This window comes from Nonomuraea sp. NPDC049725 (assembly GCF_040674795.1).
Taxonomy (GTDB): Bacteria; Actinomycetota; Actinomycetes; order Streptosporangiales; family Streptosporangiaceae; genus Nonomuraea; species Nonomuraea ceibae.
The window spans coordinates 218,166-274,009 of sequence record NZ_JBFANJ010000001.1; the positions used below are offsets into that span (position 1 = coordinate 218,166).

At 70.3% G+C, this 55,844-nt stretch carries 52 protein-coding genes, 1 tRNA gene and 1 pseudogene (2 of these 54 cut by a window edge); 28 read left to right on the forward strand and 26 right to left on the reverse strand.

Going from position 1 to position 55,844, the window contains the following annotated elements; translation table 11 throughout:
- The 4 genes from AB0J53_RS01185 to AB0J53_RS01200 all read right to left on the reverse strand — a co-directional run.
- A protein-coding gene (locus AB0J53_RS01185; RefSeq protein WP_364167723.1) for a hypothetical protein crosses the window boundary here: on the reverse strand, window positions 1-637 show its 5' portion. Its footprint begins 554 nt before the window's first position; 637 of the gene's 1,191 nt are visible here — the first part of the coding sequence; it begins with the start codon at window positions 635-637; its stop codon lies beyond the left edge, outside the window.
- Window positions 638-914: 277 nt separating this feature from the next.
- On the reverse strand, window positions 915-3,020 hold the full coding sequence (locus AB0J53_RS01190; RefSeq protein WP_364167725.1) for a DUF87 domain-containing protein: 2,106 nt from the start codon (window positions 3,018-3,020) through the stop codon (window positions 915-917).
- Window positions 3,021-3,176: 156 nt separating this feature from the next.
- A complete protein-coding gene (locus AB0J53_RS01195) occupies window positions 3,177-4,232 on the reverse strand; it encodes a DNA adenine methylase (RefSeq protein WP_364167727.1) in 1,056 nt (351 codons plus the stop codon).
- Window positions 4,233-4,557: 325 nt separating this feature from the next.
- Window positions 4,558-5,847 (reverse strand): XRE family transcriptional regulator, encoded by a 1,290-nt coding sequence (locus AB0J53_RS01200; RefSeq protein WP_364167729.1) that lies wholly within the window; start codon window positions 5,845-5,847, stop codon window positions 4,558-4,560.
- 353 nt (window positions 5,848-6,200) lie between these two features.
- On the opposite strand from AB0J53_RS01200, the gene AB0J53_RS01205 reads away from it, so the two are divergent.
- Window positions 6,201-6,479: a hypothetical protein gene (locus AB0J53_RS01205; protein ID WP_364167731.1), complete on the forward strand. Its 279-nt coding sequence runs from the start codon at window positions 6,201-6,203 to the stop codon at window positions 6,477-6,479.
- 251 nt (window positions 6,480-6,730) lie between these two features.
- Window positions 6,731-7,465, forward strand: coding sequence for a GntR family transcriptional regulator (locus tag AB0J53_RS01210; protein WP_364167733.1), 735 nt, complete (start codon window positions 6,731-6,733; stop codon window positions 7,463-7,465).
- Here the strand turns inward: AB0J53_RS01210 and AB0J53_RS01215 are convergent.
- Window positions 7,462-7,848 (reverse strand): hypothetical protein, encoded by a 387-nt coding sequence (locus AB0J53_RS01215; RefSeq protein ID WP_364167735.1) that lies wholly within the window; start codon window positions 7,846-7,848, stop codon window positions 7,462-7,464. The genes AB0J53_RS01210 and AB0J53_RS01215 overlap by 4 nt on opposite strands.
- Before the next feature lie 160 nt (window positions 7,849-8,008).
- Between AB0J53_RS01215 and AB0J53_RS01220 the strand changes: the two genes are divergently transcribed.
- From AB0J53_RS01220 to AB0J53_RS01250, 7 genes are all read left to right on the forward strand, one after another.
- Complete coding sequence (locus AB0J53_RS01220; RefSeq protein WP_364167737.1) at window positions 8,009-8,422, forward strand: plasmid replication, integration and excision activator; 414 nt, start codon at window positions 8,009-8,011, stop codon at window positions 8,420-8,422.
- Window positions 8,422-8,688: a hypothetical protein gene (locus AB0J53_RS01225; RefSeq protein WP_364167739.1), complete on the forward strand. Its 267-nt coding sequence runs from the start codon at window positions 8,422-8,424 to the stop codon at window positions 8,686-8,688. The genes AB0J53_RS01220 and AB0J53_RS01225 overlap by 1 nt, the downstream gene beginning before the upstream one ends.
- The gene (locus AB0J53_RS01230; RefSeq protein WP_364167741.1) at window positions 8,685-8,999 is read left to right on the forward strand and encodes a hypothetical protein; all 315 of its coding nucleotides are present in this window, start codon (window positions 8,685-8,687) and stop codon (window positions 8,997-8,999) included. The genes AB0J53_RS01225 and AB0J53_RS01230 overlap by 4 nt, the downstream gene beginning before the upstream one ends.
- Window positions 9,000-9,086: 87 nt before the next feature.
- Entirely contained in the window at window positions 9,087-10,505 is a 1,419-nt protein-coding gene (locus AB0J53_RS01235; RefSeq protein ID WP_364167742.1) for an FtsK/SpoIIIE domain-containing protein, read from the forward strand.
- Window positions 10,506-10,641: 136 nt separating this feature from the next.
- Window positions 10,642-12,255, forward strand: a complete 1,614-nt coding sequence (locus AB0J53_RS01240) for a replication initiator (protein WP_364167744.1) — start codon at window positions 10,642-10,644, stop codon at window positions 12,253-12,255.
- Window positions 12,252-12,443: a helix-turn-helix domain-containing protein gene (locus AB0J53_RS01245; protein ID WP_364167746.1), complete on the forward strand. Its 192-nt coding sequence runs from the start codon at window positions 12,252-12,254 to the stop codon at window positions 12,441-12,443. Before AB0J53_RS01240 ends, AB0J53_RS01245 begins: the two co-directional genes overlap by 4 nt.
- On the forward strand, window positions 12,440-13,822 hold the full coding sequence (locus tag AB0J53_RS01250) for a tyrosine-type recombinase/integrase (protein WP_364167748.1): 1,383 nt from the start codon (window positions 12,440-12,442) through the stop codon (window positions 13,820-13,822). The genes AB0J53_RS01245 and AB0J53_RS01250 overlap by 4 nt, the downstream gene beginning before the upstream one ends.
- A 243-nt stretch (window positions 13,823-14,065) precedes the next feature.
- Here AB0J53_RS01250 and AB0J53_RS01255 read toward each other — a convergent pair.
- Window positions 14,066-14,150, reverse strand: a tRNA-Tyr gene (locus tag AB0J53_RS01255).
- Between the two features lie 246 nt (window positions 14,151-14,396).
- Between AB0J53_RS01255 and AB0J53_RS01260 the strand changes: the two genes are divergently transcribed.
- Window positions 14,397-14,897: a YajQ family cyclic di-GMP-binding protein gene (locus AB0J53_RS01260; protein ID WP_364167750.1), complete on the forward strand. Its 501-nt coding sequence runs from the start codon at window positions 14,397-14,399 to the stop codon at window positions 14,895-14,897.
- A gap of 138 nt (window positions 14,898-15,035) precedes the next feature.
- Here the strand turns inward: AB0J53_RS01260 and AB0J53_RS01265 are convergent, their stop codons facing one another.
- Both AB0J53_RS01265 and AB0J53_RS01270 read right to left on the reverse strand, forming a co-directional pair.
- On the reverse strand, window positions 15,036-16,427 hold the full coding sequence (locus tag AB0J53_RS01265) for a serine hydrolase domain-containing protein (RefSeq protein ID WP_364167751.1): 1,392 nt from the start codon (window positions 16,425-16,427) through the stop codon (window positions 15,036-15,038).
- A gap of 20 nt (window positions 16,428-16,447) precedes the next feature.
- Window positions 16,448-17,953 (reverse strand): MFS transporter, encoded by a 1,506-nt coding sequence (locus AB0J53_RS01270; protein ID WP_364167752.1) that lies wholly within the window; start codon window positions 17,951-17,953, stop codon window positions 16,448-16,450.
- Between the two features lie 129 nt (window positions 17,954-18,082).
- Here AB0J53_RS01270 and AB0J53_RS01275 point away from each other — a divergent pair, with 129 nt between their 5' ends.
- Together AB0J53_RS01275 and AB0J53_RS01280 are read left to right on the forward strand one after the other, a co-directional pair.
- Complete coding sequence (locus AB0J53_RS01275; RefSeq protein WP_364167754.1) at window positions 18,083-18,814, forward strand: TetR/AcrR family transcriptional regulator; 732 nt, start codon at window positions 18,083-18,085, stop codon at window positions 18,812-18,814.
- 17 nt (window positions 18,815-18,831) lie between these two features.
- Window positions 18,832-19,296 (forward strand): NUDIX domain-containing protein, encoded by a 465-nt coding sequence (locus tag AB0J53_RS01280; protein WP_364168529.1) that lies wholly within the window; start codon window positions 18,832-18,834, stop codon window positions 19,294-19,296.
- On the opposite strand, the gene AB0J53_RS01285 is transcribed toward AB0J53_RS01280, so the two are convergent.
- The 8 genes and pseudogenes from AB0J53_RS01285 to AB0J53_RS01320 all read right to left on the reverse strand — a co-directional run bounded on the left by AB0J53_RS01285 (window position 19,271) and on the right by AB0J53_RS01320 (window position 30,044).
- Window positions 19,271-20,761: a hypothetical protein gene (locus AB0J53_RS01285; RefSeq protein WP_364167756.1), complete on the reverse strand. Its 1,491-nt coding sequence runs from the start codon at window positions 20,759-20,761 to the stop codon at window positions 19,271-19,273. The genes AB0J53_RS01280 and AB0J53_RS01285 overlap by 26 nt on opposite strands.
- 16 nt (window positions 20,762-20,777) lie before the next feature.
- Window positions 20,778-21,629 (reverse strand): zinc metalloprotease HtpX, encoded by an 852-nt coding sequence (htpX, locus tag AB0J53_RS01290; protein ID WP_219504636.1) that lies wholly within the window; start codon window positions 21,627-21,629, stop codon window positions 20,778-20,780.
- Between the two features lie 144 nt (window positions 21,630-21,773).
- Complete coding sequence (locus AB0J53_RS01295) at window positions 21,774-23,348, reverse strand: NADH-quinone oxidoreductase subunit N (RefSeq protein ID WP_364167758.1); 1,575 nt, start codon at window positions 23,346-23,348, stop codon at window positions 21,774-21,776.
- Window positions 23,345-25,192 carry an NADH-quinone oxidoreductase subunit M gene (locus AB0J53_RS01300; protein ID WP_364168531.1) on the reverse strand — a complete coding sequence of 616 codons (1,848 nt, stop codon included), beginning with the start codon at window positions 25,190-25,192 and terminating at the stop codon, window positions 23,345-23,347. Before AB0J53_RS01300 ends, AB0J53_RS01295 begins: the two co-directional genes overlap by 4 nt.
- 43 nt (window positions 25,193-25,235) lie before the next feature.
- Window positions 25,236-27,224 carry an NADH-quinone oxidoreductase subunit L gene (locus tag AB0J53_RS01305; protein WP_364167760.1) on the reverse strand — a complete coding sequence of 663 codons (1,989 nt, stop codon included), beginning with the start codon at window positions 27,222-27,224 and terminating at the stop codon, window positions 25,236-25,238.
- A 314-nt stretch (window positions 27,225-27,538) separates the two neighbouring features.
- A pseudogene (gene nuoK, locus AB0J53_RS01310) lies at window positions 27,539-27,862 on the reverse strand (NADH-quinone oxidoreductase subunit NuoK); the annotation flags it as partial.
- Complete coding sequence (locus AB0J53_RS01315; RefSeq protein ID WP_364167762.1) at window positions 27,862-28,536, reverse strand: NADH-quinone oxidoreductase subunit J; 675 nt, start codon at window positions 28,534-28,536, stop codon at window positions 27,862-27,864. The gene AB0J53_RS01315 and the pseudogene nuoK, both read right to left, overlap by 1 nt.
- Window positions 28,536-30,044 (reverse strand): 4Fe-4S binding protein, encoded by a 1,509-nt coding sequence (locus tag AB0J53_RS01320; protein ID WP_364167764.1) that lies wholly within the window; start codon window positions 30,042-30,044, stop codon window positions 28,536-28,538. The genes AB0J53_RS01315 and AB0J53_RS01320 overlap by 1 nt, the downstream gene beginning before the upstream one ends.
- A gap of 151 nt (window positions 30,045-30,195) precedes the next feature.
- Here AB0J53_RS01320 and AB0J53_RS01325 point away from each other — a divergent pair, with 151 nt between their 5' ends.
- Window positions 30,196-31,452: a protein kinase gene (locus AB0J53_RS01325; protein ID WP_364167766.1), complete on the forward strand. Its 1,257-nt coding sequence runs from the start codon at window positions 30,196-30,198 to the stop codon at window positions 31,450-31,452.
- A 293-nt stretch (window positions 31,453-31,745) separates the two neighbouring features.
- Window positions 31,746-32,150 (forward strand): VOC family protein, encoded by a 405-nt coding sequence (locus tag AB0J53_RS01330; protein WP_364167768.1) that lies wholly within the window; start codon window positions 31,746-31,748, stop codon window positions 32,148-32,150.
- Between the two features lie 132 nt (window positions 32,151-32,282).
- Here the strand turns inward: AB0J53_RS01330 and AB0J53_RS01335 are convergent, their stop codons facing one another.
- The 5 genes from AB0J53_RS01335 to AB0J53_RS01355 all read right to left on the reverse strand — a co-directional run bounded on the left by AB0J53_RS01335 (window position 32,283) and on the right by AB0J53_RS01355 (window position 36,129).
- On the reverse strand, window positions 32,283-32,651 hold the full coding sequence (locus AB0J53_RS01335; RefSeq protein WP_364167770.1) for a sulfurtransferase TusA family protein: 369 nt from the start codon (window positions 32,649-32,651) through the stop codon (window positions 32,283-32,285).
- A 342-nt stretch (window positions 32,652-32,993) separates the two neighbouring features.
- Entirely contained in the window at window positions 32,994-33,761 is a 768-nt protein-coding gene (locus AB0J53_RS01340) for a GNAT family N-acetyltransferase (RefSeq protein WP_364167772.1), read from the reverse strand.
- A 4-nt stretch (window positions 33,762-33,765) separates the two neighbouring features.
- Window positions 33,766-34,440, reverse strand: a complete 675-nt coding sequence (locus AB0J53_RS01345) for an NAD(P)H oxidoreductase (RefSeq protein WP_364167774.1) — start codon at window positions 34,438-34,440, stop codon at window positions 33,766-33,768.
- An 86-nt stretch (window positions 34,441-34,526) separates the two neighbouring features.
- Entirely contained in the window at window positions 34,527-35,531 is a 1,005-nt protein-coding gene (locus AB0J53_RS01350) for an NADP-dependent oxidoreductase (RefSeq protein WP_364167776.1), read from the reverse strand.
- Window positions 35,512-36,129, reverse strand: a complete 618-nt coding sequence (locus AB0J53_RS01355; protein WP_364167778.1) for an NAD(P)H-dependent oxidoreductase — start codon at window positions 36,127-36,129, stop codon at window positions 35,512-35,514. The genes AB0J53_RS01350 and AB0J53_RS01355 overlap by 20 nt, the downstream gene beginning before the upstream one ends.
- A gap of 128 nt (window positions 36,130-36,257) precedes the next feature.
- Between AB0J53_RS01355 and AB0J53_RS01360 the strand changes: the two genes are divergently transcribed.
- The 3 genes from AB0J53_RS01360 (at window position 36,258) to AB0J53_RS01370 (ending at window position 41,577) form a co-directional block, all read left to right on the forward strand.
- A complete protein-coding gene (locus AB0J53_RS01360) occupies window positions 36,258-39,434 on the forward strand; it encodes a BTAD domain-containing putative transcriptional regulator (protein ID WP_364167780.1) in 3,177 nt (1,058 codons plus the stop codon).
- A 108-nt stretch (window positions 39,435-39,542) separates the two neighbouring features.
- Window positions 39,543-40,460: a zinc-binding dehydrogenase gene (locus AB0J53_RS01365; protein ID WP_364167782.1), complete on the forward strand. Its 918-nt coding sequence runs from the start codon at window positions 39,543-39,545 to the stop codon at window positions 40,458-40,460.
- Window positions 40,461-40,557: 97 nt separating this feature from the next.
- Window positions 40,558-41,577: an ABC transporter permease gene (locus AB0J53_RS01370; protein WP_364167784.1), complete on the forward strand. Its 1,020-nt coding sequence runs from the start codon at window positions 40,558-40,560 to the stop codon at window positions 41,575-41,577.
- On the opposite strand, the gene AB0J53_RS01375 is transcribed toward AB0J53_RS01370, so the two are convergent.
- The 5 genes from AB0J53_RS01375 to ndhC all read right to left on the reverse strand — a co-directional run bounded on the left by AB0J53_RS01375 (window position 41,578) and on the right by ndhC (window position 44,896).
- Window positions 41,578-42,462 carry a hypothetical protein gene (locus AB0J53_RS01375; RefSeq protein ID WP_364167785.1) on the reverse strand — a complete coding sequence of 295 codons (885 nt, stop codon included), beginning with the start codon at window positions 42,460-42,462 and terminating at the stop codon, window positions 41,578-41,580. It lies immediately after the preceding gene.
- 46 nt (window positions 42,463-42,508) lie between these two features.
- Complete coding sequence (gene nuoH, locus AB0J53_RS01380; RefSeq protein WP_357584616.1) at window positions 42,509-43,450, reverse strand: NADH-quinone oxidoreductase subunit NuoH; 942 nt, start codon at window positions 43,448-43,450, stop codon at window positions 42,509-42,511.
- A complete protein-coding gene (locus AB0J53_RS01385; RefSeq protein WP_364167787.1) occupies window positions 43,443-43,973 on the reverse strand; it encodes an NADH-quinone oxidoreductase subunit C in 531 nt (176 codons plus the stop codon). The genes nuoH and AB0J53_RS01385 overlap by 8 nt, the downstream gene beginning before the upstream one ends.
- Window positions 43,970-44,428 (reverse strand): NADH-quinone oxidoreductase subunit B family protein, encoded by a 459-nt coding sequence (locus AB0J53_RS01390; protein ID WP_364168533.1) that lies wholly within the window; start codon window positions 44,426-44,428, stop codon window positions 43,970-43,972. Before AB0J53_RS01390 ends, AB0J53_RS01385 begins: the two co-directional genes overlap by 4 nt.
- Window positions 44,429-44,524: 96 nt before the next feature.
- Window positions 44,525-44,896: an NADH-quinone oxidoreductase subunit A gene (gene ndhC / locus AB0J53_RS01395; RefSeq protein WP_219504607.1), complete on the reverse strand. Its 372-nt coding sequence runs from the start codon at window positions 44,894-44,896 to the stop codon at window positions 44,525-44,527.
- Between the two features lie 84 nt (window positions 44,897-44,980).
- Here ndhC and AB0J53_RS01400 point away from each other — a divergent pair, with 84 nt between their 5' ends.
- The 11 genes from AB0J53_RS01400 to AB0J53_RS01450 all read left to right on the forward strand — a co-directional run.
- Entirely contained in the window at window positions 44,981-46,447 is a 1,467-nt protein-coding gene (locus AB0J53_RS01400) for a polysaccharide deacetylase family protein (RefSeq protein WP_364167789.1), read from the forward strand.
- Window positions 46,448-46,480: 33 nt separating this feature from the next.
- The gene (locus AB0J53_RS01405; RefSeq protein WP_357584620.1) at window positions 46,481-46,570 is read left to right on the forward strand and encodes a putative leader peptide; all 90 of its coding nucleotides are present in this window, start codon (window positions 46,481-46,483) and stop codon (window positions 46,568-46,570) included.
- A 121-nt stretch (window positions 46,571-46,691) separates the two neighbouring features.
- A complete protein-coding gene (locus AB0J53_RS01410; protein WP_219504603.1) occupies window positions 46,692-48,536 on the forward strand; it encodes a 2-oxoacid:acceptor oxidoreductase subunit alpha in 1,845 nt (614 codons plus the stop codon).
- Entirely contained in the window at window positions 48,529-49,575 is a 1,047-nt protein-coding gene (locus AB0J53_RS01415; protein WP_364167792.1) for a 2-oxoacid:ferredoxin oxidoreductase subunit beta, read from the forward strand. The genes AB0J53_RS01410 and AB0J53_RS01415 overlap by 8 nt, the downstream gene beginning before the upstream one ends.
- 21 nt (window positions 49,576-49,596) lie before the next feature.
- Window positions 49,597-50,529, forward strand: a complete 933-nt coding sequence (locus AB0J53_RS01420) for a hypothetical protein (RefSeq protein WP_364167794.1) — start codon at window positions 49,597-49,599, stop codon at window positions 50,527-50,529.
- 12 nt (window positions 50,530-50,541) lie between these two features.
- Complete coding sequence (locus AB0J53_RS01425; RefSeq protein WP_364167796.1) at window positions 50,542-51,423, forward strand: NAD-dependent epimerase/dehydratase family protein; 882 nt, start codon at window positions 50,542-50,544, stop codon at window positions 51,421-51,423.
- A gap of 75 nt (window positions 51,424-51,498) precedes the next feature.
- A complete protein-coding gene (locus tag AB0J53_RS01430) occupies window positions 51,499-52,161 on the forward strand; it encodes a polysaccharide deacetylase family protein (RefSeq protein ID WP_364167798.1) in 663 nt (220 codons plus the stop codon).
- The gene (locus tag AB0J53_RS01435) at window positions 52,161-53,081 is read left to right on the forward strand and encodes a glycosyltransferase family 2 protein (protein ID WP_364167800.1); all 921 of its coding nucleotides are present in this window, start codon (window positions 52,161-52,163) and stop codon (window positions 53,079-53,081) included. The genes AB0J53_RS01430 and AB0J53_RS01435 overlap by 1 nt, the downstream gene beginning before the upstream one ends.
- Window positions 53,081-54,076: a GNAT family N-acetyltransferase gene (locus AB0J53_RS01440; protein ID WP_364168535.1), complete on the forward strand. Its 996-nt coding sequence runs from the start codon at window positions 53,081-53,083 to the stop codon at window positions 54,074-54,076. Before AB0J53_RS01435 ends, AB0J53_RS01440 begins: the two co-directional genes overlap by 1 nt.
- Before the next feature lie 86 nt (window positions 54,077-54,162).
- Entirely contained in the window at window positions 54,163-55,470 is a 1,308-nt protein-coding gene (locus AB0J53_RS01445) for a nucleotide sugar dehydrogenase (protein WP_364167802.1), read from the forward strand.
- Window positions 55,460-55,844, forward strand: partial view of a glycosyltransferase family 4 protein gene (locus AB0J53_RS01450; RefSeq protein WP_357584631.1) — the 5' end (the start) only. The gene runs 800 nt beyond the window's last position; only the first 385 of its 1,185 coding nucleotides appear in the window; its start codon is at window positions 55,460-55,462; its stop codon lies beyond the right edge, outside the window. The genes AB0J53_RS01445 and AB0J53_RS01450 overlap by 11 nt, the downstream gene beginning before the upstream one ends.

Genomic DNA, 55,844 nt, shown 5'->3' on the forward strand with positions numbered 1-55,844 from the left:
CAGCGCAGAGCAGCTCCCAATACCTCAGAAACCTGGACTTCATGGGAGCCGTAGTGCCGTAAACGGCCAGCGGCCCATCGGTTACGAACAGCCCTTGCGACAAACGGGCAGCACTGTGTCGGTAAAAACCATCTATATAGGATACAAGCAGCAGTCTTTCAGCGATGTTCATACATTGATTCAGCGCCCGAATATTCTCTCCATCTTTAGTGTAATCCTCATAAATACGAAGCACGTCAGTCGCATATAGAGATGCTCCGCACAACGGTTCACTGCACTTGCCGCCGGTTTGCATAACTGTCTGCGGTGTTAGACCGGCAGAACCGCAGGTTGGACATTTGCTTAGTGTGATCTCTGTGGCGGCCGCTCCAGGACGTTCATGGATCGTCATAAGAGCGTCAATCAGAGAGAACTTTGTACCGAAGTCTGAGATCCCCGCTTCAGAGAAAGCCTGGGCGCACTCCATCCGCCAACTGTCAATGCCGGTGGCGCCCTTTACGAAGACGTTTGAGCCCGGCAGTACACTATTGACCGTCTGAGTTATCTGCGCTTTTTCCAGCTTCCGCGCATCCACTAAGCCAGTTTCGTTGGCTTGAAGAAAGCGCAGGATGTCCACATAGACGCCAGCTATCTGCATGAACCCCACCCGAACCGAGGGATAACCCGAGCGCGCCTCAACCTCTTGGTTGGATCCGTCGAATGCGATCGTAAATGATGGATCCGGCCGCTGATCCCTGGGGAGGTCGTCTAGAGGTACCAGTCGGCTCGTGATGTGAGCAGGCGGGTCCTCGCCAACGTCTAGGGACGGCGTCTCCCACCGCTTCATCGCCTCAGCGATGACTGGACTCAACGCCGCAGGCACGTGGCCGATTCGCGAGGCACGTTCTTCAGGGTATGGCATCCTGGCTACCTCACTACTTCGGGATTACTGGGGATAGGCCGGCGGCTTCTCGCGCCCGGTTGATCATGTCGTGATCGAACTTAGCAATCTGTACTGGCACGATGTACTTGCCGGAGAAGGTCTTCATGCGCGTGTAGCCTCGATCTTCGACCTTGCGCAGCCCATCTGCGAAGACGGCGAAGTCGTAGTAGTGGGACAACTCCTTAGTCTCGTTGTCGGAATTAAGATGCGCCACAATCCAGTTTGAAGTGTTCGATAGGATGCGCTTGTCTACGCTAGTAACCTCTTGAGTCGCATAAACGAGGCCCATCCCGTACTTCGCCGCCTCCTTCGCGAGCTTAACCCATGGATCGTCCTGCACGGTTGATTTTTTAGCTTTGTCTCGATCAAACAGGTTGTGAGCCTCTTCGACGACGATCTGGATCGGAACGTTCGGCTTGTTCTCGCGGAATCGCTTATTGGCTTTGTCGATAAGCCGAAAGACTAGCCGCTCGGACAACATTCTCGTCACATGATCAGAACCAATAGACAAGTCGATGATGACGAGACGTCCATCCACCAGGTCATCCCAGACGCGGTCCGCCAGGTCACCTTTGCTGGCAGGATCGTGAAAGTCGGCCAGCGTCTTGATTCGATTAAGCACCACTGTGCCCACATTCGCGTCGTAGGCCGTTAGGATTGCCATGAACGCATCGCAGTTCTGCCAACTGCTAAGGTCGAGACTTTGATATTGACTGGGGACGCGCCCAGCAATCACCTCCCCAATACGATCCGAAAGCCACTTGAGGACTTGATGAGCAGCGAATGGTGAATCAACCGCACACAATCCTTGCGCGGGCGTTACGAGCCGGATCTGTCCGGGCCTCTCAGCCTCGAAAGCTTCTCGAACACCCTTATTCATCTTGAAGAGGATGCTGAAGCCTCTCTTTGGACCAGTGAATCCGGCCTTAGCGAGCATGGCATAGAAAGCCAACTGTGCACGCTGAGACTCCACGCGAGCTCCATAGAACTCGTTATCACCCGCAGTGCCACTAGGATAGTCGGAACGATCAGGATCCAGAACCTTGGCCGCCTTGAAGGCATTTGCATAGCTCGTGCCAACATCTGAAAGTGAGTCCTGAATTAGACCCCATATCATTGGGAGTTCATCCGTGTCGAAGAAGTTGACTGCCAGGGGGAATTCCTGGCTGTCGTCCGCCTTCGGCTTCATCTTATAAATGTGAACCAGGTCGGAGCCTAGACCTAGAAGGCGCAGTCCTGTCTTGTCCTGTTCATTGACATTGGCGTACTCCCCTTGCGGGTCGAATATCAACTGGCCAATTTTGCTTTTGGTCCGCGCAGCATGCTCAAAGACAGCTGTACAGATGGTCTTATTGGTGTTTGACTTGCCAACGCGTGTCATACCGAGCACGGCGGTCTTTCGTGAGATAAAGTCGGTAACCCGAACTTTGACTGGCACCTTATCCATCCCCGCGTCTGCCGCTCTGCGACGGGTTGAGGCGAATCGGACTACGCCCAAGTCAATGAGGTCTGGCTCCTCGTTGTCTTGGATCTCCTCCTCCGTCCGCTCCGGATAGGAAGCGATAAATGAGAGCGCATCTGCAGAAGGCAAGTAAACAAAGTAGCGCGCACCAGAGTAGACATTGTCGATGTCAGCGCCCCACTGTACAAACGGCTTTCGCGCAACCGTAGCCCCATAGAAGGTGCCGAGGACGTCACATTCAAAGGCAGACATCTGGATCTGGTTGGACGTCAAATTGTCAACGATTTTCTCTGGGCGCTGCTCACGAATATCCGCATCTCGCATGGCCGCCAATCGCGTTGCAACCAGTTCACTCTCGTTGGGAAGGCTCGCCGTTCCGCGGATACGAAGCAGGATGATCTCGTCCTCGTCGAGAGGTGCCTTCGTCTCCTGCGTGGGAACGGTTGCCGCCGCAAGAAGAAAGCCGTTGCGCGGGACCCCACCAGCTTCTCTCTTGACGAAGTCATCCGTGATCACGATCGCCCGGTCGTAGTCGAGGTGGTAGATGCCTCCGAGCCGCTTAGCCCCATCCAGGAGCGCGGTCAGCGGGTTCCCACCCACGTTGGCAGCGCCAGCGATGCCAGACAGTTCACTCATGGACGGCTCCTTGTAGTTGCTAGGCCTGGCCCGAAAGGAGTGCATTGGGACTACCACGACAAGCTTATGCCAGCTTCCACCAAAGGCATACGTCGGATCAACAGACCCAGCACCGCTTCAAGAACGAGTATGCCTGGAATGCTCTGGTTGGCCGTATTATCCCGCTTCGTCCGTCTTAAGGAGTCTGTACCTCTTTGAGGGGGGAATCACTGTCAAGTTAGTGACTAGGAGCTCATCTCGAACCGTGCGCGTTACAGATCCTGCTGCCGTGTATGTGTGAGAAACATGTAGAACAGATTCTGCTGGCCGATTCTTGTACAGTCCACGGATTGATTGATTGTCATCGTAAGAAAGCAACCACGCATACCGCGTATCGCTCGCCAGCCACGCAGCTAGATCTGTATGCTCAGTGCTATCAAAAGACCACTCATACAACCATTGAGCTTTATCAACATAAGGCGGATCTAGATATACAACTATTTCGCCCGGATCCAGCATTTTGAATTTGCTGGAAAGATTCCCGAGCGCCGTCCGCCAGTCTGCCTCCCAGACGTCGAGTAGACGTCCAGTGGACGCCAGATCCGCCACTCCCTTGATACGCCGAGTAAGTCCTTCCAGCCCGAATCGGCAGTCTATCTTGTAGTCCGACTTCTGCGCGCGCCCACCAATCGGTCCTGCCCTTCCATGGAGGATGCCCGAGAAGGTGGTTCGATTAAGAAATAGACATTTCAGAGCCCGTTCGCGCCGGCCCCGGGGGTTAGCTGCTCGCCACCAATCCCACCGTGCAACCGAAATGGTCTCCTCATGCATTGCATCGATAAGCCATTTAGAGTCAAACGCCGCCGTTCTCCAGAACGCAGCAATCAAAGGGTCCACGTCCGCAAGGATGCCGTGTTCAACTGCACCCGACCCTAGCAGCCGAAGTGTCGTAGTTGCCCCTCCACAAAACGGCTCAAGCAGCAGCCGCGGTGGAGGTACGTTTGCATTGATCAGAGATTCGATCACTGGGACAAGTTGACGTTTCGCACCCGGATATCGGAGAGGGCTGATTACCGAGTTACGGAATAGGCGCGCATCTTGCAGGGGAGTCGGCTTATCGAGGACAGCGTCGGGTGGCCACGGCTTCCGTCGCATCGGCGCCTGCTTCGCGTTCCCCATTAGCCCTTCCGCTCCCTCAATAAGTCGGATGTGTCCGACAGCGAAGCATCGCATTCGACCTACAGACCGCCACGGTCAGCAACCGTAATGCTACATACCGTTATGTACCGCACTGGCTGGGTCGCTGTCTCGGCTTCCCTCCAAGAAGTGTGAGGTAACGTTCATTACCTCGCTTGACCCCATATGCCAGATACTGATCTTCTCTATACCATCCAGTCACGTCAATCACCTTCATCGAGGCCCAACGGTCTGGTAGAAGGCGTCGCGACGTGGACCGGAATCGGTTGCAGCCGCGGCACCGGGTCAACTGGCTAGGTCACGCCGCCTCAGGGTGTGGATCACCAGCGGGGCCAGTTGGCGAAGCCTACGAACTTTCGACCTAGTCGAGCAGGTCTGGGCGGCGGCTTGCGAGAGCGCGCCGAGCTGTCACGTACCGTTCATGGAACTCCTGGGCGAGGGCATCTCGCCGGTAGCGGCGCTGTAGGACGCGGTCGAGGTCCCCCGCACGATTGACGAGGTCGGTGAGGGATCGTCGGTCGATCTCGAATGCGGCCATTCCCTGCTCAACGGCTGCGTCGAGGTCGCCGCGTCGGGCGTGGACGATGCCAAGGTCTATGTGTGCGTCGGCGACGCGCATGGGCGCGTTGGAAGTGCCGTCTGGGCGGGTGTGCATCTGGATGGTTTCGCGGGCGTGTTCTTCGGCGCGGTCGTCGTCGGCGAGCCAGGTGTAGCAGGTGGCGGCGTAGAAGACCCACTTGGCGTGGTCGAAGACGAAGTGGTGGTCTGGGCGGTCGGGCATGGGCAGGCTGCTGAGGACTTCGGCTCCACGGGTGAGGGCGCGGTCGGCTTCGCGGCGGTCGCCGATGCGGGCCAGGCCGCGGGCTTCTTGGAGGGTGAGTTGGACCATGGCGCTGCTGTTGCCGGCTACGGCCTGGCCCATGCGGGCGGCGGTGACGACGTCTTCGTAGCGGCCTTCGACGAGGGCGAACCAGGCTGACATCTCGTGTGCCCAGCCCATGAGTTCGCCGTGTCCGACTTGGCGGCCCATCTCGAAGGCGGCGCGTCGGGCGGTTTCGGCTTCTTCCCGCTCTCCCAGGTCATAGTGGACGCAGCCGAGCAGAGCGGTGAGCCAGCCGGTGATCACGAGGAGTTCGCGGTGCTGGTCCAGGGTGAGGCGTCCGGCGAGCAGGCGGTTGATCTGGGCCAGGCGCTTTTGGGTGCGGTCGCGGAGTGTTCCTGCGGGTACGACGGGATAGGCGCGGCACAGGAGGTCGACGGCCTCGGCGAGGGCCTCTAGGGTTCCGGTTCCGACGTCGGATGCCTGGAGTTGCTGGGCGAGTTCCATGGTGCCGTACAGGTCAGCCTCGGCACGGAGGGCGTCGGCGGGGATCACGCGGGCCTCGATGAGACCGCCGCCGGTCTGCTTGGTCTGGGAGAACCCGAGTGCTTCCGGCTCCCGGCCGGTCAGTTGGGTGAGGGCCAGCCGGTAGGGGGTGCGGGGCCAGCGGACTTCGCCGGCCTCCCAGCGTCGGATGCGTTCTTCGTCGCATGCGAGTCGTTCGGTAACGCCTATCGGGGTGGCGTTGATCCGGTCTGCCATCTCCGCGCGGGACAGGTGCCGCTCGTTGCGCCAGGCGCGTAGCTGCACGTTTGGGATGTAGTCGGGCATCTGCGGGCCATCCTCCCGGCTGGGGGCTCGAAAGGGGAAATGAGGGGTCCCGTTCAGGGGTCCTGCTGAGACGCGGTTGACGGTGGACTTGTCATCAAGCAACCACGGTACGTCACGCGGCCTCCCGCAGCAGGGAACGCCGGATGAACGAGGAGATTGGCGACGGTGATCCGGCCAGACGAGACAAGCAACACGTCGCCCTGCCCCGCATGCCGGGGACGCGGGGTCAAGCTGCGTGACTCACGCCGTGCGCTCCTCATCGGCGACGACGGAGATCAAGTTTCGAGTGGGGAGCAGGAGTGTCTCGACTGCCTCGGAAGCGGCCGGGCCGAAGGGAACGTGAAATGAACTCGATGATGGCCAAGTTGATCGCCGGTCTCGACCAGAACCCGGAGGACGACAGTGACAAGCTCGTCCGGCTGCGTGATCAGCTCACGCGACTCGGCGTCCATGCCGAACTGCGCGACAACAACAGTGCGCTGATGGTGCATCGGACCAGGCCGGGCATGCCGGTGTGGGTGTTCGTCGGGTACGGCGGGGCCTACTACTCCTGGCAGAGCGCCGAGAAGCGGCACGCCACCAGCGACCCGGTAGGCGCTGCGGAGGCTCTGGCGGAGTACGTCGCCAGATGATGACGGGCGCGGCGAGGCGGCGTTGTTCCCTTCCGGAGGGGGATGGGAGCACATCATCCTTGCCTCGTCGCGCCTTATCTCCGGCAGGCGGCCCTCAGCGGTTTCCACCCGGCCACACCCCCCGGCCCCGTCCGCTGCCCGCCTGCCGGATTTCCTTGCGTACGGGCCTGGCTCCTCAATCACGTGGACACGAGCGCCAGGTCGGGTTACGCTCAAACTTGGTAAAACAACTTGTCGGGTGCTGGACGGTCATGATGTCGCTTGAGTCCGTGCCACCGAAGTATGCGCAGCTTGTGCACACTCTTCAGAGGCGTATCGAGTCGGGGGATTACCCGCCCGGCTCTCTCCTGCCGAGCGAGAACCAGCTCATTCAGGAGTTCGCTGTCTCCCGTCCCACCGTGGTGGCAGCTCTTCGGGTGTTGCGTGAGCAGGGCTGGATCGAGTCCCAACAGGGCAAGGGCCGCTTCGTACGAGGACGTCCGGCGCTGGCCTCACGCGAGCAGAACCGGCCGGGGCAGGCGTATCTGAGCACTCCTGAGGCCGAGTTCGCCGGTGAGGTTGTCGAGGCCGGGGCACGGGTCGTGCCGAATCGGGTGGGTGTGCTGCTCGGGTTGGAGGCCAAGAGCAAGGCGTTTGTGCGTCGGCGCCTGATCAGTCGTGACGGCGAGCCGACCGATCTGGTGTCGCTGTGGCTGCCGTTGGAGTTGTCCGAGGGGACCGACCTGACCAGCGGAGAACCGCTGCGACAGGGATTGCGGGAGCACCTTCAGTCGCGCAAGGGCGTGCGGTTCGATCACATCCTGGAGCAGATCACCGCCCGGATGCCCACCGCCGACGAGGCCAAGCAACTGGCCATGCCTCGGAACGCGCCGCTCCTGGCCGTGTTCGGTGCGGTTCGTGATGCCACCGGCCGGCCTCTGGCGGTCGTCGAAGTGCTGCTGCCTGCCGACCGGCATGAACTAGAGGACGCCTATCCGGTTTCCTAACAGCCCGGCACACCAGCGGCCTCGTCCGGTGGTGCCGTGCAGACCGCCGGATCTTCCTTGTACACGTGATCGGATCGGCCCTGCGATGTCAGAGCGAGGACAAGGGCCGCAAGCGCGAGCACGATCAGCCCGTAGAGCACCATGCCGCCCTTGTTGTTGAGCAGCATCGAAGCGAAGAGACCGACAAGGGGTGCGCCGCCTCCCAGCGCGAGCGCCGCGTAGATGAGCACCTGGGCCAGCTCGGCGTTTCTCGACGGCGCTCCGGCAAGGGCGAATCCGTTGTAGAGGGCCAGGTAGCCCAGGATCATCGTGCCGAAGAACCAGCCGACACCGAGCACAACGAAACCTGTGCCACCTCGCGAACCACCACGTTCCGGTTCCATGATCCTCAGTATTCGTCCCGGACTGTCCGTAGGGCGGCACGGCCAGTTTACGATCTGGCAGCGAAATCTCGCCTAGGCACTTGACCTATCAAGCTACGCAGAGTTACTGTCGAATCACTTGATAGGTTAAGTGCCTGTCAGTCAAGAGAGGAAAACAGTTATGGCTCTGCAAGGCCCCATCCCCGTCACCTTCGCCATGGTCTTCCCGCACGGCTGCTACGTCGTCGGCGAGGTCGAGCCCGTCAAGGACTTCGACGGCTCGTCCAACGGCCGGTTCGTGCAGTCCCGCGACAAGCAGACCGGAGAGCTGGTCTGGCAGGTCGCGGTCATGGACGGTGACCCGACACTCAAGCCCGCCCAGAAGACGGTCGCGGTCAAGATCCTCGCGCCGGTCCAGCCGGTGCCCCCGCAGCCGATGCCGGGGCTGCCGTTCACGCCGGTCGAGTTCGACGGCATGTCCGTCACCCCGTACGTCAACGCCGCCGGACGCCTCGCGTACTCGATCAAGGTCCGCGAGATGCACGCCCCTCGCCAGCAAGCCCAGCCCGCCAAGGCCGGAAAGGATGCCGCCTGATGACCCGACGCCGTACCCCGCGCAACAGCGTGATCCGGCTGACCACCGGGCACGCCGCCCGGATCATGAACCACCCGTTCGCTCGCCGCGAGCCCGTCCTGGCGCTCGACTTCGGCGCCACCTCCGTGCTCGTCACTACAGACGGTCCGGTGACGACGGAGGACCTGGAGTTCGCGCGCCAGCTCGCCCGCGAGGCCCACCGCTTCGCCCGCTCCCTGGAACGCAGCTTCTACGGCCTCCCGGACGGACGCGGGGTGGCGGCATGAGCGAGCACCGGCCCTACACCTACGTCACCCTGTCCATCCGACCTGACTCCGACCCGCACGTCCGGGTCTCCTTCCACACGCCGCGCCTCCAGGCCAGCGCCGGACTGCTGCTCGACGGCCCGCGCCCGTTCCTGGAGTTCACCTCCCACGAGGCCCACGTGCACATCTCCACCACCGGGGCCGGGCCGGTCACCGATGCCGACCTGAACATCGCCCGCGAGATTTTCCACGCCGCCGCTCGCTACCTGGCCGACTGCGAGTTGCTGCACGCCGAACAGTCGGCCCAGGACGCCACCACCTCGGCGGCCTGAACACAAAGGCGGGGCCGCTGGAAGCGGCAACTTCCGGCGGCCCCTCGGTTCTCCCCTGACTGCGACATCACGAGAGGTTCCCAGCTTATGTTCAAGCGGCTGCCTGGCGACGAGGCGCGCAACCTCGTCTCCACCACGCCCGACACGGCCGTCGTCTTCCGCCCGGCCGTACTCAAGACACCCGCCATCGTCACCTTCGTCATCCACGGCTGGCGCTTCCTGGCCGCCCTCGTCCGCACGACCTGGCGGCACCCGGTGGCGGTCGCCGTCCCCGTCGCCATTACGGCCACCTGGCACTACTCCGGATGGCCGCTGGCCGCGTCTCTGTCGGGGATCGTCATTCTCGCCCTGATCTCCTGGGCCTTCATCGACCGGCCCTCCTTCGCCCGGCTCGTCGGCTTCCGGCTGCTGGCCTGGTGGCGGCTGATGTCGGTCTACCGTCGCCACTGGCACGGCGTCATGGACGTCTCCGGCCTGGCCAAGCGCGTCAACGGACGCGTATACATGCCGCGCCTGCTCCGCGTGACCTGCGATGGCTGGGCCGATCGCATCACCGTCCGGATGCTCGGCGGCCAGGCGGTCAAGGACTGGTCCGACCGCATCGACAACCTCACCCAAGGCTTCGGCGCCGCCTCCTGTCGCATCGCCCTCATCAAGGGCGGACGCCTGCTGCTCACCTTCCCACGCACCGACCCGCTCGCCTCGCCCATGCCAGCACTGCCCATCCCCGACGAACCCACCGTGGGACCGGTCGAGATCGGCAAGCAGGAGGATGGCAAACCGCTGCGGCTCAAGGTGCACGGGACGCACGTCCTGATTGCTGGCGCGACAGGGGCCGGCAAAGGCTCGTTCCTGTGGGACACGATCCGCGGGCTCCTTCCCGCCATGCGGGCGGGCCTGGCCGAGGTCTGGGCACTCGATCCCAAGCTGATGGAGCTGTCCTTCGGACGGGAGTTGTTCCAAGGCCGCTACGCCGCCGACCCGGCCGACTGCGCCGACCTGCTCGACGAGGCCGTCACCGTGATGCAGAAACGCGCCACCCGCTTCGCCGGGATCCAGCGCTCACACACACCCACCATCGAAGACCCATTCGTCCTGGTGCTCGTCGACGAGGTGGCGTTCCTGACCGCCTACCAACCCGACCGGCAACTCCGGCAACGTATCTCCGCAGCCCTGGCCACGCTCGCCACCCAGGGCCGCTCGGTCGGGGTCGGCGTCATGGCCGCACTCCAGGACCCGCGCAAAGAGGTCATGAACATCCGCAACCTCTTTCCGGACAAGATCGCGCTCCGGCTCGACGAATCCGAACAGGTGGACATGGTCCTCGGCGACGGCGCACGCGACCGGGGAGCACTCGCCGACCACATCTCACCGGTTCCCGAGCTGGGCGCAGGCGTCGCCTACATGCGGCTGGAAACCTCACCCGAACCCATCCGCGTCCGCGCCGCCTACGTCTCCGACGCCGACATACGCGCCATGGTCGCCTACCACGGGCAGGCCGCATGATTCACCTGCTCGATGGCCTTCGCTGCGCCACCTGCCACACCCTGAACGCTCTCTGGCTCGACCCGGTCCGCGCCCTGGCCGAGTGCCGCGAATGCGGCCAAACCGCAATCGCCGTCCCCGACGAAGGGAGGACCGCATGACCCATGCGCACGACCGCGCCCTTCCCCGAGCCGTCCGCCAGGCCATGCCCATGGCCCGCGACGTCCTCGAAGAGGTCGCCAAGCTCCACGGCGTCTGCATCCGGCCCATCCCGCTCAAGCGGCTCGACACCGTCACCGGCAAGTCCGAGATCATCGACGTCCCGTGCGGGGCCACGCTCGACAGTAAGTGCCCGCCCTGCGCGCGGCGCAACAAGCAGCTCCGCAAGGCCCAGTGCCGCGAGGGCTGGCACCTCGACGAAGAACCCGCCATCACACCCGACGAGCCGAACGAGGAACAGCGCTGGCTGGTGGAGTTCCGCGCCGACTACCAAGCCCAGCGCGAGGCCGCAGAAAAGGCCGGCGACGACACCACCGACCTGGACGCGATCATCACCGGCCTGGACGAGGAGATCAACGCCGCAGGCATGCGCGGCAGCGTCCTCGGCCGTGCGACCGCCAAGCGCTCCCGCTCCACCAGGAGACGGCAGGACGCGCCTGACCTGCCCAAGCGCAAGATGACCAACACCACCCTGGGACGCACTTTCCACGGCCCGGACGGCAAGGTCTACCGGCCGTCCCTGTTCGTCACGCTCACCCTGCCGAGTTACGGCAAGGTCCGCGACGGCGTACCGATCGACCCGGACACCTACGACTACCGGCGCGCCGCCCGAGACGCGCTGCACTTCTCCAAGCTCGTGGATCGCTTCGTGCAGAACCTGCGCCGCGTCGCGGGCTACGACGTGCAGTACTTCGCCTCCGTGGAGCCTCAGAAGCGGCTCGCCCCACACCTGCACATGGCCATCCGTGGAACGCTCCCACGCGCCGAGATCAAGCAGATCGCCGCCGCCACCTACCACCAGGTCTGGTGGCCCCAAGCTGACGAAGTCGTCTTCGACGGCGACCACCTACCCATCTGGCAGGACGGCATCGGCTACCTCGACCCGGCCACCGGCGAAGTCCTGCCCGCCTGGGACGAAGCACTCGACGCCCTCGACGAGGACGCCGAACCGCTGCACGTGATCCGCTTCGGCGAACAGGTCGATGTGCAAGGCGTGCTCGCCGGAACCCCGGACGCCGACCAGTGCATCCGCTACCTGTCCAAATACCTCACCAAGTCCATAGGCGACGCGCTCAACGGCGGCCAGGCCCAGCAACAGCACGCCGCCCGCATGCTCGACGCCCTCCGCTACGAGCCCTGCTCGCCCACCTGCCCGAACTGGCTGCGCTACGGCATCCAGCCCAAGGACGCCAAGCCCGGCATGCTGCCCGGCCGCTGCCGTGGCAAGGCCCACAAGCCCGACCACCTCGGCTACGCCGGACGCCGCATCCTCGTCTCGCGCAAGTGGAGCAACAAGACGCTCACCGAACACAAGCAAGACCGCCGTACCTGGGTCCTGGAAGCCCTCGGCCAGGCCGACGACCGCACCGACCCACACCGCTACATCTGGCGGCCCGTCCCGGCCGGAGACGCCAACGTGCCACCACTCGCCGTCCGGCTCCTGCGATCCGTCCACGAACGCCAACGCTGGCGAGCCCACCTCAGAGAGCTGGAAGCCAGAGCAGCCGGACAAGACCTTTCGGCAACCGAGGAGATGGGGAGGGCGGCATGACCAGACACGACGAGTTGCTGACCGTCCGCCAAGTTCTCGACGAACTCGGCGGCGTCTCCCGTCGCACCTTCTACCGCTGGCGCGAGATCGGCAAGGCACCCGACGGCATCCGCCTGCCCAACGGCGAGCTGCGCATCTACCGCAGCGAACTCAACGTCTGGCTGGAGTCTCTGCGGGAGGTCGTGTGAACGCCTCCTACGACGTGAAGTTCTGGGACATCCGCCCGAACAAATCCACCAAGCCCGGCGAGAACCGCAAGACGATCTCCTACACCGTGCGCTGGACCGTCGCAGCACGGGAGAAGTCCAAGACCTTCCGCACGTCGGCACAGGCGAAGAACTGGCTCTCCGACCTGCGCCAGGCCGCCAAGAAGGGCGAGTTGTTCGACCTGGAGACGGGTCTCCCACAGTCGATGCTCAAGGCCAAGGCAGCCCGGACCGTCTACGACTTCGCCAGGGCCTACATCGACATGAAATGGCCGCACGCGGCGGCCAAGACGCGCGACAGCATCTCTGACGGCCTCGCCACAGTCCTGCCCGCGCTCACCAAAGATCGCCCCGGCCGCCCGGACGCCGAGATCTTGCGTACGGCTCTGCGTAAATACGCCCTCCTGCCCGAGGCCAAGCGTCCAGATGTGCCGCTGGAGAGCAAGCAAGCACTGCGGTGGCTGGAAGGGGCCTCGCTCGACTTGGCCGACCTCAACGAGACCAAGACCGTACGTCTGGCACTCGACGCCCTCGCGCTCCGCCTCGACGGCAAGGCCGCGAGCGCCAACACGATCCGCCGCAAGCGCGCGGTCCTTCACGCCGTGCTGGAGTACGCGGTGGAACTGGAGGAACTGCCCGCCAACCCGGTGCACAAGGTCAAGTGGAAGCCGCCCAAGACCACGGAGACGGTGGATCCGCGGGTCGTGGTGAATCCTCGTCAGGCCGAAGCGCTGCTGACCGCAGTGGCCACCGTAGGCGGGCGGGGTCGTGGGCGTCGGCTCCAGGCCATGTTCGCCTGCATGTACTACGCCGCCCTCCGTCCTGGCGAGACCGTCGCGCTCAGAAAGCAGGACTGCCATCTTCCGGCAACCGGCTGGGGTCGCATCCTCGTCGATGTCTCTCGCCCAGAGGTCAACACCCAATGGACCGACACCGGCGACGCCCACGAGGAACGCGGACTCAAGCACCGGGGCCGCGACGACGTCCGCCCGGTCCCCATCCCGCCCAAGCTGGTCCAGATCCTTCGGCAACACATCGAGGAATTCGGCGTCGCCGAGGATGGCCGGCTGTTCCGCAGCGAGCGCGGTGGAGTCGTGGCCTCGACGGCCTACACGGAGGTCTGGCAAGACGCCCGGAAGCTGGCCCTGACGCCCGCCCAGTTCGCCTCACCCCTCGCTCGCCGTCCGTACGACCTGAGGCACGCGGCCGTGTCCCTCTGGCTGAACGCGGGCGTACCCGCCCCTGACGTAGCCGAGCGGGCCGGGCATGGCGTGGACGTGCTTCTCAGGGTCTACGCGAAGTGCCTCGACGGCCATCAGGAGATCGCCAACAAGCGGATTGAGGACGCCCTCGCCGCATGATCACAGCACCACGGCGAAGGGTCCCGGAACGCCACCGGGACCCTTCGCCGTTCCCCATACGTTCCCACGCCCACGGATTCCGCAGATGTTCCGGATCAAGGGTCCCGACCAGGGGAAACGCCCCAAGATCCATTCCGGACATATTCCGGGACCTGCGACAACGGGCCGCTCACGGCGGCATCCGGCTGCGTACCCCTGAAACGCAGAAGAGGCCCCGTAGGGCCTCTGATCTGCTGTTACTGCTGGTGGCAGGTGCAAGGTTCGAACTTGCGTAGGCTGAGCCGACGGTTTTACAGACCGCTCCCTTTGGCCACTCGGGCAACCTGCCGTGCCATCCGCTCTCGCGGCGACAGAAAGAAGGATAGCGGACTTCGGAGGTGTACGTGACACCGGTTTGTCCCGCGCCGGATCTTGGCCTGGCGGACCGCCGAAACCCGGTCGGCCGGGCGACCCGGGGACGGGGGCCGGGGTCGGATCCTGCACGGCGGGCAGATGCTGGCTAGGCTCATCCGCTGGGCCCGTGTTCACCGGGCACGGAGGCAGATGTCCCAGATGACACCCAGCAGCTGAGAGGATGTGCGCTTTGGCCGATTCATCTTTCGACATCGTCAGCAAGATCGACCGGCAGGAGGTCGACAACGCGCTGAACCAGACGGTCAAGGAGATCGGGCACCGCTTCGACTTCAAGGGGACCGGGGCGGCCATCAGCTGGTCCGGGCAGAACAACATCGAGATCAAGGCGAACAGCGAGGAGCGGGCGAACGCCGCGCTCGACGTGTTCAAGGAGAAGGTGGTCAAGCGCGGCCTGTCTCTGAAGATTCTCGATGCGGGCGAGCCGAAGCTGTCCGGCAAGGAGTACCGGATTCTGGTCAGCCTCAAGGAGGGCATCGACCAGGAGCAGGCGAAGAAGATCTCCAAGCTGATCCGCGACGAGGGGCCCAAGGGCGTCAAGGCGCAGATCCAGGGTGAGGAGCTTCGGGTCAGCTCGAAGAAGAAGGACGATCTTCAGGATGTCATCACCCTGCTCAAGGGTAAGGACCTGGACATCGCCCTTCAGTTCGTGAACTACCGCTAGCGAGGGTGGCAGAACGCGCTGCCCGGTGGGGAGGCGCGTTCCGCCCAGCGATGCCTTCCCGCCCAGCACCCTGGCGATACCCTCCCGCCCCACATCCCGACCGCTGCCCGGCCGACCGCTGCCCGCCCGGCGTACCGCCTAGGCAGGCTGCTTGGGGGCTGCTCGCATGCCGATGTACGCGCACTCGGTGCCGTCCGGGAGGGTCGCGAAGATCACCGGCATCCAGTCGTCGCTGAACGACGCGCCGGCCGCCTCGGCGGCGAAGACCGTGTCCGTCACGGGGACCAGGTCCGCCTCCAGCGGCGGGGAGAAGTTCTTCATCCCACCGACGAACTCATACACAAGGTGCCCATCCGCATCAACGGTGATATCCACCCCCTCGCGCCGATATTTCCCAGCAAACCGCGAAAAATCCACCGCGACCGGCTCCACCGGCGGCCCGAACGGCTCCGGCATCCGCACCCCCGCCAACTCCCCCAGCAGCTCCGCGAACAGATCCGCGTAGAGCCGCCGCGCGCCCCCGCCGTTCGTCAGCAGCGCCACGGCCACCCCGGCCCCCGGAACCACCCGAAGGTACGCGTACTGCCCGATGGACGCCCCGTCGTGGCCGAACCCCGGCACGCCGGACCAGTCGTACAGCGTCCACCCGAGCCCCCACGCGTCGGCGCTGACGGTCCACTTGTCCGGCACCTCGACCTCGCGCCGCTGCATGGCCGCGACCGTCGCGGGCGCCAGCACGCCGGCGCCGCCCGCGACGTGCATGCCGGCCAGCCTGACGACGTCGCCCGCGGTGGCGATGACCCTGCCGTACGGGCCCGCTGACCTGGGCATGAGGTCCCAGGCGGGGGCGGGCTCCGGGTCGGCGCCGAGGTGGCCCATGGCGGTGCGGAACCGCAGCGCCTCCTCGGGCAGCGTCATCGTGCTCGTGAGCCCGAGCGGGGTGAGGAGCCGGTCCTTCAGCGCGTCGTCCCAGGTCTGGCCGGTGAGCACCTCGACGATGCGGCCGAGCACGTTGTAGCCGACGCTGCTGTACGAGACCGCGATCCCGGGCGGGCAGTCGAGCGCGACGCCCCGGGCGGCTCGGACGTAGCGGGCCAGGCAGTCGTCACCCCGGCCGCCGTCGTAGGTGAAGTCGCAGGTCAGGCCGGAAGTGTGGCTCAGCAGCCGCCGAGGGGTGATCAGCGGGGTGGCCGCCGGGTCGGCGGTGGCGAAGTCGGGCAGGACGTCCAGTACGGGCGCGTCGAGGTCGAGCGTGCCGGATTCGGCCAGTTGCATGATGAGCGTGGCGGTGTAGACCTTGGCGATCGAGCCGAGCTGGAACACCGAGTCGGTGGTCGCCTCCACGCCGGTGCCCAGGTGGAGCAGGCCGCTGGCCAGTTCGTGCACCTGGCCGCCGGTGAGCACGGCCAGGGTCGCACCGGGCACGCGGTGGGCGGCGCGCAGCTCGTCGAGACGAGCCTGCCAGCGCGCGTGGTCGAACTGCTGGGCGTTGTCGAAATGCTGGGTGCGGTCGAAACGCTGCGCAATCATGAAATATCCCCCCAAGGGCGTCAGTGAGCGGCGGTCAGTTCTTCCGTGGAACCAGCGGCTGCCGCCGCGCCCCGGCGGTCCCGTAGCAGGGCGAAGGCCAGGACGGCGGCCGCCAGCGCGCCGCAGGCTCCCGCGACGAAGCTCAGCGACATGGCCCCGGTGAACGCCTCGCGAGCGGTGTCCACCAGCCCGCCGTCGCCGGTGCGGGCGGCCACGGCGAGCGCGTCGCCGATCGACCGGCGCGCCTGCTCCGGCGCCGATTCGGGCATGGTCGCGGTGAATGTCCCGGCCAGGACGCTGCCCAGCGCCGCCACGCCGAGCGCCGCGCCGGCCTGCTGGACCGTGTCGTTGAGCGCCGAGCCGACCCCGGCGTGCTCCGGCGGGACGGCGCCCATGAGCGCCGCGATGGCCGCCGGTTGGGCCAGGCCGCCGCCGATCCCGAACAGCACCAGCGCGACCGCCACCATCCCGAACCCGTCGTCGGCCGACAACGTCGCCAGCACCGCGAACCCGGCGACCAGCACGAGCAGCCCGGCCACGGTCAGCGGCCGGTTGCCCAGCCGCTGGCCCAGGGTGGCCGCGACGGCGTTGACGAGGATCACGGCGAGCGCCATCGGCGCCATGGCGAGCCCGGCCTGGGTGGGCGTGAAGCCGAGCACGAACTGCAGGTACTGGGCCATGGCCAGCAGTAGCCCGCCGTTGCCGATCTGGACGAGCACGAGCGAGAGGCTGCCGCCGCTGAAGTTGCGGTCGCGGAACAGGTGCAGCGGCACCATCGGGTGCGGGGTCCGCAGCTCCCAGATCACGAACGCGGCCAGGCCCAGCACGGCCGCGGCCAGCCCGGCCAGGGTGCCGGGGTCGGCGAGGCCGCGGTGCGGCAGCTCGATGATGAACCAGACGAGCGCGGTCAGCCCGGTCACGGACAGGATCGCGCCGATCGGGTCGGGCTTGCGCCACGGTCCCTTGGACTCCGGCATCCAGGCCAGGGCGGCGGCGATGGCGATGACCACGACGGGGACGTTGATCAGGAACACCGATCCCCACCAGAACTCGGCGATCAGCGCGCCGCCCACGACCGGGCCGCCGACCAGGCCGACCATCAGCACCGAGCTCCAGATCGACATGGCCCTGCGCCGTTCGCCGTCGTCGAAGACGGTGATGAGGATCGACAGCGTGCTCGGCATGACGAGGGCGCCGCCGATGCCCATCAGCACGCGTCCGGCGATGAGCTGCCCGGGGCTGGCGGCGTACGTGGCCAGCAGGGACGCCACGCCGAAGAGCACCAGCCCGATGATCATGACGCGGCGCCTGCCGTACCGGTCGGAGAGGCTGCCGGCGGTGAGCAGGAGCCCGGCGAAGACCAGGATGTAGCCGTCGATGATCCACTGGATGTCCTGGGCGCCGGCGCCCAGGTCCTCGGTCAGCGGCGGGATCGCCACGGTGAGCACGCCGTTGTCGACGACCAGGACGAGCGTGCTCAGGCAGAGCACCAGCAGGATCAGCCAACGCCGTGGATGACGCTCCATCAGGAGCACCCCCTTCTGATTGAACGGTGTGCAGTTAGCATTGCACAGTGTTCAGCTCTTGCACAATGTCCAATGACTCGCACAGTGTGCAAACGGTCGCTAAGCTGGGCGGGAGAAGAGGAGGACGCCTTGTCCGAACAGCAGCCGTACCCCTCGGTGTGGACGCGGCCGCGCCGCGCGCGGCGCGAGCAGCCGTCACTGAGCAGGGAGCAGATCGTGGCCGAGGCGCTGCGGCTGCTGGACGCCGAGGGCATCAGCGCGCTCAGCATGCGGCGGCTCGGAGGGCAGCTCGGCTCCGTCGCCACCGCGATCTACTGGCACGTGGCCAACAAGGACGAGCTGATCGAGCTGGTCGTCGACGAGGTGTTCGGCGAGATCGAGGTGCCCGTCGCCGACGATCCGGCCGGCTGGCGGGAGGCCGCCGCCACGCTCGCGCGCGGCTGGCGCGACATGATCCTGCGGCACCCGTGGACCGTGCACGTGCTGGACGAGGTGGTCTCGTCCTTCCACGGGCCCAACAGCCTGCGACTGTCCGATGAAATGCTCGGACTGTTCGAGAAGGCGGGGTTCGACCTGTTCGAGGCCGATCGCGCCGGGAAGACCCTCATCTCGTACGTGCTGGGCATCGCGATGAGTGAGGCGGCGGCCCTGTCCAGGATGGCGCGCGACAACCGGAGCGAGCGCGAGTGGATCGAGGCGCTGTGGCCCTCCGCCGACGAGGCCGCGCGCGACCACCCACGGCTCCTCGCCCTCTACACCGCCTACCGCGACGCCGATCCGGCCAAGAACCGTGAAGACAGCTTCACGTACGGGCTCGACCGGGTTCTCGACGGCATCGAGGCGCGGCTGCCGCGGTCGTAAGCTTGGCGGACGTGACGATGATCCCGTTGCGCCGCTTCACGGCGCGCGTCCTGCCTCTCGACGATCAGGGCAGGGTGCTCCTGCTCCATGGGTTCGATCCGGCGCGGCCGGACGAGCTGTTCTGGTTCACCATCGGCGGAGCCGTCGAGGAGGGGGAGACGCTGCCGGAGGCGGCCTCGCGCGAGCTGTTCGAGGAGGCGGGGCTGCGGGTGCCGGCCGACCGGTTCACCGGGCCCTACCGGACCGAGACCCGCGAGTTCACGTTCGGCCGCTACGCGATCACCCAGGACGAGACGCTCTACGCGGTCCGCGTCGAGGCGGTCGAGGTGTCGTTCGAGCACATGGAGCCGATCGAGAAGGACACCACGGTCGGCCACCGCTGGTGGAGCGCCAACGAGCTCGACGCGACGCGGGAGACGTTCTACCCGGAGGACCTGGCCGCGCTGCTGCGCAAGATCACGACGGCCGGAGCACCCGCGTAGCGCCCGCGATCAGCGCCGTCGCCAGGATCCAGCCCGAGATGATCAGCCCGTACGCGAGCCCCTGCGTCCACCCCGCCGGGTCGAACTGGTCCCGCTGCCCAAACGTCGACAGCGGCAGCAGCAGGTCGAAGGTGTAGGCGAACGAGTCGAACACCGGGCTCTCGCCGGGCTTGACGGCACGCGGCGGGTTCAGCCCGAACACCACCGTGCCCAGCACGAGCAGCGCCCCGAACCACACCGCCGCCAGCCAGGGCCGGTAGCCGTAGCCGACCGTGGCGTCGAGCAACCGTCCCCAGAACCGGGTACGCGGCCCGCTGATCCCCCGCAGCCCGCGCATCTTGGCGAGCTGGGTGCGGCGGGCCAGCGCGTCGTTGCCGCCGCGCATGTACCAGTCGGCCAGTTGCTCGTACGGTTGCGTCCGGAAACCCTCCGGATCGCGGCTCACCCACTCGATCCGGCGCGCGAAACCGTGGCCGCGCAGGCGGTCGTACGTGAGCCCGTTCAGCCGGAGCTTGTCCGGCCAGGTGGCGACGTCGTCGTGCAGGGTGCCCACGGTGGAGTGGGCCAGCGTCACCACGCCGTCGATCCGCTCGGCCGGCTTGATGAGGAACTCGCGCGCCTCGATGTGGCTGGCGTGCAGCGCGTACGTGGTGTCGGGGCTGCGGACGACGCCGCGGAGCGAGAACCGGCCGTTGATCCGCGAGCCCCGCAGCCGCAGGCAGCCCAGGGCCAGGAAGTCGCCGGTGCAGCTCATCGAGTCCTCGACGACCAGGCCGTCGGCGACGAGCGCCTCTTCGCCCGGATTGCGGAGCTTGGCGTGGTCCAGTTGGAAGCCGCCGTTGAGCCGCGCGCCGACCAGGCGTACGGCGCCGGAGAAGTCGGCGTTGCGCATGTGCGTCACCGAATCCACCACCATGGCGTCGGCGTAGAACGCCGGATCCCCCTCGGCGGCGACCACCTTCGTCCCGGCCAGCCACAGCCCGGTCTCGAACTGCGCGCGAGCCACCCGGACCGTGCCCTGGACGTACGAGCCCGACAGGCTCAGATGGCCGGCCACCCGCATGCCGCCGCCGCTGAAGCCGGGTAAGCGGCAGTCGGTCAGGCGGATGGTACGCGTCGTCGTGCCGCCCATGAGGACGGGATCGTCCAGGTAGCAGCCGTGCAGCACCAGCTCGTGGTCGACCGTGCCGCCGACGATCTCCAGCGGGCCGGTGATCCGCGCACCCGTCAGCCGCACCGCCGGGACCGTCCCCGTGCCCGTCTCGCGGGCGCCCAGCAGCAGCTTCGCGATGACCTCGGCGCGTACGGTGCGCTCGGGGCCCCAGGTGTGACCGTCCAGGGGCGCGTTGGCTCCGGCTGAACAGTCAGGGCCCGACTCGAAAGGGGCGAACGTCACCATCCGGCCGGTCGGGAAGGCGTCCCACAGCTTCCGTTCGGCCTCGGTCAGCCGTGAAGATCGTCGCATGGCCCCGATTCTCGCGTCAGCGGCGGTAGCCCGCCATGCGCTCCAGCCGGGCCACGCGCTCGGAGGTGGGCGGGTGGGTCGAGAACAGGCGGCCCAGGCCGGCGCCGCTGAACGGGTTCGCGATCATCAGGTGGGAGGCCGAGGTCAGGCGGCTGTTCTCGGGCAGCGGCAGCCTGCGCGCGCCCATCTCGATCTTGCGCAGCGCGGACGCGAGCGCGAGCGGGTCACCCGTGAGCCGCGCCCCCGCCTCGTCGGCCTGGAACTCGCGGCTGCGGGAGATCGCCATCTGGATCATCCCGGCGGCCACCGGGCCGAGCAGCATCATGAGCAGCGCCCCGACGAACCCCGGGCCCTCGTCGTCATCCGACCCGCCGAAGAACACCGCCACGTAGCTCACCCAGGTGATCATCGTGGCCAAGGCCCCGGCGACGGACGAGATCAGGATGTCGCGGTTGTACACATGGGACAGCTCATGCCCGATCACGCCCCGCAGCTCGGCTTCGTCAAGCAGCTGGGTCAGGCCGTACGTCACGCACACGGCCGCCCGGCGCGGGCTGCGACCGGTGGCGAACGCGTTCGGCTGCACGGTCGGCGACACGTACAGGCGGGGCATCGGCTGGCGGGCCTCGGTGGAGAGCTCCCGGACGATCCGGTAGAGGGTGGGCTGCTCGACCTCGCTGACCGGCCGGGCGCGCATCGCCGACAGGGCGATCCGGTCCGAGAAGAAGTAGGCGAAGCCGTTGGTCACCAGGGCGAGCACGAACGCGATCTGCAGACCGGTGCCGCCGCCCAGCCACGCGCCCGCGGCGAGGATCAGCGCAGACAGGCCGCCGAGCAGGATCGCGGTGCGCAGACCGTTGTGGTGCAAGGTTCCCCCCTTCGTGGTCCGGGTTCACCTGGTACAACGACGATGCCCTGCTCCAGCGTTCCCCGCCGCCCCCACCGGCCACGCACGAGACGAAACCCTGCGTAAGGGCCGCCCCTCAGGCGAGCGCGAGACGAATCGGCGGCTTCAGGTCACCGTCGTCATGTCGAGCACCAGTTGCGGCGCGGCCGAGAACAGGACCGCCACCGCCACCGCCACGCCGATCGCCGCCCACACCGCCGGAGCCGACCGGGGCGCGACCACCGCCTGAGCCGCCCCCTCCCGAACGGCTCCCCCTATCGCAGTCACAGGGACGAACAGCCGTGCCGTCCAGGCGACGTAGTAGTACAGCCCGATCACCGTGTTGACGGCCATCACCACCGCCAGCCACCCGGCCCCGCCGTCGACGATCTCCCGGAACACCACGATCTTGGCGAACAGCCCCGCCAGCCCCGGCGGCAACCCCGCCAGGCACAGCAGGCAGAACGCCAGCGCCAACGCCGCCACCGGACTGCGGAACGCCAGCCCCCGGTAGTCGTCGAGCTCGTTGCGCCGGGCCACCCGCGAGACGAGCATGACCACGGCGAACGCCCCCAGGTTCATGGCGGCGTACATGACCAGGTACGCCACCGAGGCCCCGGCCCCCGTCCCGGCGGGCGCCACCGCGAGCGGGGCCAGGATGTAGCCCGACTGGGCGACCGACGACCAGGCCAGCAGGCGTACGGCGGAGCGCTGGCGCATGGCCAGCAGGTTGCCCGCCGTCATGGTGAGCGCCGAGAGGATCGCCACGATCGGCACCCAGGCGCCCGCCTGGCCGGGCAGGGCGGTGACCAGGACGAGGATGAGCCCGGCGAACCCGGCGGCCTTCGAGATCACCGACAGCAGCGCGGCCACCGGGATCGGCGCGCCCTGGTAGACGTCCGCCGCCCAGGCGTGGAACGGCACCGCCGCGATCTTGAACGCGAAACCCGCCACGACCAGGACGACCCCGACGGTGACCACTCCCGGCAGGCCGTGCTCGGCCCCCAGCACGGCCGCCCCCAGGACAGACGCCCCCGCGCCGGAGCGGCCGGGCGCCGCCGCCTCACCGCCGAGCACCGCGCCGAGCCGGTCCAGGAAGACGCTCCCCCCGATCCCGTACAGCAGCGACACCCCGAACAGCATGACGGCGGTCGACACCACGGACACCAGGAAGAGCTTGACCGCGGCCTCCGAGGAACGGCCGTCGTAGCGTTTCAGCGCGGTGAGGGCGAAGACCGGGAGCGAGACCAGTTCGAGCGCCACGACGAGCATGATCAGGTCGCGCGAGGCGGGCAGCGTGACCGCGCCCACGAGGGTGCACAGCAGGAGGAAGTACCACTCCCCCACCGGGATGTCGCCCCTGGCCAGCTCGGTCATCGACATCAGCACGACCACCACGGCCGCCACCAGCACCAGCCCGGCGAGGATCAGCGTGAACCGGTCGACCACGTACGAGCAGCCCCCGCCCGGGGCGTTCAGGCCGGGCGGGACGCAGAACGTCGACAGCGCCGAGCCGCCCCTGACCGCCTGCGCCACCACGAACCCCAGCGCGACCAGCACCCCCGCCAGCGTGACCAGCCCCAACGCCGGCCTGACCCGCGGCCGGGCGGGCAGGAAGGCGTCGAGCACCAGCACCAGCCCGGCGAAGAGGGCCAGCGTGAGGGGCGCCGCGATGGCGAAGTAGTCGATCTCCTGGATCATGACAGGGCCCCCAGCAGGTTCTGCACGGCGGGCGTGGTGAGCGAGAGCAGCAGCTTGGGCCAGAGCCCGAACAGCACGGTCAGCACGATCAGCGGCACCCACGCGACCAGCTCGTACCGCTGCACATCGAGCATCCCTGCGGCGGGCGAGCCCTCGTCACGTCCAGGTGACCGGGCCTGCTCCGGCTGCGCTTCCAGCGGTTGTACGGGGCGTTCGTCCGGCGTCTCCCACCCGGCCGCGTCCCCGGTCACCTCGGCAGTCGCCGAAACGGCGGCGGCCCGCTCGTCAAGCCCCGCACCGGCACCCGCGCCCGCCGCCACCGCGTCGCTGCCCGCGCCCGATACCACCGCGTCACTGCCCACGCCCGTCGTCACCGGGGCGGAGCCTGGACCTGCGGGGACGGCGGGGGCAGTGGGGGCAACGGGGACGCCAGGGCCAGCGGGGACGGCAGGGCCAGCAGGGACTGAGGGGACGCCGTGGGTGACGCGGGACAGCATCACCAGGAAGTACGCCGCCGTCAGCACCGCCCCCAGCCCACCGATGACCATGAACGTGAGGAACAGCCCCCGAGGCAGCCCCCCGCCCGGCTGGAAGGCGCCCAGAAGCGCCAGCATCTCCCCCCAGAACCCCGCCAGCCCCGGCAGCCCGAGCGACGCGATCGCGGCGAACGTCAGAACCGCCCCGAGGTGCGGCAGCGTCGCCAGCATGCCGCCACCGAGCGACGGCATGTCGCCCGTGTGGTAGCGATCCTTGATCCCCCCGGCCACGAAGAACAGCAGCCCGGTGATCAGCCCGTGCGCCACGTTGGCGAACAGCGCGCCGTTGATGCCCACCGTGGTCAGCGTCGCGAACCCCAGCAGCACGAACCCCATGTGCCCGACCGACGAATAGGCGATCATGCGTTTGAGGTCGCGCTGGGCGAGGCAGGCCAGCGCCCCGTAGACGATGCCGACCACCGCCAGCGCCCCCAGCCAGGGCGCCACCGCCACCGCGCCCTCGGGCAGGATCGGGATCGCGATCCTGGCGAACCCGTAGGTGCCCATCTTCAGCAGCACCCCGGCCAGCAGCACCGAGCCGACCGTGGGCGCCTCGGTGTGCGCGTCGGGCAGCCAGGTGTGCAGCGGCCACATGGGCGTCTTGACCGCCAGCCCGATCCCGATCGCGGCGAACGCCAGCACCTGCACCGCCCGCGGCATGCCCGCGCCGTGCGCGTCGCCGAGCGCCACGATGTCGAGCGTGCCGGTCTGCGCCCAGACGAGCAGCAGCCCGAGCAGCATGACGACCGAGCCGAGCAGCGTGTAGAGGATGAACTTGACCGCCGCGCGCCGCCGCCCTTCGCCGCCCCAGACGGCGATCAGGAAGTACATGGGCACGAGCACGATCTCGAAGAACACGAAGAACAGGAGCAGGTCGAGCGCCAGGAAGGTGCCGATCATGCCGACTTCGAGCACGAGCAGCGTGAACACCAGCGCCCTCGGCCGCGCCCCTCCCGGCCGCGCGCTCAGGAGCTGCCCAGGCCGCCTGCCGCCGCCCCAGCCCAGGTAGGCGAAGCAGAGGAACGTCAGCAGCGCCGTCAGCACCACCAGCGGCAGCGAGATCCCGTCGACGCCCAGGTGGAACCGCAGGCCGAGCCCCGGGATCCACGGCTGGTCCACCGCGAACTGAGGCCGCGCCGCCTGCCCATGGTCGAACGCGGCCAGCATGACCACGGCCAGCACCAGCGTCACCCCGGACACGATCGGCCCGTAGATCCGCAGCACCGGCCGGAGCGCGCCCGGCGCCACCAGCAGCGCCACGGCCCCGGCCAGCGGCACCGCGATCAGCGCGACCGACACCCAGCCCATCATGCGACCACCGCCCCGCCGGGCGGGACGGCCAGGTCAGGAGTCATGTGAACACCACCGCCCCCACCGCGATCAGCAGGACACCGGCCAGCAGGCCGCTCACGTAGAGCTGCACGTTGCCGTTCTGGGCGAGCTTCAGCATCCCCGACAGCCCGTACGCCGACCGGCCCGAGCCGCGCACCGCGCCGTCGACGACCGTGTCGTCCGTCCTGACGACGAGCCTGGACAGCCACACGACAGCGCGTACGAAGATCGCGGCGTACAGGCTGTCGACGTAGAACGCCCGCTCGCACAGCACCCGGAGCGGCCCGAGCAGGCGTGCCGGGTCGGCCACGGGGTCGGCCCGCCAGGCGGCGTACACCACGCCGGCGCCGAGCAGCGCGAGGGCGACGCTGGTGGCGGCCACCGGCACGTCGAGGTGCACCCCGCCGGCGAACCCGAGCAGCAGGGCCGGCACCGCGAGGATCACGACGGGCACGAGCATCGTGCGCGGCGCCTCGCGGGTGTCGATGACGTGGGCGGTGCCGGGTTCGGGCTCGGGGAGCGCGACGGTGCGCGTCGGGCCGAAGAAGGTACGCAGCCAAGCCCGCGTGGCGTAGGCGCCGGTGACGGCGACGGTCGCGAGCGCGCAACCGTACAGGAGCAGCGCGGCGGCGTCGGCGAGGCCGCCCGCGAGCGCGCCCTCCATCGTGACCAGCAGCGCGTCCTTGCTGAAGAAGCCGCTGGCCGGAGGCAGGCCCATGAGCGCGGCGAACCCGACCGTCGTCGCCGCGAACGTGACCGGCAGCTCGCGTCGCAGCCCGCCCATCCGCGTCATCAGGTTGGAGCCGACGTGGTGGATGACGACGCCCGCGCACAGGAACAGCAGCGCCTTGAACGCGCCGTGCGTGATCAGGTGGAAGATCGCGGCGGTGTCGGAGCCGGCCGCGAGCCCGCCGGCCATGTAGGCGAGCTGGCTGACGGTCGAGTAGGCGAGAACGCGTTTCAGGTCGTCCTGGGCGAACGCGGCCAGCGCCGCGCCGAGCATGCCGAGCGCGGCCAGCACCGCGAGCACGTCGAGCGTCGGCCGGGCGGCGGCGAAGGCCGGGAACAGCCTGGCCACGAGGAAGATGCCCGCGGCGACCATGGTGGCGGCGTGGATCAGCGCGCTGATCGGCGTCGGGCCCGCCATCGCGTCGGGCAACCAGGTGTGCAGCGGCACCTGCGCGCTCTTGCCGGCGACGCCCGCGAGCAGCAGCATCGTCGCGGTGACCAGCGTCGCGGCGGACATCTCGGGCACCCGCGCGAGCACGTCGCCGATCCGGAAGCTTCCCGCGCCCATCCCGAGCACGAAGATCCCGAACAGGAACCCGACGTCACCCAGCCGCGTCACCAGGAACGCCTTGACCGCTGCGCGCGAATTGCCGCGATCTTCCCACCAGTGCCCGATGAGCAGGTACGAGCACAGGCCCATGACCTCCCACCCGACATAGAGGACAAGAAGGTCACCCGCGTAGACCACCAGCAGCATGGCGGCGGTGAACAGGCTGATGAACGCGCTGTAAGACGGGTAGCGGGGATCGTCGCGCAGGTAGCCGATCGAGTAGACCTGCACGGCCAGCGCCACGGCCGTGACCAGCACCCCGAGGAGGCCGGACAGCGCGTCCGCCTGCAGGGTGAGCGAGATGGGCACGCCGCCGGTCTCGATGGTCCCGTACGTCTCGCCCACGGCTGCCGGCGTTCCCGTGCCCGTCAGGAACCCGAACCCGTGCCCCCACGCCACCCACGCGGCCAGCACCGCCGAGGCGGCCGTCGGCACGACCGCGATCCACCCGGCCCGCTGGTTGGCTAGCCGATCGGCCCGCCGATTGGCCCGCCGATCGGCCGGCGCCGATGCGCCCGCCGCGTCGTTGCCGCCCCGGCCGTCATGGTCATGCCCTGGGCCTGGCGCCCAGGCTGGGGATACGCGGCCGTGGGGCCATCGGGACAGCAGGAGGCCCGCGGCGGCGGCCAGGAAGGGCAGCAGTACGGCCAGCAACGGGAAGGTCGTCACGGCGTATCCCCTCCTCGATCGACCCGACGCCCATCGCCCCGCACAGCCGAGCCGCCCTCGGGGCCGCCCGGAGCCGGTTGATCGTTCGTGCGCTGCGGGGTGTTGTCCGAACGCGGGGCATCCGCGCCGGTCAGGCCGTCACCGGGCACCCCTGGACCGGCCGGCCCGCCCTCCCGGGAGCCCACGCCGGGCGAACCACCCGCCGGAAGGTTCGCGCCAGGCGGACTGTCGGCATGGGCGCTGGTGCTGGTCAGGGCACCGCTGTGGGCGGCGGAGCGTACGAGGCGGTCGTCGGCGGGGGCTTCTTCGTACGTCTCGGAGGGCGGATCGGCAGGCTCCGCGAGGTCGCGCAGATGGTCGATGTCGACGGTCCGCCGGTTGCGGTAGAGGGCGAGCACGATCGCCAGCCCGACCCCCACCTCGGCCGCGGCGATCACGATGACGAACAGCGTCAGCACCTGCCCGCTGTGCAGCAGATCGCCGAGCCACACGTCGAACGCGACCAGGTTGAGGTTGACGGCGTTGAGCATCAGCTCGACCGACATCAGCACCAGGATCGTGTTGCGCCGGGCCAGCACACCGTAGACGCCGATGGAGAACAGCAGCGCCGACACGACAGCGGGGTAGACGATGTGCATCAGAGCCCCCCGTCCATGCGGCGCGGCCCGTCGGCGGCCTCTCCCCCGGGCGGAGCCGCGGAGGCGTCGGGGCGTCTCAAGGTGCCGGGCTCGGAGGGATCCGAAGGGGCGGACGGGTCGTCCGTACGGGATCCGCCGGAGTTGCCGGAGATGTCGGTGCGGGACAGGACGATGGCGCCGATGAGAGCCGCCAGCAACAGCACGGAAAGCGCCTCGAACGGCAGCACCCACGTGCTGAAGATGCTCCCGCCCAGCTCACTGGCCGCGCCCGCGCCGGGGGTGAGCGGCGAGTAGGCCATCCGGAACGCGTCAATCACCACCGTGACCAGGACCGCCGCCGTCGCCACGGCCACCACGGCCGCCGTGACCTTGTTGCGGCTGTCGAGGTCGGTCGAAGGGCCGATCGGCGCACGGGTCAGCATGATGCCGAACAGCAACAGCACCACCACGGCGCCCACATAGATGAGCACCTGCACCCACGCCACGAACTCGGCCGTGAGGACGAGATAGCAGCCCGCCAGGGCGCCGAAGGTCAGCACCAGCCAGAGGGCGGCATGGACGAGTTGCCGCGTCGTGACGACGAGCAGCGCCGATCCGACTGCCACAGCGCCCAGGAGCAAGAAGATGATCTCCTGCCCGGTGGGCGACAGGTAGGAGGGCACCGCTTCGGTCACTACTCCTCCTCGGTCTCCCTCGACTGGTCAGGGTCGAGCCGCCCAGGTGGACGGATGGAGCGTGGATCGGCCATCCTGCGCCTGCGTGGGCTCGTGCCAGAAGTTTGCCCCCGTGGACCGGACGCCGGACCCGGTTCCTCCGCGCCTGTGGAAAACTCTCCCTCGGCGGGCGCGCCTGTGGATGACGCCTCGCCGGTCGCCGCCTCGCCTGTGGATGAATCGCCGCCGCCGGGCGCATCACCGGTGGCGTCCCTGTCCGAGGACGAGCCCGTGCCGGCTCCCGGCGTGGCGGGCGCTTCCCCTTCCGCGGACCCGGCCGCAGGGGCTTCCCCTTCCGCCGAACCGGGCGCGGTTTCCTCTCCCGTCGGCGCAGGTGCGGAAGTCTGGCCTGCCGCCGGAGGGCGGGCGGGGGGCTCGCCTGGCGCAGGGTGGCGGGCGGCGGTCTCGTCGGTCTCCGGACCGGGCTTGTCGGGCGTGGGGCTCTCGGGACGGGACGGCAGCGCGCCAGGGGGGCGGATGCCGCGTACGTTCGCCATGGAACGGCGCGGACGGCCACGGGCGGGCTGGTCCTGGCCGGGCGGGGTTCCGGCGCCTGGAGTGGGCTGTTCGGGCGCTTCCTGCGGGGCCGTGCCGGTGGTGTCCTGGCGGGATGCGCCCGCCTCGGAGCGTGGGGTGTCACCGGCGTCTCGCGCAGGCGCGGCACCGCCGGTGACCTGGGAGGACTCCGCGTCGCCGGGCTGGGGACGGCCGCTCGGAACGGCGGCTTCTCCCGACGCATCGCCGCGCCCGGCAGGGCGGCCGGGGCCTGCGTCCGGCGCTCCGGGCGTGCCAGGTCGAGCGGCGCCCGGGGTTCGGGCCGTTCCCGATGGGCCGTCCGAGGTTTCGGGCGCTTCCGGGGAGGCGCCCGGGGTTCCGGTCGCGCCTGGCTTGTCCGCGGATCCGGCCGCTCCCGGGCGGGTGGCCTCGGCGCCGCCCGTACGAGCGCGGGGGGCGGCGGGTTCGCGTGCGGGGCGGCGGGGGGCCGCCGTGAGCTCCTTGGGGGGCTCGGCGCCCGGGTCGTGGGCGGGAGGCGGCGGGACGGTTTCGACCCAGGTGGCGAGCCTGTCCTTCTCGTGAAGAAGGTTGCGGATGTCCCCCTCGGCGTACTCGAACTCCGGCGACCAGAACAGGGCGTCGAACGGGCACACCTCGATGCAGATGCCGCAATACATGCACAGGGCGAAATCGATGGCGAACCGGTCGAGAACGTTGCGCTGGCGGGCACGGCCGCCTTCAGGAGCCGGGATGGTCTCCTTGTGGGAGTCGATGTAAATGCACCAGTCGGGGCACTCCCTCGCACACAGCATGCAGGAGGTGCAATTCTCCTCAACGAGGGCGATAACCCCTCGACTGCGCGGCGGCAGGGCAGGCTTGACCTCGGGATACTGCTGAGTGACGGATTTGCGCAGCATGTGGCGAAGGGTGATGGTCAACCCCTTTGCCAGCCCTACGCCGGGAATCCGCGCCATGGTTCAACATCATGGCGCACTTGGCCGCGCACGTGAATGAGCAAGCGCGTTGTCCCCAGGTTTTCCACAGCTATCCACAGGCTGGCGGACAGTTATCCACAGGAAGGCGTCACGCCGGATTTGTGCAAGTAGGGAGCGATAGTCTCTCGCCATGTCGTACGGCCATCCGATCCGTCCCAGCGCAGGCGCCTGGACCGCTTCCGTGGTGTGGGCCGTTCTGTCGCTGATCTCGTGTGGTCTGGCGACTCCGTTCACGATCGGGTTCGCGGCGTTCTGGCTGCGGAGCGTGTGGCAGTTCGTCGCCGCGTGCGCCTACGGCGTCTGCATCGGCGCGTTCGTGGTGTCGCTGATGACGTACGACCAGGCCGAGGACATGCCCGAGCCGCTGGGCACGATCATCTCGCTGATGTTCGTGGGGGCGTGGGTGAGCGGGGTGATCCACTCGGGCATCCTCGTGCCCGCGATGGCCAAGGCCCGCCACTACCGGCCCGTCCAGCCCCACCCTCCGTCCTACGCGCAGCGCGGCCCCGCCCATCACCCGCACGGGCCCACCCTCCAGCAGCACGGCCCAGCTCACCGGCAGCACGGGCCGTCCATCCACCAGCGCACCACCTCGCCCTCCTACCAGCACCGCCCCGGTGAGCCCGAGTGGATCGGGCACTATCGGGTGGTGCGTTCGCTCGGGCGCGGCGGACAGGGCGCCGTCTACCTGGCGACCGCGCCCAACGGGGTACGGGTGGCCGTCAAGGTGCTGCACGACCTGGTCGACGAGACGGCCAGGGCCCGGTTCGCCAGGGAGGTGGACTCGGCCCGCCGGGTGGCGACGTTCTCCACGGCCCGGGTGCTGGATGTGAGCATTTCTGGACAGTTCGCGTACATCGTGAGTGAGTACGTGGACGGCCCGTCCCTGGAGCAGCTCGTACGCAACCACGGCCCCAGGGATGAGGACAGCCTGACGCGGCTGGCGTTGTCCACAGCCGGTGCGCTGGCGGCTATCCACAAGGCGGGGGTCGTCCATCGTGACTTCAAGCCGAGCAACGTGCTGATCGGCAACGACGGACCACGAGTGATCGACTTCGGCATCGCGCGGGCGCTCGACCAGGTGACGATGACGTCCGGGAAGATGGTCGGCACGCCGCCGTACATGTCGCCCGAGCAGTTGTCCGGTGAGCAGGTGGGGCCCGCGTCGGACGTGTTCAGCTGGGGCGTGACGATGATGTTCGCGGCGACGGGGCGACCGGCGTTCGGGGAGGACAGCGTGCCGGCAGTCTTCAACCGGGTGCTCACGCATCATCCGGACTTGTCGCCGTTACCGCCCTGCATTCGCGGGGTCGTGGGGTCCTGCCTGGCCAAACGCCCCGACGACCGACCCAGCGCCTCGGACGTGATGCTGGCCATCGTGCACTGACCCAACCGGGGGCTCAGTGCCGTGGGGCTCGGTGCCGTGGGGCTCGGTGCCGTGGGGCTCGGGGCTGGGGCTCGGGGCTGGGCTTGGGGCCGGGCAGGGGCGGGGGACCGGGCGTGGGCTGAGGTCGGGCTGGGGATGGCGGGTTGGGGTTTGGGCATGGGGGCGTAAGTTTCGGGGTTGGGTGTCGTGTGGGGGTGCGGGCCGTTCGTCTCTTGGGTGAGGGATCGACGGCAGGCGGAGCTGGGACGGGACGTTCGGCAGCGCTTGCCGCAGTCACGACCTGGGGAGGACCCATGCGACCCGCGCTCAACACCATTGACATCATCGTCTCGGACATGGAGGCGTCGATCGCCTTCTATGCCAAGCTCGGGCTGGAGTTCAAGCTTGACGCCGCCTCGCCCGAGCATGCCGGGTGCGACCTGCCCGGCGGGCTGCACGTGATGCTCGACACGGAAGGGTTCCGTACGCCGTTCCTGCCGGGCTGGAGGGCTCCGGAGGGCGGGCCGCGTACGCTGCTGTGCTTCGAGTTCGAGTCGCCCGCCGAGGTCGACGCCAAGTACGCCGAGCTGGTCGGGGCCGGTTACCGGGGGATCGCCGAGCCGTTCGACGCGTTCTGGGGGATGCGGTACGCCACGGTGGCCGACCCGGACGGGGGCGGGGTCGACCTGTACGCCTCGCTTGCGGCGCAGGCCGACTGACCTCGTACCGACCGATGGGCCGGTCAGGGGGGTCGGTCAGGGGGGTCGGTCAGGGGGGTCGGTCAGGGGGGTCGGTCAGGGGGGTCGGTCAGGGGGGGGTCGATCAGGGGGGGTCGATCAGGGGGGGGTCGGTCAGGAGGGGGTCGAGTGCCAGGGGGCCTGCGGGTCGGTGCGGCGGGCGTCGGCCTGGACGCTGACGGCGTACGTGGGGCGGTCGTTGCCGGGGACGGGGCCGAGGTAGTGGTGGCCGGTCAGGTGGCACCAGGCGGGCAGGTCTATCGGCGCGGCCGGGTCGGTGGCGATCAGGTGGACGACGGTGCCGGACGGCAGGTCGGTCACCAGGCGGCGCAGCTCGATCAGCAGTTGGACGCAGCGGCGGTCACCGCCGTCCAGCACCACCGGTCCGGGCTGGGCCTCACTGCCGCCGCTGCCCCTGACGTCGTCGCCGCCGGCCGGGGCGTCGTCGTTCATGGGGGTGTCGTTCATGCCGCTTTCGGTCATGGGGTCCCTTTTCGTACCGGCACCGATTCTGCCCTGCTGGGTTCCATCCTGCCGCCGCCCGTCAAGCCGTCGCCGCCCGGCCCACCGCCGTCCGTCCCCGCGTAGCGCAGGCGCGTACTGGGCCATTGTGATCACGTACCCGGTCCCGGTGGCCCCCACGTGGCTGGCGGGGGTGCGTCGCGGCGTGCGGGTGCTGGGGTGCGGGTGCTGGGGTGCGGGTGCTGGGGTGCGGGTGCTGGGGTGCGGGTGCTGGGGTGCGGGTGCTGGGGTGCGGGCGCGGGTGCGTCGCGGCGCGCGGGTGCGGGGGATGCGGTGACCGGCGCGTGAGCGGTGGGCGGGGCGTCAGGGGTGCCAGGTGTACGGGGTGGTGGTGGCCAGGTGGTGGAAGCCGAGGCGTTGCAGGATGGGGCGGCTGTCGTCGGAGGCGTCCACCTGGAGGTACTCGTAGCCGCGCTCGGCCGCGATGGCGGCGCGGTAGGCGATGAGCGACCGGTAGATGCCGCGCCCGCGCCAGGCTTCGACCGTGCCCCCGCCCCAGAGGCCGGCGAAGTGGGTGCCGGGGTTCAGTTCGAGGCGGGCGGCGCTGACCGGGGTGTCACCGGCCATGGCGAGGACGGCGAAGACCCGGTCCGGCTCGTCGGCGAGCTGCGCGGTCAGGCTCGCCATGAGGCGCGCCGAGTCGGTGCCGAACGCCTGATCGTGCACGGCGGCCATCAGAGCAACGTCGTCCGGGCCGGTCACGGGACGCAGGTGGATGCCGTCGGGGACGGCGGCATCCGGCAGTTCCGCGACGCGGGCGACCATGAGCGCCTCCGGCGGCTCGGCGGTCAGCCCGGCTGCCAGGAGCCGGTCCGCGAGGTCGGCGGGACGGTCGTAGTCGTAGAGCTTCCACTCGAACGGACGGCCCAGCTCGGCGAAGTACCGGAGCTGGGCCGCGATCGTGGCATCCGCGGTGGAGGTGTCCAGGTCTGACCAGATGATGCCGTTCCAGGCGTCTCCGGTCGTCCGGATCACGCCGCCGATCCGCTCCACGCGGCTGCCGGGGCCGTCCGGTTGCGCGCCCTGCCGGAGTTCGCGGTCGAACAGGGCAAGCGTTTCGTCACGATCCATCCGCTCACTTCAGCAGGAGGGCGTCGGCGGCGGCAACCTGATTTCCAGCGGCCACGGCCGCCTCGGCCTCGTCGAGGATCCGGCTCACGTGGGCGTCGTCGGCGGCGGCGTCCGGGACGGTGGCGTATACGAGGTGTACGGACGCGCCCGGGATGCCGCAGAAGGCGGAGATGCCCTGGGCAAGCTGCTGGGTGAGCAGCTTGTCCCAGCCTGCCGAGGTGAAGTGCTCCTCGGAGTAGCCGGCCAGGCCGATCCAGGTCATCCGTTTGCCGGCCAGGCGACCCGGGGGGCGGACGCCGTACGCGAAGCCGTAGTTCCACACCCGGTCGATCCAGCCCTTGAGCATCGCCGGCAGGCTGAACCACCAGACGGGGAACACCACCACGATGGCGTCGGCCGCCTCGATCCGGCGCATGTGCGCCTCGGTGTCCGGGGTGTACGTCTTGCCGCGGTCGTTCCAGTCGGGCTCGTCCTCGACGGGCATGCGGGGGTCGAAGCCCTCCGCATACAGGTCGAGCAGGTCGACCTCGTACCCGTCCCGCTCCAGGCGGGCCCGCGCCCGCCCGGCGGCGCGCGCGGTGAGCGAGGTGGCGCGCGGGTGCGCCACCACGAGCAGCGCACGCGGCGCACCGGCGGGACGGGCCTCCGGCACCTCCGACGAAATCGGCGCAGCAGTCACGGAAGGAGTCGGCGCAGCTTCCGACGAGGTCGGCGCAGCTTGCGGAGGAGTCGGCACCGAAGAGGCCGGCGCGGTTGGGGCGGGCATCAGAGCTTCACCAGCATCTTTCCGGTGTTGGCGCCGCGCATCATCGCCAGGAACGCCTCCGGCGCCTCCGCCAGCCCCTCGACCACGGTCTCCTCGGTGTGGAGCGAGCCGTCGGCCAGCCAGCCGGCCGCCTTGCCGATCCACTCGGGGAACAGGTGCAGGTAGGAGCTGATGAGGATGCCGCGCAACGTCGCGTTCTTGGCCGCCAGGCTGAACAGGTTGTGCGGCCCGGGGACGGGCTCGGTGGCGTTGTAGGCGCTGATCGCGCCGACCATGGCGATCCGGCCGCCCTCGCGGAGCGCGTCGATGGCCGCCACCAGGTGGTCGCCGCCCACGTTGTCCACGTACACGTCGATGCCGTCAGGCGCGGCCTCGGCGAGCTGGGCGGCCACGGACCCGGCCCGGTAGTCGATCGCGGCGTCGTACCCGAAGGACGACACGAGCTTGGCGGTCTTCTCCGGCCCGCCCGCCGAGCCGATCACGCGGGAGGCGCCGAGCTTGCGGGCGAGCTGCCCGGCGACGGTGCCGACCGCCCCCGCGGCGGCGGAGACGAACACCACGTCGCCCTCCCGGACGGGGGCGATCTCGGTCAGGGCGGCGTACGCGGTCAGCCCGGTCGTGCCGAGCGCCCCCAGGTACGCCTGCGCCGGGGCGAGCGTCGTGTCGGCGACGGTCGCGGCGGCGGCGTCCATGATCGCGTACTCGCGCCAGCCGAGGAAGTGCACGACGGTCGCGCCGATCGGGACGGCCGCGGAGCGGGAGGCGACGACCTCGCCGACGGCCGCCCCGTCCATGGGCGCGCCGAGCTCGAACGGCGGGATGTACGACTCGGCGTCGTCCATCCGGCCACGCATGTACGGGTCGACGGACATCCAGGTGTTGCGCACCAGGATCTGCCCGTCGGCCAGGTCGGGCACCTCGGTACGGGCCAGCTCGAAGTCGGACAGGACGGGCTCGCCGACGGGACGGGCGGCCAGGCGGATCTCACGGCTGACGAGGGACATGGTGATATCTCCAGTTCATGGGAAGGGTGTCGCGGGCGGCCCGCAGCGCGCGGGCCCACCAGAGGAGCCGGTCGAGCAGGTGTTCGGCGGCTGCGACGGGAGGCGGCCTGCCGTGGCGGAAGGCGAGCCCGCCGCTGACGGTGACCGCGTCGAGCGCGGCGAACACCGGGCGGAGCTGCTCCACGGCCGCCGTCCCGCCGCCGTCGTCCCCGTACGAGACGAACGCGACGGGCTTGGCCCGCCACTCGTCCCGGTACCAGTCGACGGCGTTCTTGAGCGAGGCCGGGAAGCTGTGGTTGTGCTCCGGGGTGACGATCACGAACGCGTCCGCGGACGCCAGCCACGGCGCCAGGTCCCGCACGGCGGGCGGCGCCACGGAGGGCCGCTCGCACGGGACCGGCGGCAGCCACGCCTCGGCGAGGTCGAGGACGTCCACGTCGACGTCCACGTCCACGCCCGTGCCCACGGCCGCGTCGGCTGCCTGGTCCCCGGGCGGGTGCTTGCGCAGGCCCGCCCGGCAGGTCAGCCAGTCGGCCGCGGCCGGGCCGAACCGGTCGGGCCCGACGCCGCCGATGACGATCGCCATCCGGATGTTCATGGCCCTACTGTGCGAGCCGGCGCGCACGGTTCACTGCGGGTCCGCTGGGGGCCCGCTGGGGGTCCGCTGGGGGCTCGCCGGGATCGGGGCCCGGCCTGCTGTAATAGCGTGGTCCGATGGAGTTCGGGGTGCTTGGTCCGCTTGCGGTGTGGGCGGCGGACGGACGGCAGGTCCGGGTGCCGGAGCTGAAGGTACGCGCGCTCCTCGCCGACCTGCTGGTCCACGAGGGGCGCCCGGTGCCGGCCGACCGGCTGGCCGACGACCTGTGGGGCGAGAACCCGCCGGGCAATCCCGGCAACACGTTGCAGACCAAGGTCTCGCAGCTCAGGCGGGCGCTGGAGCAGGCCGAGCCGGGAGGCCGCGAGCTGGTCTCCTACCAGCCCGCCGGGTACGCGCTCGGCACCCGGTCGGTGGACGCGCTGCGGTTCGCCGAGCTGGTGGGCCGGGCGCGGGCCGCCGGTGACGCGCGGACCAGGGCCGACCTGCTGTCCGACGCGCTGGCGCTGTGGCGGGGACCGGCGTACGCGGACTTCCGGGACGAGGAGTTCGCCAGGGTGGCGGCCGGGCGGCTGGACGAGCAGCGGCTTACGGCCGTCGAGGAGCAGGCCGAGGCCCGGCTGGAGCTCGGCGAGCACAGCCTGCTCGCGGACGAGCTGGCCGGGCTGGTGGCCGAGCATCCGCTGCGCGAGCGGCTGCGGGCGGCGCACCTGCGGGCGCTGTACCGGTCGGGGCGGCAGGGCGAGGCGCTGGCGGGGTTCGGGGAGCTGCGCCGGGTGCTGGACGAGGAGCTGGGGCTGGACCCGAGCCCGGAGCTGGCGGCGCTGCACCAGGCGATGCTGCGGCAGGATCCGGCGCTGGCCGCCGCCCCGGCGCCCGCGACCTCGGCGGCGCGGCCCCGCTCGAACCTGCCCGTCCCGCTGACGGAGCTGGTGGGGCGTGACGACGAGGTGGACGCGGCGGCGGGGCTGCTGCGCGAGGCCCGGCTGGTCACGCTGACCGGGCCGGGCGGGGTCGGCAAGACGCGCCTCGCGCTGGCCACCGCCGCGACGGTGACCGGCGCGTTCCCCGACGGGGTGTGGCTGGTCGAGCTCGCCGGGGTCTCCGGCGGGACGGAGGCCGTGGCCGAGGTGCTGGCGACCACCCTGAGCATCCACGACGAGCCCCCGATCAACCCCGGCCCCACCGCACGGGACGAGGCCACGGCCGACCCGCGCCCCGCCGCACCGGGCGAGGCCCCCGGGAACCACCGCGGGGGGCTGGTGCGGCGGGTGGCCGGGGCGTTGCGGGGGATGCGGACGCTGCTGGTGCTGGACAACTGCGAGCACCTGGTGGATCAGGTCGCCGAGCTGGCCGGGCTGCTGCTCGGCGCGGCGCCGGAGGTGCGGGTGCTGGCCACGAGCCAGGAGCCGCTGGCCGTGCCCGGCGAGGTGGTGCAGGCGGTGGCCCCGCTCGACCTGCCGCCGGACGGCGGTGCGGTGCGGGAGTCGGCCGCGGTCCGGCTGTTCGTGGCGCGGGCCGCGGCGGCGGCGCCGGGGTTCACGCTCGACGCGGGGAACGAGAAGTGGGTGGCGGCGATCTGCAGGCGGCTCGACGGGCTGCCGCTGGCGCTGGAGCTGGCCGCGACCCGGGTGCGGGCGCTCGGCGTGCGCGGGCTGGCCGAGCGGCTGGAGGAACGGCTGGACGACCGGTTCCGGGTGCTGGCCGCCGCCGGGCGCGGGCTGCCGGCCCGGCAGCGGACGCTCCGCGCGGTGATCGACTGGAGCTGGGAGCAGCTCGGCGAGCGGCAGCGGCTCGCGCTGTGCCGGCTGGCGGCGCACCCGGGCGGCTGCCTGCTGGAGGCGGCCGAGGCCGTGTGCGCGGGGCCGGGGCTGGACGTCGAGGACGTGCCGGACGTGCTGGTTCAGCTCGTCAACCGGTCGATGGTCGTGGCCGAGGAGCGGCCGTCGGGCGAGACGCGCTACCGGCTGCTGGAGTCGGTCGCCGCCTACTGCCTGGAGCGGCTCGCCGACGACGATCCCGTGTGGGCGCGGCGTGACGGCTACTACGTGGAGCTGGCCGAGCGGGCCGCGCCGCAGCTGTACGGGCACGGGCAGCGCAGGTGGCTGCGGCGGCTGGACGACGAGGTCGTCAACCTGCGGGCCGTACTGGACTCCCAGGTCGAGGGCGGGGGCGGCGGCGATGGCGAGGGCGGGGCGCGGCTGGCCGACGCGCTGGCCTGGTACTGGTACCTGCGCGGGCGGCACACGGAGGCGCATCGGGCGCTGTCCAGGGTGGCGGACGAGCGGACGGCGGCGTGGGAGGCCGGGTTCGCCCTGCTGACCGGCGACGGCGCCGGGCTGGCGGCGCGCGGCCGGGCCGCGCTGGCGCGGACCCGCGACCCCAGGAAGCGGTGGTTCCTGGCACTGGCGCACCTGAACTTCGGCGACGTGGCGGCGGCCGGGCCGCTGCTGGGCGAGGTGCTGACGGAGTTCCGGGCGCTGGACGACCGGTGGGGCGAGGCGGCGGCGCTGGCGTTGCGCGCCAAGCAGGCGGTGTTCCAGGGGGACTTCGCCGCCGCCGGGCGGGACGGGAGCCGGAGCCTGGAGCTGTTCACCGAGCTGGGCGACGGCTGGGGGCGGCTGCAGGCGGCCGACATGCTGGGGTACGTGGCGGAGATCGCCGGTGACTACGAGGAGGCGGGCCGCCTGCACCGGGAGGGGCTGCGGGTGGCCGAGGACCTGCGGCTGTGGACGGACGTGTCGTACCGGCTGTCCAGTCTGGGCCGGGTCGCGCTGCTGACCGGTGACCTCGCGCGGTCCCGGGAGTTCCACGAGCGGGGGATGCGGCTGGCGGGCGAGCAGTCGAACCGGTTCGCCGAGGAGTTCGCCCGGATGGGGCTGGGGCTGGTGGCGCGGCGGGCCGGTGATCTGGACGGCGCGCAGCGGCTCTTCGAGGAGTCGCTGGCCTGGAACCTGCGGCTGGAGGCCGACTACGGGGTGCCGTTCTACGGGCTGACGCTGCTGATGGCGGAGCTGGGGTTCGTGGCCGAGCTGCGCGGCGACGCGGAGGCGGCCGGGGCGTACCACCGCCGGGGGCTCGACGCGGCGCGGGAGGGCGGCGATCCGAGGGCGATCGCGCTGGCCCAGGAGGGGCTGGCCGGGGTGGCGGCGCTGGAGGGCGCGTACGAGGAGGCGGCGCGGCTGCTGGCGGAGGCCGCCGCGCTGAGGGAGTCGGTGGGCGCGCCGCTCCCGGCGGCCGAGCGCGGCGACGTCGACAGGATCGCCGCCCGCGTCCAGGAGCGTGCGCGGACCGTCAGCGGTCCGTGAGGGCCGGACGAGAGGCTCGTCGCGTCGATGAAACCCGGCCGAGAGAACGCGGCCGACGCTGCACGGCCGGCGAAGCACGGCCGCTGCGGCACGTGAGAAGGAGCGACGATGCGAGCCCTCGTCTACGACCCGGCGGCGCCCCACCGGCTTTCCCTGGGGCAGGCGCCCGATCCCGAGCCGACGCCCCGGCAGGCGCTGGTGGAGGTCGCGGCGGTCTCGTTCAACTACGGCGAGATCGCCTTCCGGCCGGCCGACGGGCGGCCGGGGCACGTCTCCGGGTGGGACGCCGCCGGGGTGGTGGTGCGGCCGGCCGCCGACGGGTCGGGGCCGCCCGCCGGCACGCCCGTGGTCACGTTCGGCTGGTCGGGCGCCTGGGCGGAGTTGCGGGCGGTGGACACCGATGAGCTGGCCGTGGTGCCGGACGGCGTCGACCTGGGGACGGCGGCCGCGCTCCCGGTGGCCGGGGTGACCGCGCTCCAGGCGGTGCGGCTGCTCGGGCCGCTGGTCGGGCGGCGGGTGCTCGTCACGGGCGCCTCCGGCGGCGTGGGCCGGTACGCGGTGCAGCTCGCCGCGCGGGCGGGCGCGAGCGTGGTGGCGTCGGTGGGCAGCCCGGCCCGCGGGGAGGGGCTGCGCGAGCTCGGGGCGGCCGAGATCGTCGTGGGGCCGGCGGCGATGGCCGGACGGGTGCACGGCGTGGTGGACAACGTCGGCGGGCAGCAGCTCGCCGAGGCGTTCAACCGGCTGGCGGACGGCGGCGTCGTCCAGGCCGTCGGGATGGCCTCGCGGGAGCCGACGCTGATCGACTTCGAGGAGGCGCGGACCCGGGTGGACCGGGGCCGGTTGGAGACGTTCAACCTGGCCACGCCACTGGGGGACGACCTGGCGTACCTGGTCGGGCTGCTGGCGCGGGGCGAGCTGGACGCGCAGGTCGGCTGGCGGGGGCCGTGGGAGCTGGCGCTGGAGGCGGCGGACGCGCTGGTCGGCCGGCGCGTCGCGGGCAAGGCGGTGCTGGACCTGCGGGGTTGACGCATCCCCAAGAGGTTGACGCACCCCTGCTAGGTTGACGCATCCTTGACGGCCTGGCGCGTCCGGGCCGGTCGGGCTGCGGGTATGCGACCAGGTGATGTCCACGAAGATGCCCCGCGACCCGCGAGGGGTGCGGGAGCTGTGGTCGGCGTTCGTCAACTCGCCGTTCCTGCCCGCGACCGTGCTGGTGTTCATCCTGGCCGCCGCGGCGGGCCTGTTCGCGGGCTCGTACACGTACGCGATGGCCAGGCCGGCGCCGCACCGGATCCCGGTCGCGGTCGTCGGCACGGGTGACGCGGTGAAGCGGGCGGCGTTCGTGGCGGGGATGGACGGGGCTCTGGACGCGGCGCTCGACCTGCGGGAGTTCTCCACGTACGCGGGGGCGGCGCGGGCCGTGGAGGAGCAGCGGGTGTTCGGCGTCGTGCGCGTGTACGGGGACCGGGCGTGGCTGGACGTGGCGGGTGCGGCGGGCGCGTCGGTGGCGCAGTTGCTGGCGGAGGCGGCGCCGAGGGTGGGGGCGCGGATCGGCGTGGCGGTGACGGTGCGGGACGTCAAACCGCTCCAGCGGGGCGATCCGCGCGGGCTGGCGCTGTTCTACATCTCGCTGGCGGCGGTGATCATCGGGTTCGTGGGGGCGATCCAGCTCAGCGTGCACGCGCGGGGGCTCAAGCCGCTGGAACGGATCGGCTTCACCGCCGCCTACGCGCTGGCGGGCGGGTTCGCGATCGCGGCCGTCGTGGACTGGCTGCTGGGGGCGCTGTCGCTGCCGTTCGTGGAGTCGTGGCTGATCCTGGCGTTGACGATGTTCACCTCCGGGATGGTGTTCACCATGTTCAACACGCTCATGGGCCGGTGGGCGATGGTGCCCACGTGGGGCGTGATGGTGCTGATCGGGAACCCGTCGTCGGGCGGCGCGGTGTCGTGGCCGCTGCTGCCGTCGCCGTTCGGCACGATCGGGCGCTGGCTGCCGCCTGGCGCGTCGGTGAACGCCCAGCACACGGCGGTCTACTTCGGCGGGCACCAGCACCCGCTGCCGTTCCTGGTGCTGGCCGGGTGGGCGGCGGTGTCGTGCGCGGTGTTCTGGACGTGGCGGCACCGGCACCCGGGCGGGCGGTGATCAGGGCAGCGCCTGGGGGCAGGCCCTGACGAGGTCCAGGTACTCCTGCCTGCTGATCCGGTGCACGGCCAGCCGCAGGCCGTGGCGTTCGGTGAAGCGTCGCAGGGCCTCGGGCCGCCAGGGGCCGGGGATGTGGCGCAGCGGCCGGTCGCCGTGGTCCAGGAGGAACAGGCCGCGCAGGTCCTCGTGCTGGTAGATCAGCAGGCTGTTCAGCCGTTCCAGCGCCACGTCGGGGATGTCGTGCCCGAGGCGCAGCCATTCGCCGCGCACGGACAGCGGTCCGGCGATCTTCCCGGTGCGGGTCCGGAGCCGAAGTAAACCCTCTCTGACCGGGCGGAAGGCGAGCAGCGCCGGGCTGAGTGCCATTCCCAGCCATTTCACCTCGAAGTGGTCCACCACCGCCCTGAAGACCGTCGCCGCGACCCGCCAGGCGACGTAGCCGCCGACCGAGACGAGGTAGGCGGTCGCGGCCAGCGTGATCAGCGCGCCGCCGTAGACGAGCGGCACGCGCCACCTGTGGAGGGCGCCTCGGGGGACGCCGCGCAGGCGGCGCCAGCCGGGGGCGCGCCCGGCCAGCATCGTGCGCGCCCGCGCCGCCCGGTCGCGGCCGCCGTCGAGCACCGGGACGCCCAGCCCGCGCACGTGCTGCGGGTTCCACTCCCCCGGCAGGTCGGCCAGCACCAGGCCGTCGGCGTCGAGCACGGCCAGGCCGGTGACCCGCCGGTCGACCGGATGGGACTCGTCGTAGTCGTAGTGGTAGATCGAGGACGGCCCGGTCATCCGTACGGACTCGCCGGAGGCGGCGTCCGTGGCGGTCAGGGTCTCGCCGTCCCAGGTCAGCTCCGTGAGCGGGCGCTGCCGCCGCCCGTGCAGGGTCAGCCGCACGCTTGATCACCCCCACCCTCACGACGTGCGGGAGGAACCGGAAGTTTCAGATCAGGACCTTGACCACGCCGGTGAGGGCGAGCTGGAGCAGCGCCAGGGGCACCAGCACGGCCCAGGCGAGCTTCTGCAACTGGTCCTCGCGCAGGCGGGGGAACGTCACCCGCAGCCAGATCACCACGAACGCCAGCAGGAACATCTTGACCAGCGTCCACGCCCAGCCGGGCAGCAGCGGCCCGTGCCAGCCGCCGAGGAACAGCACGGCCGTCAGGAACGACAGCACCACGATCCCGGCGTACTCGGCCAGCATGAACAGCGCGAACCGCATGCCGGTGTATTCGGTCATCGGCCCCATGATGATCTCGGACTCGGCGATCGGCATGTCGAACGGCGGCCTGCGCAGCTCGGCCAGCCCCGCCAGGAAGAACACCACACCGCCGACGGCCTGCCACGGCAGCCACCACCACTGCCACGCCTCGACGATGCCCGGCAGCGACAGCGTGCCCGCCGCCATCGCCACGGAGGAGGCGGCCAGCACCAGCGGCAGCTCGTACGCGACGAGCTGGGCGGCGGCGCGCATGCCGCCGAGCACCGAGTACTTGTTGGCCGACGCCCAGCCCGCCATGATCGCGCCGAGCACGCCGACGCCCATGACCGCGAGCACGAAGAACAGCCCCAGGTCCAGGTCGACGCCCACGAACCCGTCGTCGAACGGGATCGCGATCAGCACCAGCAGGTAGGGCACCAGCGCCACCCCGGGCGCGATCATGAACACCCGCCGGTCGGCGGCGGCCGGGATGACGTCCTCCTTCTGCATGAACTTGACGCCGTCGGCGATGAGCTGCGCCCAGCCGTGGAAGCCGCCCGCGTACATGGGGCCGAGCCGCGACTGCATGTGCGCCATGACCTTGTGCTCGGTCTGCCCGACGATCAGCGGCAGCGCGAGGAAGGCGATGAGGATGACGGCGAAGTGCAACACCACGTCAAGCATCGGGCGTCGCCCCCCAGTCGGCCGGGACTCCCGGCGGCAGCGTCTTGCGGCGGCTCGGGGCGCCGTGGCCGGACTCGCCCGGCTCCTTCGCGCCGGGCCACTGCTTGGCGACCCGGGCGGCCAGGATGAAGTCCTTGCGCAGCGGATGCCCTTCGAACCCGTCGGGCAGCAGCAGCGGCACCAGGTGGGGGTGTCCTTCGAAGATCACCCCGAACATCTCGTACGTCTCGCGCTCGTGCCAGTCGGCGCCCCGGTAGACGCCGACGGCCGTCGGCAGGCGCGGGTCGGCGCGCGGCACCCGGGTGCGCAGCAGCAGCCGTTCGCGGGTGGCGGGGTTGTAGACGTGGGCCACGACGTGGAACTCGTCGGGCGGCTCGTCGACGCCGGTCAGCCAGTCGAAGAAGGCGTATCCGAGCTCGTCGCGGACCCGGGTGAGCAGGGCGATCCAGTCGCCGGGCGCGACGTCGACGACGGTGTCGCCGAAGGAGTCGGTGACCTGGGCGTGCTCGCCGAAGCGGGTCACCTCGCCTCCCCGGAGGGCAGGTAGCGGTCGCCGAGCCGTTCACCGGAGATCTTCTCCTGGAGCTTCATGATGCCGTAGAGCAGGGCCTCGGGCCGGGGCGGGCAGCCGGGCACGTAGACGTCGACGGGGACGATCTGGTCGACGCCGTTGGTGACGCAGTAGGAGTCCCAGTAGGGGCCGCCGGTGTTGGAGCAGGCGCCGAACGAGATCACGTACTTGGGGTCGGGCATCTGCTCGTAGAGCCGTTTGACGGCCGGGGCCATCTTGTCGGTGACGGTGCCGGAGACGATCATCAGGTCGGCCTGGCGCGGCCCGTTGGCGAACGGGATCACTCCGAACCGGATGAAGTCGTGCCTGCTCATCGAGGTGGCGATGAACTCGATGGCGCAGCACGCCAGCCCGAAGTTGAACACCCACAGCGAATAGCGCCGTCCCCAGTTGAGCACGAACCGCATCGGCTTGGGCGCCAGCCGGGAGATCGGCCCCACCGTGGGCATCGGAAGATCCGTCGCTGCCATGTCTGCCATTGTTGCGCGGATCGGGGTCGAGAGCTATGTCCAGGTCAGGACGCGCTTGCGCCAGGCGTAGAGGATGCCGAGGGCGATGAAGCCGAGGAAGACGAACATCTCGGCCAGCGTGGTCAGGCCGTAGCCGGGCGCGTCGAAGATCGTCGCCCAGGGGAAGAGGAAGACCGCGTCGACGGCGAAGACGACGTACAGGTAGGTGAAGACGTAGTAGCGGACCTGCGACTGGGCCCAGCCGTCGCCGACGGGGTCGACGCCGCACTCGTAGGAGGTGAGCTTGTCGGCGGTGGGGCGGGCGGGGCGGAGCAGGCGGTTGATCAGCATGGCCCCGGCCACGATCGCGACCCCGATCGCGAGCAGCGCCGCGACCAGCAGGTAGGACCCGTAGTAGCCGTCCATTCCGCGATGGTAACCCAGTCAAAGCTAACGCCCTATCCCCCCAAAATAGGGCAAACAGTATGATCCGCCGCATAGTGTGCATGCATGCCCAGATTGCGATTGCTCGGTGGGATCGCGCTGCTGACCGTCTCCGCCACTGGATGCGGGATGGCCGCGGCCGCCCCCGACCGGGAGGCCACGGTCCCCGCGGAGCCCACCAGGATCGACTTCGTCGACCCCGCGACCGTGGCCGGGCTGGCCCCGCGCACGCTCACGGAGGGCGAGAGCGCGGGACGCCACGTGCACATCAGCTACCCGGAGCTCCCGGGCGCGGCGCGGCTCAACGCGCTGCTGCGCCAGGAGGCCGAGCGCGAGCTGCGCGACTTCCACGACACGACCTCCGCCGTCGACAGCCTGCCCCGCCCCGAGCTGAACGTGGACTGGCAGCTCGCCGCCGCCGGCGACGTGGTGGGCGTGCGGCTGCGCACCGGCGAGTACCGGGGCGCCGACTGGGGCAACGCCACCCGCACCTTCTGGTACGACCGCCACACCGGCCGCGCCACCGGCTCGGCCGGGCTGCTGGCCGGGACCGACGCGCTGCGCGAGGTCTCCCGCCTGGTCAGGAACGGCCTCAAGGAACGCGGCCCGGACGTGGACCGCGACCAGGTCTCGGCCGAGCGCGGGAAGCTCGACTCGATGGCCTTCAACTCCGACGGCGACCTGGTGGTGGAGTTCGACGACTGCCAGATCGGCCCCTGCTCGCTCGGCCGCCTCGCCGTCGCCGTCCCGGCCGCGAAGGTCACGCCGCTGCTGTCGCCGACGGGCCTGCGCGCCCAGCAGTCCGTACGGGAGTCCGCGCGGCAGGTGGCGCGGGCCGCCTACACGCCCAAGCGGTCGGTACCCGCCGCCGCCAGCGACCGCGCCGGCACCGTGGACTGCGCGGCGGTCAAGTGCGTCGCGCTGACCTTCGACGACGGGCCGGGGCCGTACACCGCCGGGCTGCTCGACGTGCTGCGCGAGGCCGGCGCCAGGGCCACGTTCTTCCCCGTCGGCAGCGGCGTCGCCGCCGAGCCCGAGCTGCTGCGGCGCATGCGTGACGAGGGGCACCTGGTCGGCAACCACACGTGGGACCACCGCGACCTGTCCAGGCTGCCCACCAGCAAGATCGCCGACCAGCTCGGCCGGGCGGGGGACGCCGTCGCCGCGGCCATCGGCCAGCGCCCCACGCTGGTGCGGGCGCCGTACGGGGAAGTGAGCCTGGACGTCAGGAACGTGGCGCGCGAGCGGAAGCTGTCGCTGGTCGGCTGGGACGTCGACAGCCGCGACCGGCAGGGCGGCGACGCCGCGGAGATCACCGCGCGGACGGTCCGCCAGGCGCGTCCGGGGGCGATCGTGCTCATGCACGACCTCGACCGCACCGCCGTCGACGCCGTACCGGGCATCCTGAAAGAACTTCAGGGGAAGGGATACGCGTTCGTCACCGTTCCAGAGTTGTACGGAACGGCCGGCATGCAAGCTGGACGCGTCTACACGTCGGGAATCGGGCCCTCACGCAAGGAACCCCTGACGTAGGAGAACCGACGGGGGGACGTATAGTTGGCGGCTGTGACCCGAACCGTCCTCTTCGAACGTCTGCATGTGGATCTCTGCAGGCTCGCGTCAGGGCTGTGTCGTCGTTCTCCCACCTCTCCCTGAATTCCCACCGCGTCTACCCGCTTCGCGCGGGTGGCAAACGCGTGACCTCCCGAGGATCTAGCATGGAACAGAGAACGCGCCAGAAGCGACCGCGCCCCGGCGCGTCGAGGAGGACTGAGCTGTGACGAAGCAGGTCCAGCAACTCGATCGCGTGATCATCAGGTTCGCCGGAGACTCCGGCGACGGCATGCAGCTCACGGGCGACCGGTTCACCGCCGGCACCGCTGAGTTCGGCAACGACCTGTCGACGCTGCCCAACTTCCCGGCGGAGATCCGCGCCCCCGCCGGCACCCTGCCGGGCGTGTCGAGCTTCCAGCTCCACTTCGCCGACCACGACATCCTCACGCCGGGCGACGCGCCCAACGTGCTCGTGGCGATGAACCCGGCGGCGCTCAAGGCCAACCTCGGCGACCTGCCGAGGGGCGCCGACATCATCGCCAACACCGACGAGTTCACCAAGCGCAACCTGCAGAAGGTCGGCTACGCGGCCAACCCGCTGGAGGACGACTCGCTCGGCGAGTGGCGACTGCACGCGGTGCCGCTGACCTCGCTGACGGTCAAGGCGCTCGAAGGCTTCGACCTGTCCAAGAAGGACGCCGAGCGCTCCAAGAACATGTTCGCCCTCGGCCTGCTGTCGTGGCTCTACCACCGGCCGACCGAGCAGACGATCAAGTTCCTGGAGCAGAAGTTCGCCAAGAAGCCGGAGCTGGCCAAGGCCAACATCGCGGCCTTCCAGGCGGGCTGGAACTACGGCGAGACCACCGAGTCGTTCTCCGTCTCCTACGAGGTCAAGCCGGCCAGGCTGGCGCCGGGCGTCTATCGCAACATCTCCGGCAACCAGGCCCTGGCCTACGGGCTGATCGCCGCGAGCGTGCAGTCCAAGCTGCCGCTGTTCCTCGGCTCCTACCCGATCACCCCAGCCAGCGACATCCTCCACGAGCTGTCCAAGCACAAGCGGTTCGGCATCCGCACCTTCCAGGCGGAGGACGAGATCGCGGGCGTCGGCGCGGCGCTGGGCGCGGCGTTCGGCGGCGCGCTGGGCGTCACCACGACGTCCGGGCCTGGCGTGGCGCTCAAGGCCGAGACGGTCGGCCTGGCGGTCACCACCGAGCTGCCGCTGATCATCGTCGACGTGCAGCGGGCCGGGCCGAGCACCGGCATGCCGACCAAGACCGAGCAGACCGACCTGCTGATGGCCATGTTCGGCCGCAACGGCGAGTCGCCGCTGCCGATCGTGGCGCCGATGTCGCCTAGCGACTGCTTCGACGCGGCCGTCGAGGCGGCCCGGATCGCGGTCAAGTACCGGACCCCGGTGATGCTGCTGTCGGACGGCTACCTGGCCAACGGCTCCGAGCCGTGGCGGCTGCCCGAGGTGTCCGAGCTGCCCGACATCTCGCAGGAGTTCACGACCGAGCCCAACGGCGAGGACGGCGCCTTCCTGCCGTTCAAGCGCGACCCGGAGACCCTGGCCCGCCCCTGGGCCATCCCCGGCACCGCCGGCCTGGAGCACCGGATCGGCGGCATCGAGAAGGCCGACGGCACCGGCAACATCTCCTACGACCCCAACAACCACGACCTGATGGTCCGCACCCGGGCCGCCAAGATCGACGGCATCGACGTGCCCGAGCTCGCGGTCGACGACCCCGACGGCGACGCCAAGGTGCTCGTCATCGGCTGGGGCTCGACCTACGGCCCGATCGCCGCCGCCGTGCGGCGCATCAGGAAGAGCGGCGGCAAGGTCGCCCAGGCGCACCTGCGCCACCTCAACCCGCTGCCCGCCAACACCGGCGAGGTGCTCAAGAGCTACGACAAGGTGCTGCTGCCCGAGATCAACCTCGGCCAGCTCGCGCTGCTGCTCCGGGCCCGCTTCCTCGTCGACGTCATCAGCTACAACCGCGTGCGCGGGCTCCCGTTCAAGGCGGAAGAGCTGGCCGGAGTCATCCAGGACGTGATCGACAGTGACTGAGCTTGTCAACGGGAAGGGCCTGTCGCTCGTCCCCAAGACCGACGCCAAGCAGGGCCTGAAGGACTTCAAGTCCGACCAGGAGGTGCGCTGGTGCCCGGGCTGCGGCGACTACGCGATCCTGGCGGCCGTGCAGAGCTTCCTGCCGGAGCTGGGGCTCAGGCGCGAGAACATCGTGTTCGTCTCCGGCATCGGCTGCTCGTCGCGCTTCCCGTACTACCTCAACACCTACGGCATCCACTCGATCCACGGCCGCGCGCCGGCGATCGCGACCGGGCTGGCGGCCAGCCGGCCCGACCTGAGCGTGTGGGTGATCACGGGTGACGGCGACGCGCTGTCGATCGGCGGCAACCACCTGATCCACGCCCTGCGGCGCAACGTCAACCTCAACATCCTGCTGTTCAACAACAGGATCTACGGTCTGACGAAGGGCCAGTACTCCCCCACGTCCGAGGTCGGCAAGATCACCAAGTCGACGCCGATGGGATCGCTGGACAAGCCGTTCAACCCGATCTCGCTGGCACTGGGCGCCGAGGCGAGCTTCGTGGCGCGCACCATCGACTCCGACCGCAAGCACCTGCAGTCGGTGCTGCGCGAGGCCACCGCCCACCGGGGCGCCTCGCTGGTGGAGATCTACCAGAACTGCAACATCTTCAACGACAACGCCTTCGAGCAGCTCAAGGATCCGGAGATCCGCGACGACATCACGCTGCGGCTGGAGCACGGGCAGCCGATCGTGTCGGCCTCCAAGGCCGTCGTCAGGAGCGCCAACGGCGGCATCGAGGTGGTCGCGCGCGACACCGTGACCGAGGACCAGATCCTCGTGCACGACGCGCACCACCCCGACCCGTCGGTGGCGTTCGCGCTGTCGCGGCTGGACGAGCCGGCCTTCGAGCACGTGCCGGTGGGCATCTTCCGTCAGGTCGACCGCCCCGCCTACGACGTGCTGATGTCCGAGCAGCTCGACGAGGCGGTGGCCCAGCAGGGTCAGGGCGATCTGGGCGAGCTGCTCATGGGCGGCGACACCTGGCGCATCGGCTGATTCCTGCGCGACGATGCCGGGGTGGCGAAGACGTGGTCGTATGTCATAGCCGCGGTCGCCGCCCTGGCCCTCGCCGTGACGATCGCGCAGGGGCTCGGCGAGCCCTCGGGTGAGGCCGCCCCGAGCCCCGCGCCCGTGAGCCCCACGTCCCTGCATCCCGTGCGCGCCGTCCCGGCGGGGTTCCCCGACGCGGCCTCCACCGGCGTCCGGCCCGGCACGAAGCTCACCGTCGTCACCGGCGACCAGGTCTTCGCCACGGACGGCGAGGTCGTCCAGGGCCGGGAGTTCCGCGGTTTCGTCGAGGTGACGGCGCGCGGCGTGACCTTCCGCGACTGCGTCTTCCTCGGCGGCGTCGCCGACCGCACCCGCCCGCTGCTCGACACCGAGCACGCCGTCGACACGGTGATCGAGGACTCGGAGTTCCGCGCGGCGCATCCGTCACCGTCGGTCGACGGCGTCTGGGCGGCCCGCACGAAGATCTACCGGTCGGAGTTCTCCGGCACCGTCGACGGCGTCAAGGCCCACACCGGCACCCTCGTCCAGGACTCCTACATCCACGACCTGAGCTGGTTCGGCAGCGACCCCGACCAGGACGGCGGCCCCACGCACAACGACGGCGTCCAGGCGTTCGCCGAGCAGACCGGCGTGACGCTGGTGCGCAACACCATCGACCTGTCCACCACCACCGACCCGAACGCGGCCGTCCAGTCGTCGGCCGACGACCTGCGGGTGGAGGGCAACTATCTCGACGGCGGCGCGTGCGCGGTCAACATCGACCACACGCCGCTCGGCCGCCCGCTCAGGGGGCAGCGCGTCACCGGCAACCGGTTCGGCCGCGGCTCCGCGCACGACTGCCCCGTCCTGCTGAGCACCCGCGCGGAGCTGGTCAGCGGCTCGGGCAACGTCTGGCACGACACCGGCGAGCCGATCCCGGAGCCGGAACGACACGACTAGCGGGAGAGCGACATGTGGCAGGACACGCGGGTGCTCGTCACGGGGGCGACCGGGTTCATCGGCGCCCATCTGGTCAGGCGGCTGGACGGGCTCGGCGCGCGGGTGCACACGGTCAGCCGCCGCCCGCAGGACGGGCCCCGCGCCCACCGGGCCGACCTGAGCGACGCCGCCGCCACCGCCGCGCTGGTCGCCGAGGTCGCGCCCGAGGTCGTCTTCCACCTGGCGAGCGAGGTCACCGGCGTGCGCGACCCGGCCGTGGTGGCGCCCACGCTGGCGGGCAACCTCACCGCCGCCGTGAACCTGATGACCGCGCTCACCGGCACGCCGGTGCGCAGCGTGGTGCTCGCCGGCTCGGTGGAGGAGCCGCGCGACGGCCTGCCGCCCGGCTCGCCGTACGCCGCGGCCAAGGCCGCCGCGACCGGCTACGCCCGCATGTTCCACGCGCTGTGGCAGTTGCCGGTCTCGGTGTTGCGGGTGGCGATGGTGTACGGCCCCGGGCAGCCCGACACGGCGCGGCTGGTGCCGTACGTGACGCTGTCGCTGTTGCGCGGCGAGGAGCCCCGGCTGACGTCCGGGACCAGGATGGTGACCTGGGTGTACGTGGACGACGTGGTGGACGCGTTCGTGCTGGCCGGGGAGGGCGGGAAGGCGGCCGGGGAGGTGCTCGACATCGGCACGGCCGAGCCCGTCTCCGTCCGCGAGACCGTGGAGCTGCTGGCCGGGGTGGTCGGCGGGCCGGCCGGGCTCGCGTTCGGGGCGGTGGACGCGCGCCCGCTGGACCGCACGCAGCGCTCCGACATCGGGCCCGCCGAGCGGGTGCTCGGCTGGCGGCCGACGACCGGGCTGGAGGAGGGGCTGCGCCGCACGGTCGCGTGGTACGCCGAGCACCTGTAGTGGTACGCCGTCGCCTGTAACGGTCTAATCAGGGCCGCGATATCACTCCTGGCGGCTTTCTCACCAGGGGGCGGGATGCGGGCGGTAACCAACCTGACCGTGCACGGGATCGGGGAGGCGCCCCGCGAACTCGATCCGGGCGAGGACCTGACCTGGGTGAGCGTGGCACAGTTCGAGCAGGTCATGGACGCGGTCGCCGGGCGGCCCGACGTGCGCGTCACGTTCGACGACGGCAACGCCTCCGACGTGGAGATCGCGCTGCCCCGGCTGGTGGAGCGCGGGCTGAAGGCCGAGTTCTTCGTGCTGGCCGGGATGCTCGGCGAGTCGGGCAGGCTCGACTCCGAAGGGGTGCGCGAGCTGCTCGGGGCAGGCATGCGGATCGGCTCGCACGGGTGGGCGCACCGCGACTGGCGCACGCTCGACGCGCGGCAGGCGGCCGAGGAGCTGTCGGCGGCGCACCGGCTGCTCGGGCAGCTCACCGGGGAGCCGGTGTCGCGGGTGGCGATCCCGTTCGGCTCCTACGACCGCGACGTGCTGCGGCGGCTGCGGCAGGCGGGCGTCACCCGGGCCTACACCAGCGACGGCGGCCGGGCCCGCGCCGACTCCTGGCTGCAGGCGCGCAACAGCCTGCGCAGCGACCTCGACGGCGGCTGGATCTCCCGGGTGCTCGGCGGCGGGCCTTCGCTGCCGCGCCGGGCGGCCAAGCTGGCCATGCGCCTGTACAAGCGGGTGCGCTGATGCCCAGGGTCGCCGTGGTGATCGTCACCTACAACAGCGCGGACGTGCTCGAAGGCTGCCTGGCGTCACTGCCCGCCGGGGCCGAGGGCGTGGAGCTGGCCGACGTGGTCGTGGCGGACAACGCCTCCAAGGACGGCTCCACGGCCATCGCCGACCGCGCCGACCTTCCGGTCAAGGTGGTGCAGCTCGGGCGCAACGCCGGTTACGCGGCGGGGATCAACGCCGGGATCGCGGCGCTCGACCTGGACGGGCTCGACGCCGTGTACGTGCTCAACCCGGACTGCCGGCTGCGCCCGGGGGCGATCGCGCCGCTGGTGGCGTGCCTGGCAGAGCATCGGACGGGGCCCCGGACCGGCATCGTGGCGCCGTACATGGTCAATCCGGACGGGTCGCTGCAGCCGTCGCTGCGGCGGGCGCCGACGGTGGCGCGGGCGCTCGTCGAGGCGGTGATCGGCGGCGACCGGGCCGGGCGGCTGGGCGCGCTGGGCGAGCTGGTGACGGACCCGCGCGACTACGCGCGTCCGGGGGCGTTCGCCTGGGTGACGGGGGCGGCGATGCTGCTCTCGGCCCGGATGGTGCGCGAGGTGGGGCCGTGGGACGAGTCGTTCCTGCTCTACAGCGAGGAGACGGACTACTGCCTGCGGGCCGCCGACCTGGGCTGGCGCACCTGGTACGAGCCCGCGTCGGTGATCGAGCACATCGGCGGCGACTCCGGCGTCAACCCGATGCTGGCGGCGATGCTGGTGGTCAACAAGGTGCGGCTGTACCGCCGGCGCAACGGCGTGGTGGCCGGGGCGGCGTACTTCGCGGCGGTGCTGGCGGGTGAGGCGGTCCGGGCGCTGGCGGGCCGCCGCACGGCGCGGGCGGCCGTGACGGCGCTGCTGCGCCCGTCGCGCCGGACGAAGGTGCTGCCCCAGTGATGCGGGTGGTGGCGTTCGACCGGCTCGGCACGGCCGAGCTGGACGCCTGGCACGCCCGGCACGCCGGCAACCCGGCGCTCGACAGCCCCTACTTCCACCCCGGATTCGCCGCCGCCGTGCACGCGAGCGGGCGGGAGGTGCGGGTCGCCGTCGGTGACGGCGTGCTGGTGCCGCACCACCGGGAGGGCCGGACGCTGCGGCCGGTCGGCTGGCCGGGCGCGGACTTCCAGGGCCCGGTGCTGGCGGCCGGGGCCGCGTTCCGGCCGCTGGACCTGCTCGGGGGCGGGGCGGCGGCGTACGCGTTCGACCACCTGGTGGACGGGGCGCCCGGCTTCGAGCCGTGGGTGATCTCGCGCCGGCCGTCGCCGTACCTGGACGTGACCGGCGGGCTGGACGGCTATCTGGGCCGGGCCTCGCGCAGCGGCAAGGACAACATGGCCCAGGCCCGGCGCCGGGCCGGCAAGGCGGCGCGCGAGCACGGCGAGGTCCGCTTCGAGGCCGAGTCGGCCGACGCCGACGCGCTGGCCCAGGTGATCGCGCTGAAGCGGGCCCAGTACGCGGCCACCGGGGCCAAGGACCACTTCGCCGAGCCGGACCGGGTGCGCCTGCTGGAGAGCCTGCTGCGCACCCGCGACCGGTCGTTCGGCGGCGTGCTGTCGACGCTGCACGCGGGGCCTAGGCTGCTGGCCGCGCACTTCGGGCTGCGCGCGGGCGGGGTGCTGCACTGGTGGTTCCCGGTGTACGACCCGGAGTTCGCCCGGCTGGCTCCCGGCTGGATGCTGCTGCGCGAGCTGGTGTCGGCCGCGCCGGCGCTCGGCGTGACGCGCATCGACCTGGGCCGGGGCGAGGACGAGTACAAGCGGCGGGCCAAGACCGGCGAGACGCAGGTGTGCCAGGGCGTGGTGACGCGCAACCCGGTGCGCCGGGCGGCGGCGTCGGCGGAGACGCGGGCGCGGGCGTTCGTGAGAAGTGTCCGGTCCCGGACAGGTCAGTAACGTTCCAATCGGCATGCCCGACATATCCGTTGGAGGCGGGGGGAAATGATCGCTGCCCTCCACGGTCCAATCGGCGGAGGGCAGCTATGCGGATCAGCGTCTTCGGGCTCGGCTACGTGGGATGCGTCTCGGCGGCCTGCCTGGCCTCGATGGGTCACGAGGTCGTCGGCGTCGACGTCAACCCGGTCAAGGTGAGCCTCATCAACGACGGCCGCGCCCCCATCGTGGAGGAGCGGATCGGCGAGCTGGTGGCGAAGGCCGTGGCGGACGGCACCCTGCGGGCCACCACCGACGCGGCCGAGGCGGTGGCAACCAGCGACGTGTCGCTGGTGTGCGTCGGCACCCCGTCCGCGCCGAACGGGAGCCTGTCCACGACGTTCCTGGAGCGGGTCGCCGAGCAGATCGGGCGGGCGCTGCGGCAGCGGCACGTGGTGGTGTTCCGCTCCACGATGCTGCCGGGCACCTGCGCGGACCTGCTGGTGCCGATTCTGGAGCTGGCCTCCGGGATGCGGGCCGGGGTGGACTTCGGCGTGGCGGTCAACCCGGAGTTCCTGCGCGAGGGCAGCAGCGTGCGCGACTTCTTCGCGCCGCCCAAGACCGTCATCGGCGAGTCGGACCCGGCGGCCGGGGACGTGGTGGCCGCGCTGTACGAGGGGCTGCCGGGCGAGGTGTTCAGGGTGCCGATCCCGATCGCCGAGATGACGAAATATGCGGACAACGCGTTCCATGCGGTGAAGATCGGGTTCGCCAACGAGTTAGGCGCGGTCTGCCAGGCCCTGGGGCTCGACTCGCACCAGGTCATGGACGTGTTCCTGGCGGACCGCAAACTCAACGTCAGCCCCGCCTACCTGCGGCCGGGGTTCGCCTTCGGCGGCTCGTGCCTGCCGAAGGACCTGCGCGGCCTCGTCTACGCCGCCAGGAAGGCCGACGTGGCCGTGCCGCTGCTGTCGCACGTGCTACCCGCCAACGACGCGCACCTCCAGCGGGCCTTCGACCTGGTGACCGCGCCCGGCAGGCGGAAGATCGGGCTGTTCGGGCTGTCGTTCAAGCCCGGCACCGACGACCTGCGCGAGAGCCCCCTGGTCGAGCTGGCCGAACGGCTCCTGGGCAAGGGCTACGACCTGCGCATCTACGACGCCAACGTGTCGCTGTCGCGGCTCATGGGCGCCAACCGCGCCTACATCGCCGAACGGCTGCCGCACCTGGGCGACCTGCTCGGCGACTCGGTGGAGGACGTCCTGGCGCACGCGGAGGTGTGCGTGGTCGGCTCCACCGACCCCGCCGTGCTGGAGGCGATGGAACGGGCCGACGGCAAGGCGATCGTCGACCTCGTGCGGATGCCGGGCGCCGCGGCGCACCGCCACAGAAGGGACTACGCGGGCATTGGCTGGTAGAGCGCTCATCCTCGTCGAGAACCTGTCCGTGCCCCTCGACCGCCGCGTGTGGCAGGAGTGCACCGCCCTGCGCGAGGCCGGCTGGGAGGTGCACGTCATCTGCCCGCAGGGCGCCAAGCAGGACACCGAGCCCGAGGCCGTGATCGACGGCGTCCACATCCACCGCTACCCGCTGCGCGCCGCCACCGGCGGGCCCGCCGGCTACCTGCGGGAGTACGGCTCGGCGCTGTGGCACACCTTCCGCATCGCCCGGCGGCTCGGCCGCTTCGACGTGGTCCACGGCTGCAACCCGCCCGACCTGTTCTTCCTGGTCGCGCTGGCCATGCGGGGCAAGGGCACGCGGTTCGTGTTCGACCAGCACGACCTGGTGCCCG

Excerpts from the sequence above, each read along its gene's own strand:
- AB0J53_RS01190 (WP_364167725.1), bottom strand. The coding sequence starts at position 3,020 with ATGAGTGAACTGTCTGGCATCGCTGGCGCTGCCAACGTGGGTGGGAAC.
- AB0J53_RS01195 (WP_364167727.1), bottom strand. The coding sequence starts at position 4,232 with ATGCGATGCTTCGCTGTCGGACACATCCGACTTATTGAGGGAGCGGAA.
- AB0J53_RS01200 (WP_364167729.1), bottom strand. The coding sequence starts at position 5,847 with ATGCCCGACTACATCCCAAACGTGCAGCTACGCGCCTGGCGCAACGAG.
- AB0J53_RS01205 (WP_364167731.1), top strand. The coding sequence starts at position 6,201 with ATGATGGCCAAGTTGATCGCCGGTCTCGACCAGAACCCGGAGGACGAC.
- AB0J53_RS01210 (WP_364167733.1), top strand. The coding sequence starts at position 6,731 with ATGATGTCGCTTGAGTCCGTGCCACCGAAGTATGCGCAGCTTGTGCAC.
- AB0J53_RS01215 (WP_364167735.1), bottom strand. The coding sequence starts at position 7,848 with ATGGAACCGGAACGTGGTGGTTCGCGAGGTGGCACAGGTTTCGTTGTG.
- AB0J53_RS01220 (WP_364167737.1), top strand. The coding sequence starts at position 8,009 with ATGGCTCTGCAAGGCCCCATCCCCGTCACCTTCGCCATGGTCTTCCCG.
- AB0J53_RS01225 (WP_364167739.1), top strand. The coding sequence starts at position 8,422 with ATGACCCGACGCCGTACCCCGCGCAACAGCGTGATCCGGCTGACCACC.
- AB0J53_RS01230 (WP_364167741.1), top strand. The coding sequence starts at position 8,685 with ATGAGCGAGCACCGGCCCTACACCTACGTCACCCTGTCCATCCGACCT.
- AB0J53_RS01235 (WP_364167742.1), top strand. The coding sequence starts at position 9,087 with ATGTTCAAGCGGCTGCCTGGCGACGAGGCGCGCAACCTCGTCTCCACC.
- AB0J53_RS01240 (WP_364167744.1), top strand. The coding sequence starts at position 10,642 with ATGACCCATGCGCACGACCGCGCCCTTCCCCGAGCCGTCCGCCAGGCC.
- AB0J53_RS01245 (WP_364167746.1), top strand. The coding sequence starts at position 12,252 with ATGACCAGACACGACGAGTTGCTGACCGTCCGCCAAGTTCTCGACGAA.
- AB0J53_RS01260 (WP_364167750.1), top strand. The coding sequence starts at position 14,397 with ATGTGCGCTTTGGCCGATTCATCTTTCGACATCGTCAGCAAGATCGAC.
- AB0J53_RS01265 (WP_364167751.1), bottom strand. The coding sequence starts at position 16,427 with ATGATTGCGCAGCGTTTCGACCGCACCCAGCATTTCGACAACGCCCAG.
- AB0J53_RS01270 (WP_364167752.1), bottom strand. The coding sequence starts at position 17,953 with ATGGAGCGTCATCCACGGCGTTGGCTGATCCTGCTGGTGCTCTGCCTG.
- AB0J53_RS01280 (WP_364168529.1), top strand. The coding sequence starts at position 18,832 with ATGATCCCGTTGCGCCGCTTCACGGCGCGCGTCCTGCCTCTCGACGAT.
- AB0J53_RS01285 (WP_364167756.1), bottom strand. The coding sequence starts at position 20,761 with ATGCGACGATCTTCACGGCTGACCGAGGCCGAACGGAAGCTGTGGGAC.
- AB0J53_RS01295 (WP_364167758.1), bottom strand. The coding sequence starts at position 23,348 with ATGATCCAGGAGATCGACTACTTCGCCATCGCGGCGCCCCTCACGCTG.
- AB0J53_RS01300 (WP_364168531.1), bottom strand. The coding sequence starts at position 25,192 with ATGGGCTGGGTGTCGGTCGCGCTGATCGCGGTGCCGCTGGCCGGGGCC.
- AB0J53_RS01320 (WP_364167764.1), bottom strand. The coding sequence starts at position 30,044 with ATGGCGCGGATTCCCGGCGTAGGGCTGGCAAAGGGGTTGACCATCACC.
- AB0J53_RS01325 (WP_364167766.1), top strand. The coding sequence starts at position 30,196 with ATGTCGTACGGCCATCCGATCCGTCCCAGCGCAGGCGCCTGGACCGCT.
- AB0J53_RS01330 (WP_364167768.1), top strand. The coding sequence starts at position 31,746 with ATGCGACCCGCGCTCAACACCATTGACATCATCGTCTCGGACATGGAG.
- AB0J53_RS01335 (WP_364167770.1), bottom strand. The coding sequence starts at position 32,651 with ATGACCGAAAGCGGCATGAACGACACCCCCATGAACGACGACGCCCCG.
- AB0J53_RS01340 (WP_364167772.1), bottom strand. The coding sequence starts at position 33,761 with ATGGATCGTGACGAAACGCTTGCCCTGTTCGACCGCGAACTCCGGCAG.
- AB0J53_RS01350 (WP_364167776.1), bottom strand. The coding sequence starts at position 35,531 with ATGTCCCTCGTCAGCCGTGAGATCCGCCTGGCCGCCCGTCCCGTCGGC.
- AB0J53_RS01355 (WP_364167778.1), bottom strand. The coding sequence starts at position 36,129 with ATGAACATCCGGATGGCGATCGTCATCGGCGGCGTCGGGCCCGACCGG.
- AB0J53_RS01365 (WP_364167782.1), top strand. The coding sequence starts at position 39,543 with ATGCGAGCCCTCGTCTACGACCCGGCGGCGCCCCACCGGCTTTCCCTG.
- AB0J53_RS01370 (WP_364167784.1), top strand. The coding sequence starts at position 40,558 with ATGTCCACGAAGATGCCCCGCGACCCGCGAGGGGTGCGGGAGCTGTGG.
- nuoH (WP_357584616.1), bottom strand. The coding sequence starts at position 43,450 with ATGCTTGACGTGGTGTTGCACTTCGCCGTCATCCTCATCGCCTTCCTC.
- AB0J53_RS01390 (WP_364168533.1), bottom strand. The coding sequence starts at position 44,428 with ATGCGGTTCGTGCTCAACTGGGGACGGCGCTATTCGCTGTGGGTGTTC.
- ndhC (WP_219504607.1), bottom strand. The coding sequence starts at position 44,896 with ATGGACGGCTACTACGGGTCCTACCTGCTGGTCGCGGCGCTGCTCGCG.
- AB0J53_RS01400 (WP_364167789.1), top strand. The coding sequence starts at position 44,981 with ATGCCCAGATTGCGATTGCTCGGTGGGATCGCGCTGCTGACCGTCTCC.
- AB0J53_RS01425 (WP_364167796.1), top strand. The coding sequence starts at position 50,542 with ATGTGGCAGGACACGCGGGTGCTCGTCACGGGGGCGACCGGGTTCATC.
- AB0J53_RS01430 (WP_364167798.1), top strand. The coding sequence starts at position 51,499 with ATGCGGGCGGTAACCAACCTGACCGTGCACGGGATCGGGGAGGCGCCC.
- AB0J53_RS01435 (WP_364167800.1), top strand. The coding sequence starts at position 52,161 with ATGCCCAGGGTCGCCGTGGTGATCGTCACCTACAACAGCGCGGACGTG.
- AB0J53_RS01440 (WP_364168535.1), top strand. The coding sequence starts at position 53,081 with ATGCGGGTGGTGGCGTTCGACCGGCTCGGCACGGCCGAGCTGGACGCC.
- AB0J53_RS01445 (WP_364167802.1), top strand. The coding sequence starts at position 54,163 with ATGCGGATCAGCGTCTTCGGGCTCGGCTACGTGGGATGCGTCTCGGCG.